General features: G+C 60.7%; 55 protein-coding genes, 1 other RNA gene and 1 pseudogene (1 of these 57 cut by a window edge). 36 read left to right on the top strand and 21 right to left on the bottom strand.

Features of this window, described 5'->3' with window-relative positions; translation table 11 throughout:
* From EFR00_RS25855 to EFR00_RS25840, 4 genes are all read left to right on the top strand, one after another.
* Positions 1–2231: the 3' portion of a transglycosylase domain-containing protein gene (locus tag EFR00_RS25855; RefSeq protein WP_077995071.1), read on the top strand. 94 nt of this gene lie to the left of the window's left edge; 2231 of the gene's 2325 nt are visible here — the last part of the coding sequence; the start codon falls outside the window, past its left edge; its stop codon occupies positions 2229–2231.
* A gap of 338 nt (positions 2232–2569) precedes the next feature.
* Entirely contained in the window at positions 2570–4486 is a 1917-nt protein-coding gene (gene dnaK / locus EFR00_RS25850) for a molecular chaperone DnaK (RefSeq protein ID WP_038686106.1), read from the top strand.
* An 85-nt stretch (positions 4487–4571) separates the two neighbouring features.
* Positions 4572–5699, top strand: coding sequence for a molecular chaperone DnaJ (gene dnaJ, locus EFR00_RS25845; protein WP_038686104.1), 1128 nt, complete (start codon positions 4572–4574; stop codon positions 5697–5699).
* 334 nt (positions 5700–6033) lie between these two features.
* On the top strand, positions 6034–6234 hold the full coding sequence (locus EFR00_RS25840) for a hypothetical protein (protein ID WP_004672628.1): 201 nt from the start codon (positions 6034–6036) through the stop codon (positions 6232–6234).
* A 110-nt stretch (positions 6235–6344) separates the two neighbouring features.
* On the opposite strand, the pseudogene EFR00_RS25835 reads toward EFR00_RS25840, so the two are convergent.
* Positions 6345–6713 (bottom strand): annotated as a pseudogene (locus EFR00_RS25835) (helix-turn-helix domain-containing protein).
* Positions 6714–7111: 398 nt separating this feature from the next.
* Here EFR00_RS25835 and recF point away from each other — a divergent pair.
* Genes recF through EFR00_RS25820 form a run of 3 tightly spaced genes read left to right on the top strand, consistent with a single transcriptional unit; the run spans position 7112 to position 9542 of the window.
* Positions 7112–8236 (top strand): DNA replication/repair protein RecF, encoded by a 1125-nt coding sequence (recF, locus tag EFR00_RS25830; RefSeq protein WP_077995072.1) that lies wholly within the window; start codon positions 7112–7114, stop codon positions 8234–8236.
* Positions 8233–9057, top strand: a complete 825-nt coding sequence (locus EFR00_RS25825) for a molybdopterin-synthase adenylyltransferase MoeB (RefSeq protein WP_009990749.1) — start codon at positions 8233–8235, stop codon at positions 9055–9057. The genes recF and EFR00_RS25825 overlap by 4 nt, the downstream gene beginning before the upstream one ends.
* A complete protein-coding gene (locus EFR00_RS25820) occupies positions 9054–9542 on the top strand; it encodes a GNAT family N-acetyltransferase (protein WP_077995073.1) in 489 nt (162 codons plus the stop codon). Before EFR00_RS25825 ends, EFR00_RS25820 begins: the two co-directional genes overlap by 4 nt.
* A 7-nt stretch (positions 9543–9549) precedes the next feature.
* Here EFR00_RS25820 and EFR00_RS25815 read toward each other — a convergent pair whose 3' ends face one another.
* Positions 9550–10551, bottom strand: a complete 1002-nt coding sequence (locus EFR00_RS25815) for a 2-hydroxyacid dehydrogenase (RefSeq protein WP_077995074.1) — start codon at positions 10549–10551, stop codon at positions 9550–9552.
* A 184-nt stretch (positions 10552–10735) separates the two neighbouring features.
* Here EFR00_RS25815 and EFR00_RS25810 point away from each other — a divergent pair, with 184 nt between their 5' ends.
* Complete coding sequence (locus tag EFR00_RS25810; RefSeq protein WP_038692129.1) at positions 10736–11275, top strand: SH3 domain-containing protein; 540 nt, start codon at positions 10736–10738, stop codon at positions 11273–11275.
* Here the strand turns inward: EFR00_RS25810 and EFR00_RS25805 are convergent.
* Positions 11268–12260 carry an adenosine kinase gene (locus EFR00_RS25805; RefSeq protein ID WP_077995075.1) on the bottom strand — a complete coding sequence of 331 codons (993 nt, stop codon included), beginning with the start codon at positions 12258–12260 and terminating at the stop codon, positions 11268–11270. The two genes, EFR00_RS25810 and EFR00_RS25805, sit on opposite strands and share 8 nt — an antisense overlap.
* Positions 12261–12678: 418 nt before the next feature.
* Here EFR00_RS25805 and EFR00_RS25800 point away from each other — a divergent pair, with 418 nt between their 5' ends.
* Positions 12679–13626, top strand: coding sequence for an AEC family transporter (locus EFR00_RS25800; RefSeq protein ID WP_009986751.1), 948 nt, complete (start codon positions 12679–12681; stop codon positions 13624–13626).
* Between the two features lie 66 nt (positions 13627–13692).
* On the opposite strand, the gene EFR00_RS25795 is transcribed toward EFR00_RS25800, so the two are convergent.
* Positions 13693–14256 carry a c-type cytochrome gene (locus tag EFR00_RS25795; protein WP_038686084.1) on the bottom strand — a complete coding sequence of 188 codons (564 nt, stop codon included), beginning with the start codon at positions 14254–14256 and terminating at the stop codon, positions 13693–13695.
* Positions 14257–14408: 152 nt separating this feature from the next.
* On the opposite strand from EFR00_RS25795, the gene EFR00_RS25790 reads away from it, so the two are divergent.
* Both EFR00_RS25790 and EFR00_RS25785 read left to right on the top strand, forming a co-directional pair.
* Positions 14409–15155, top strand: coding sequence for a 3-deoxy-manno-octulosonate cytidylyltransferase (locus EFR00_RS25790; protein ID WP_038686082.1), 747 nt, complete (start codon positions 14409–14411; stop codon positions 15153–15155).
* 123 nt (positions 15156–15278) lie between these two features.
* Positions 15279–16133 carry a prephenate dehydratase gene (locus EFR00_RS25785; RefSeq protein ID WP_004672645.1) on the top strand — a complete coding sequence of 285 codons (855 nt, stop codon included), beginning with the start codon at positions 15279–15281 and terminating at the stop codon, positions 16131–16133.
* 23 nt (positions 16134–16156) lie between these two features.
* On the opposite strand, the gene EFR00_RS25780 is transcribed toward EFR00_RS25785, so the two are convergent.
* From EFR00_RS25780 to EFR00_RS25760, 5 genes are all read right to left on the bottom strand, one after another.
* Positions 16157–16525, bottom strand: a complete 369-nt coding sequence (locus EFR00_RS25780) for a VOC family protein (RefSeq protein ID WP_009996075.1) — start codon at positions 16523–16525, stop codon at positions 16157–16159.
* A gap of 134 nt (positions 16526–16659) precedes the next feature.
* A complete protein-coding gene (locus tag EFR00_RS25775; RefSeq protein WP_077995076.1) occupies positions 16660–16920 on the bottom strand; it encodes a hypothetical protein in 261 nt (86 codons plus the stop codon).
* A gap of 72 nt (positions 16921–16992) precedes the next feature.
* Entirely contained in the window at positions 16993–17688 is a 696-nt protein-coding gene (locus tag EFR00_RS25770) for a helix-turn-helix transcriptional regulator (protein WP_010054335.1), read from the bottom strand.
* A gap of 4 nt (positions 17689–17692) precedes the next feature.
* Complete coding sequence (gene nudC, locus EFR00_RS25765; RefSeq protein ID WP_077995077.1) at positions 17693–18652, bottom strand: NAD(+) diphosphatase; 960 nt, start codon at positions 18650–18652, stop codon at positions 17693–17695.
* Positions 18649–19059, bottom strand: a complete 411-nt coding sequence (locus EFR00_RS25760) for an HIT domain-containing protein (protein ID WP_077995078.1) — start codon at positions 19057–19059, stop codon at positions 18649–18651. Before EFR00_RS25760 ends, nudC begins: the two co-directional genes overlap by 4 nt.
* Positions 19060–19148: 89 nt before the next feature.
* Between EFR00_RS25760 and ffs the strand changes: the two genes are divergently transcribed.
* The 3 genes from ffs (at position 19149) to EFR00_RS25745 (ending at position 21517) form a co-directional block, all read left to right on the top strand.
* Positions 19149–19245, top strand: an RNA gene (gene ffs / locus EFR00_RS25755) — signal recognition particle sRNA small type.
* Between the two features lie 45 nt (positions 19246–19290).
* Complete coding sequence (locus EFR00_RS25750; protein WP_077995079.1) at positions 19291–21171, top strand: DNA polymerase III subunit gamma/tau; 1881 nt, start codon at positions 19291–19293, stop codon at positions 21169–21171.
* Positions 21172–21193: 22 nt separating this feature from the next.
* Positions 21194–21517, top strand: coding sequence for a YbaB/EbfC family nucleoid-associated protein (locus tag EFR00_RS25745; protein WP_039617209.1), 324 nt, complete (start codon positions 21194–21196; stop codon positions 21515–21517).
* A gap of 75 nt (positions 21518–21592) precedes the next feature.
* Here the strand turns inward: EFR00_RS25745 and EFR00_RS25740 are convergent, their stop codons facing one another.
* Positions 21593–22210 carry an MOSC domain-containing protein gene (locus EFR00_RS25740; RefSeq protein WP_179363855.1) on the bottom strand — a complete coding sequence of 206 codons (618 nt, stop codon included), beginning with the start codon at positions 22208–22210 and terminating at the stop codon, positions 21593–21595.
* Between the two features lie 57 nt (positions 22211–22267).
* Here EFR00_RS25740 and recR point away from each other — a divergent pair, with 57 nt between their 5' ends.
* A complete protein-coding gene (gene recR / locus EFR00_RS25735; RefSeq protein ID WP_038686067.1) occupies positions 22268–22873 on the top strand; it encodes a recombination mediator RecR in 606 nt (201 codons plus the stop codon).
* Between the two features lie 185 nt (positions 22874–23058).
* Positions 23059–24330, top strand: a complete 1272-nt coding sequence (locus EFR00_RS25730) for a lytic murein transglycosylase (protein WP_077995081.1) — start codon at positions 23059–23061, stop codon at positions 24328–24330.
* Positions 24331–24336: 6 nt separating this feature from the next.
* Here the strand turns inward: EFR00_RS25730 and EFR00_RS25725 are convergent, their stop codons facing one another.
* Positions 24337–24792: a GNAT family N-acetyltransferase gene (locus EFR00_RS25725; protein ID WP_077995082.1), complete on the bottom strand. Its 456-nt coding sequence runs from the start codon at positions 24790–24792 to the stop codon at positions 24337–24339.
* An 8-nt stretch (positions 24793–24800) separates the two neighbouring features.
* On the bottom strand, positions 24801–26432 hold the full coding sequence (locus tag EFR00_RS25720) for an MFS transporter (RefSeq protein WP_077995083.1): 1632 nt from the start codon (positions 26430–26432) through the stop codon (positions 24801–24803).
* 233 nt (positions 26433–26665) lie between these two features.
* On the opposite strand from EFR00_RS25720, the gene rimP reads away from it, so the two are divergent.
* From rimP to EFR00_RS25670, 10 genes are all read left to right on the top strand, one after another.
* Positions 26666–27271: a ribosome maturation factor RimP gene (gene rimP, locus EFR00_RS25715; protein WP_038686061.1), complete on the top strand. Its 606-nt coding sequence runs from the start codon at positions 26666–26668 to the stop codon at positions 27269–27271.
* Between the two features lie 60 nt (positions 27272–27331).
* The gene (gene nusA, locus EFR00_RS25710) at positions 27332–28933 is read left to right on the top strand and encodes a transcription termination factor NusA (RefSeq protein ID WP_038686059.1); all 1602 of its coding nucleotides are present in this window, start codon (positions 27332–27334) and stop codon (positions 28931–28933) included.
* Complete coding sequence (locus EFR00_RS25705; protein WP_086155853.1) at positions 28930–29622, top strand: RNA-binding protein; 693 nt, start codon at positions 28930–28932, stop codon at positions 29620–29622. Before nusA ends, EFR00_RS25705 begins: the two co-directional genes overlap by 4 nt.
* 102 nt (positions 29623–29724) lie before the next feature.
* A complete protein-coding gene (gene infB / locus EFR00_RS25700) occupies positions 29725–32466 on the top strand; it encodes a translation initiation factor IF-2 (RefSeq protein WP_038686055.1) in 2742 nt (913 codons plus the stop codon).
* A gap of 160 nt (positions 32467–32626) precedes the next feature.
* Positions 32627–33031 carry a 30S ribosome-binding factor RbfA gene (gene rbfA / locus EFR00_RS25695; protein WP_009993666.1) on the top strand — a complete coding sequence of 135 codons (405 nt, stop codon included), beginning with the start codon at positions 32627–32629 and terminating at the stop codon, positions 33029–33031.
* Positions 33032–33043: 12 nt separating this feature from the next.
* Positions 33044–33976, top strand: a complete 933-nt coding sequence (gene truB / locus EFR00_RS25690) for a tRNA pseudouridine(55) synthase TruB (RefSeq protein WP_038686051.1) — start codon at positions 33044–33046, stop codon at positions 33974–33976.
* Between the two features lie 76 nt (positions 33977–34052).
* Positions 34053–34904: an alpha/beta fold hydrolase gene (locus EFR00_RS25685; RefSeq protein WP_077995084.1), complete on the top strand. Its 852-nt coding sequence runs from the start codon at positions 34053–34055 to the stop codon at positions 34902–34904.
* A gap of 150 nt (positions 34905–35054) precedes the next feature.
* Complete coding sequence (gene rpsO / locus EFR00_RS25680) at positions 35055–35324, top strand: 30S ribosomal protein S15 (RefSeq protein WP_029531690.1); 270 nt, start codon at positions 35055–35057, stop codon at positions 35322–35324.
* Positions 35325–35672: 348 nt separating this feature from the next.
* A complete protein-coding gene (gene pnp, locus EFR00_RS25675) occupies positions 35673–37811 on the top strand; it encodes a polyribonucleotide nucleotidyltransferase (protein WP_038686047.1) in 2139 nt (712 codons plus the stop codon).
* Positions 37812–37941: 130 nt separating this feature from the next.
* Entirely contained in the window at positions 37942–38958 is a 1017-nt protein-coding gene (locus EFR00_RS25670) for a class I SAM-dependent methyltransferase (RefSeq protein WP_009993662.1), read from the top strand.
* A 94-nt stretch (positions 38959–39052) separates the two neighbouring features.
* Here EFR00_RS25670 and fabI read toward each other — a convergent pair whose 3' ends face one another.
* From fabI to fabA, 3 genes are read right to left on the bottom strand one after another with little or no spacing between them, the layout of a single operon-like run.
* Positions 39053–39859 (bottom strand): enoyl-ACP reductase FabI, encoded by an 807-nt coding sequence (gene fabI / locus EFR00_RS25665; protein WP_039617187.1) that lies wholly within the window; start codon positions 39857–39859, stop codon positions 39053–39055.
* Positions 39860–39863: 4 nt separating this feature from the next.
* A complete protein-coding gene (gene fabB, locus EFR00_RS25660; protein WP_077995085.1) occupies positions 39864–41096 on the bottom strand; it encodes a beta-ketoacyl-ACP synthase I in 1233 nt (410 codons plus the stop codon).
* 44 nt (positions 41097–41140) lie between these two features.
* Positions 41141–41656: a 3-hydroxyacyl-[acyl-carrier-protein] dehydratase FabA gene (fabA, locus tag EFR00_RS25655; RefSeq protein ID WP_038686040.1), complete on the bottom strand. Its 516-nt coding sequence runs from the start codon at positions 41654–41656 to the stop codon at positions 41141–41143.
* A gap of 300 nt (positions 41657–41956) precedes the next feature.
* Between fabA and irrA the strand changes: the two genes are divergently transcribed.
* Positions 41957–42376 carry an iron response transcriptional regulator IrrA gene (gene irrA, locus EFR00_RS25650; RefSeq protein WP_009988790.1) on the top strand — a complete coding sequence of 140 codons (420 nt, stop codon included), beginning with the start codon at positions 41957–41959 and terminating at the stop codon, positions 42374–42376.
* 122 nt (positions 42377–42498) lie between these two features.
* Here irrA and EFR00_RS25645 read toward each other — a convergent pair whose 3' ends face one another.
* Positions 42499–43134, bottom strand: coding sequence for a trimeric intracellular cation channel family protein (locus tag EFR00_RS25645; protein ID WP_038686039.1), 636 nt, complete (start codon positions 43132–43134; stop codon positions 42499–42501).
* Between the two features lie 114 nt (positions 43135–43248).
* Between EFR00_RS25645 and EFR00_RS25640 the strand changes: the two genes are divergently transcribed.
* Complete coding sequence (locus EFR00_RS25640; RefSeq protein ID WP_038686037.1) at positions 43249–43722, top strand: hypothetical protein; 474 nt, start codon at positions 43249–43251, stop codon at positions 43720–43722.
* Position 43723: 1 nt separating this feature from the next.
* On the opposite strand, the gene EFR00_RS25635 is transcribed toward EFR00_RS25640, so the two are convergent.
* Entirely contained in the window at positions 43724–44512 is a 789-nt protein-coding gene (locus tag EFR00_RS25635; protein WP_077995086.1) for a YdcF family protein, read from the bottom strand.
* Between the two features lie 68 nt (positions 44513–44580).
* On the bottom strand, positions 44581–45303 hold the full coding sequence (locus EFR00_RS25630) for a YoaK family protein (protein WP_077995087.1): 723 nt from the start codon (positions 45301–45303) through the stop codon (positions 44581–44583).
* Positions 45304–45525: 222 nt separating this feature from the next.
* On the opposite strand from EFR00_RS25630, the gene EFR00_RS25625 reads away from it, so the two are divergent.
* Positions 45526–45750, top strand: coding sequence for a DUF2798 domain-containing protein (locus EFR00_RS25625; RefSeq protein WP_077995088.1), 225 nt, complete (start codon positions 45526–45528; stop codon positions 45748–45750).
* A gap of 143 nt (positions 45751–45893) precedes the next feature.
* Here the strand turns inward: EFR00_RS25625 and EFR00_RS25620 are convergent, their stop codons facing one another.
* Positions 45894–46136 carry a GIY-YIG nuclease family protein gene (locus tag EFR00_RS25620; protein WP_086155852.1) on the bottom strand — a complete coding sequence of 81 codons (243 nt, stop codon included), beginning with the start codon at positions 46134–46136 and terminating at the stop codon, positions 45894–45896.
* 206 nt (positions 46137–46342) lie between these two features.
* On the opposite strand from EFR00_RS25620, the gene EFR00_RS25615 reads away from it, so the two are divergent.
* Positions 46343–47686 carry a tyrosine-type recombinase/integrase gene (locus tag EFR00_RS25615; RefSeq protein WP_077995089.1) on the top strand — a complete coding sequence of 448 codons (1344 nt, stop codon included), beginning with the start codon at positions 46343–46345 and terminating at the stop codon, positions 47684–47686.
* 953 nt (positions 47687–48639) lie between these two features.
* On the opposite strand, the gene EFR00_RS25610 is transcribed toward EFR00_RS25615, so the two are convergent.
* Entirely contained in the window at positions 48640–50391 is a 1752-nt protein-coding gene (locus EFR00_RS25610; protein ID WP_077995090.1) for a DUF6119 family protein, read from the bottom strand.
* Positions 50392–50614: 223 nt separating this feature from the next.
* A complete protein-coding gene (ligD, locus tag EFR00_RS25605) occupies positions 50615–51664 on the bottom strand; it encodes a non-homologous end-joining DNA ligase (RefSeq protein ID WP_077995091.1) in 1050 nt (349 codons plus the stop codon).
* A 134-nt stretch (positions 51665–51798) separates the two neighbouring features.
* Here ligD and EFR00_RS25600 point away from each other — a divergent pair, with 134 nt between their 5' ends.
* From EFR00_RS25600 to EFR00_RS25575, 6 genes are all read left to right on the top strand, one after another.
* Positions 51799–52200, top strand: coding sequence for a hypothetical protein (locus EFR00_RS25600; RefSeq protein WP_077995092.1), 402 nt, complete (start codon positions 51799–51801; stop codon positions 52198–52200).
* Between the two features lie 8 nt (positions 52201–52208).
* Positions 52209–52406 (top strand): hypothetical protein, encoded by a 198-nt coding sequence (locus EFR00_RS33615; protein WP_077995102.1) that lies wholly within the window; start codon positions 52209–52211, stop codon positions 52404–52406.
* A gap of 1 nt (position 52407) precedes the next feature.
* Positions 52408–52728 (top strand): hypothetical protein, encoded by a 321-nt coding sequence (locus tag EFR00_RS25590; protein WP_077995093.1) that lies wholly within the window; start codon positions 52408–52410, stop codon positions 52726–52728.
* 321 nt (positions 52729–53049) lie between these two features.
* Complete coding sequence (locus EFR00_RS25585) at positions 53050–53802, top strand: SOS response-associated peptidase family protein (RefSeq protein WP_077995103.1); 753 nt, start codon at positions 53050–53052, stop codon at positions 53800–53802.
* Between the two features lie 556 nt (positions 53803–54358).
* A complete protein-coding gene (locus EFR00_RS25580) occupies positions 54359–54736 on the top strand; it encodes a thermonuclease family protein (RefSeq protein ID WP_077995095.1) in 378 nt (125 codons plus the stop codon).
* A gap of 165 nt (positions 54737–54901) precedes the next feature.
* Positions 54902–55192 (top strand): CopG family transcriptional regulator, encoded by a 291-nt coding sequence (locus EFR00_RS25575; protein WP_077995096.1) that lies wholly within the window; start codon positions 54902–54904, stop codon positions 55190–55192.
* The last annotated feature ends 390 nt before the right edge of the window (positions 55193–55582 follow it).

Raw genomic sequence — 55582 nt, 5'->3', positions numbered from 1 at the left:
ACCGCGTCATCGGCAGCAGATCGGCGCGGCGCGGCGGTTCCAGGCCGCCACCGCAGCGTCCCGCCCGCCAGCGGCGACGCGAGCCGCGCGAGCTTGAAGGCGGCGGCTTTTTCAGCTTTCTGCGCCGTGTGGTCTACTGGTGCGTCGTGCTGTTCATCTGGGCCGGGATCGGCGTTGCCGGGCTTGTTGTCTATTATGGTTCGCGCATGCCGAGCGCCAGCACATGGGCGATTCCCGAGCGGCCGCCGAACGTCAAGATCACCGCCGTCGACGGCAGCGTCATTGCCAATCGCGGCGCCACCGGCGGCGAGGCGTTGTCGCTCGAAAACATGTCGCCCTATATTCCCGAAGCCGTCATCGCCATCGAAGATCGGCGTTTTTATTCGCATTTCGGCGTCGATCCGCTCGGTCTCGGCCGGGCGATCGTCACCAATTTCACGGCCGGCCATATGGTGCAGGGCGGCTCGACACTGACGCAGCAGCTCGCCAAGAACCTCTTCCTCTCCCCGGAAAGAACGCTGGAGCGCAAGGTGCAGGAAGTGCTGCTCGCCCTGTGGCTGGAGCAGAAATATACCAAGGACCAGATCCTTGCGATGTATCTTAACAGGGTGTTCTTCGGATCGAACGCCTATGGCGTCGAGGCGGCGTCGAGGCGCTATTTCAACAAGTCGGCGCGTGATGTGAACCTCGGCGAGGCCGCCGTGCTGGCCGGCCTGCTCAAGGCGCCGTCGCGGCTTTCGCCGGCCCGCGACGCGGACGCCGCGAATGCACGCGCCCAACTCGTGCTCGCGGCGATGCGAGAGCAGGGCTTCATCACCGATTCCGAGGTCAAGACCGCGATGTCGCAGACCCCGGCTTCGGCCAAGAGCTACTGGTCGGGGGCCGGACACTACGTCGCCGACATGGTGATGGATCAGCTGCCGGGCCTGATCGGCGACATCAAGGAAGACGTCATCGTCGATACGACAATCGACAAGTCACTGGAAAAGAAGGCCGAGCAATCGCTGGTCGATGTGCTCGACAAGGAAGGCGGCAAGCTCGATGCCTCGCAGGCAGCACTCGTCTCGATCGACGGCACCGGCGCGATCCGGGCGCTGGTCGGCGGCAAGGACTATGCGACGAGCCAGTTCAACCGCGCCGTCAAGGCCAAGCGCCAGCCGGGATCCTCGTTCAAGCCTTTCGTCTATGCCGCAGCGCTGGAAAAGGGACTGACGCCCTTTTCGGTGTTCAACGACGCGCCGATCCGCATCGGCGACTGGACTCCGGAGAATTACGAGAAGAAATACAATGGCGAGGTGACGCTCGCCACTGCGCTTTCCAAGTCGCTGAACACGGTTGCCGCTCAGCTGGTAATGTATGACGGGCCGGACCAGGTGATCAAGCTCGCCCACCGGCTCGGCATCGAAAGCGAGCTGCAGCCGAACGCCTCGATTGCGCTTGGGACATCCGAAGTGTCGCTTATGGAACTCACCGCCTCCTATGCCGCCTTCATGAACGGCGGCTACAAGGCGACGCCGCACGTCATCCGCCGGGTGACGACCGCAGACGGCAAGGTTCTTTACGAAAACACCTATGACAGCCCGCCGCGTGTGATGTCCGAGCAGATCGCCGCGCAGATGAATGCGATGATGATGGGCGTCATCGACAACGGCACCGGCAAGAGCGCCAAGATCCCCGGCTGGCAGGCGGCCGGAAAGACGGGCACGACGCAGAATTCACGCGACGCGCTCTTCGTCGGCTTCACCAGCAACCTCACGACAGGCGTCTGGTTCGGCAATGACGACGGCAAGCCGATGAAGAAGGTGACCGGCGGCGGCCTGCCGGCCAAGGCCTGGAAGGAATTCATGATCGCCGCCCACAAGGGTCTTTCGCCGGCGCCGCTGTTCGGCAACGGCCAGCTGATCGGTGATCCCAACGGCCAGCCGATGGCGCAGACGGCACCGGACGGCGGGCAGCCGGTCACCGCCGAGGTGCCGCCGCCCACGACGATCGGCGGCATCATTTCCGGCGTCTTCGGCGGCAACGAGAATGCCAACCGCTACCCGCAGGCGCCTGTACGGCAGCCGACGGCAACAGCCGGAAATGGTCCGATTCCGCCTGCCGACGTTGCCGAAGGTAATGGCGGCGGGTACGGAAACGTGGTGCCGCCCGGCGATGTCGGGGCGCCGCAAACGACCTCCTCCGTGCAGCCGCGACGCACCACCCTGCTCGATCTGATCATGGGCCAGTGAGAACCTTGCGGCATGCCCGGTGCAAGCCCGATCCCTTAATGTGCAGCGCGTTCTTTCAGTCGCAAAACCGCTGTCCATTCTGCGGGACGTACTCAGAAATCAGCCGCTTTCCCGATATGGACGGACCTCTTTCCCGGCGACCGGCAAAATTGAAGGCAACACATTCGTTTTGCTGGATTCCGGGCTATTTCCCGCCTTGCAGTCCAGAAAACCGCTCCTTATATACGCCGCATCACCGCAATCACGATTGCGTAATCTTAAGTAGGCCCATCCCGTAAGGGGCTGTCAGGGAAATGCCTTCTGGGGGTTCCGACAGCTTGCTTCAAGGAGAGAATGACATGGCAAAAGTAATTGGTATCGACCTTGGAACGACGAATTCCTGCGTCGCAGTCATGGACGGCAAGGACGCGAAGGTCATCGAGAATGCGGAAGGTGCGCGCACGACCCCTTCCATGGTGGCCTTTTCCGATGATGGCGAACGCCTCGTCGGCCAGCCGGCCAAGCGCCAGGCGGTCACCAACCCGACGAACACGCTCTTTGCGGTCAAGCGCCTGATCGGCCGCCGCTACGAAGATCCGACCGTCGAGAAGGACAAGCATCTCGTCCCCTTCAGCATCGTCAAGGGCGACAATGGCGACGCCTGGGTCGAAGCCAATGGCAAGGGCTACTCGCCCGCACAGATTTCCGCGATGATCCTTCAGAAGATGAAGGAAACCGCCGAATCCTATCTCGGCGAAAAGATCGAGAAGGCCGTCATCACCGTTCCGGCCTATTTCAACGACGCGCAGCGCCAGGCAACCAAGGATGCCGGCAAGATCGCCGGTCTTGAAGTGCTGCGCATCATCAACGAGCCGACCGCTGCCGCGCTCGCCTACGGTCTCGACAAAAAAGAAGGCAAGACGATCGCCGTCTACGACCTTGGCGGCGGCACCTTCGATATTTCGATCCTCGAGATCGGCGACGGCGTCTTCGAAGTGAAGTCCACCAACGGCGACACCTTCCTCGGCGGTGAAGACTTCGACATGCGTCTCGTCGAATATCTCGTTGGCGAATTCAAGCGCGACAACGGCATCGACCTGAAGAACGACAAGCTTGCCCTGCAGCGCCTCAAGGAAGCTGCCGAAAAGGCCAAGATCGAGCTGTCGTCCTCGCAGCAGACCGAAATCAACCTGCCGTTCATCACCGCTGACGCTTCCGGCCCGAAGCACCTGACGCTGAAGCTGACCCGCGCCAAGCTCGAAAGCCTGGTCGACGATCTCGTCCAGCGCACGATCGCGCCCTGCAAGGCAGCCCTCAAGGATGCCGGCGTCACCGCCGCCGAAATCGACGAAGTCGTTCTCGTCGGCGGCATGAGCCGCATGCCGAAGGTGCAGGAAGTCGTCAAGCAGCTGTTCGGCAAGGAGCCGCATAAGGGCGTCAACCCGGATGAAGTCGTCGCCCTCGGCGCCGCCATTCAGGCCGGCGTTCTGCAGGGCGACGTCAAGGACGTCCTGCTCCTCGACGTCACCCCGCTGTCGCTCGGCATCGAAACGCTCGGCGGCGTCTTCACCCGTCTGATCGAACGCAACACGACGATTCCGACGAAGAAGAGCCAGACCTTCTCGACCGCCGAGGACAACCAGCAGGCCGTCACCATCCGCGTTTCGCAGGGCGAGCGTGAAATGGCTGCCGACAACAAGCTGCTCGGCCAGTTCGACCTCGTCGGCCTGCCGCCGTCGCCGCGCGGCGTACCGCAGATCGAAGTGACCTTCGACATCGACGCCAACGGCATCGTCCAGGTTTCGGCCAAGGACAAGGGCACCGGCAAGGAACAGCAGATCCGCATTCAGGCTTCGGGCGGCCTCTCCGACGCCGACATCGAGAAGATGGTCAAGGATGCCGAGTCGCATGCAGCTGAAGACAAGAAGCGCCGCGAGGCCGTGGAAGCCAAGAACCAGGCCGAAAGCCTGATCCACTCGACGGAAAAGTCGCTGAAGGATTACGGCGACAAGGTCTCCGAAGCCGACCGCACTGCGATCTCGGATGCGATCGCCGCGCTGAAGACTGCTTCGGAAGCCTCCGAACCGGATGCTGACGACATCAAGGCCAAGACCCAGACGCTGATGGAAGTGTCGATGAAGCTCGGCCAGGCGATTTATGAAGCACAGCAGGCCGAAGGCGGCGCTGCTGCCGATGCCTCCGCGGAAGGCGGCGACAATGTCGTCGACGCCGACTACGAGGAAATCAAGGACGACGACCGCAAGAAGTCCGCGTAATTCGCGGCGGCGTGGTAATGCTTCAACACCTGATCCGGCTGCTCACCATGGCAGCCGGAAATCCATTTCCGGGGTTTAATCCTTAATGGCAAAAGCGGACTTTTACGAAACTCTGGGTGTAGCCAAGTCGGCGGACGAGAAAGAGCTGAAGAGCGCCTTCCGAAAGCTGGCGATGAAATACCATCCGGACAAGAACCCGGATGACAAGGACGCCGAGCGGAAGTTCAAGGAAATCAACGAAGCCTACGAGATGCTGAAGGACCCGCAGAAGCGGGCGGCCTATGATCGCTACGGCCATGCGGCCTTCGAGCATGGCGGCATGGGCGGCGGTGGCGGCGGTTTTGCCGGCGGCGGCTTCTCAGACATTTTCGAGGATATTTTCGGCGAGATGATGGGTGGCGGACGGGCGCGCCAACGCTCATCGGGCGGGCGCGAGCGCGGCGCCGATCTTCGCTACAACATGGAAATAACGCTGGAGGAGGCTTTCTCCGGCAAGACGGCGCAGATCCGCGTTCCCACCTCGATCACCTGCGATGTCTGTTCGGGATCGGGCGCAAAGCCCGGCACGCAGCCGAAGAATTGCGGCACCTGCCAGGGGTCGGGTCGCGTGCGCGCGGCACAGGGCTTCTTCTCGATCGAGCGGACCTGCCCGACCTGCCACGGCCGCGGTCAGATCATTCCCGATCCCTGCCAGAAGTGCCACGGCCAGGGCCGGGTAACCGAAGAACGTTCGCTCTCGGTCAATATCCCTGCCGGTATCGAGGACGGCACGCGCATCCGCCTGCAGGGCGAGGGCGAAGCCGGGGCTCGCGGCGGACCGGCGGGCGACCTCTATATCTTCCTGTCAGTGAAGCCGCATGAATTCTACCAGCGCGACGGAGCCGATCTCTACTGCGCCGTTCCGATCTCGATGACGACGGCGGCTCTCGGCGGGACCTTCGACGTGGCGACGCTCGACGGCACCAAATCGCGGGTGACCGTGCCCGAAGGCACGCAGGCCGGCAAACAGTTCCGCCTCAAGAGCAAGGGCATGCCGGTACTGCGTTCGGCACAGACGGGCGACCTCTATATCCAGATCCAGATCGAGACGCCGCAAAAGCTCACCAAACGCCAGCGCGAGCTGCTGCAGGAATTCGAGCAAATTTCCTCCAAGGAGAACAATCCGGAATCGACGGGCTTCTTTGCCCGGATGAAGGAATTCTTCGAAGGTTGAGCTGAGACCTGAAGAGCCGTTTCGAAAGCCGGGTACGGAAACGTGCCCGGCTTTTTCGTCATGACGATCCGTTTTGGCACATTCGCCTGGCGCGCCGGGTAATATGCACCGCATTGAGACAGCGGCGGGATGACAGTCGACTTGCCGTTAACGCAGCCGGATAATGGCGCTTGCAAGTTTTCCAAATGACATCACTCTCTGTCGTCGGCGCACAACCCGGAGATCGGAACCGGCTTTCGAAGGATCAGGCGCAGTTTGGAATGATGGAGCGCCTTGGCCGTCCTTTCGGGCGCTACGCTCTGTTGGGGAATCATCAAAAGCAAGAGTAACTGCCATGGCGCCAGCCTTCTCCTCTCAGCACGACGATGTCGACGTTCTCGCCGGCGCCATTTACACATGGTGCGCCGAGCGCAACATCAAGCTTCGCAGCCAACAGGGCCTTTCGATCGCCAGTATCGCAATCGACCTCTATCATGCCGGCCACCAGACGCAGGACGACCTGCTGACGGCGTTGCACGAGCGCGAATTTCACTGACGCTTCTTATCAAACGCGGATGTTGCGGCGCGTTGCAGCTCGCGCTGTTCATAGGCCTGCCCGGAACCCCGAGCTTAAACAGATCGCATTGTCTGCGAGTACGGTCTGAATCAAGCCGCCTTTTCGGCCGCCTGCCCACCGCTTATAAGGGTAAGGATGGTCTTGACCGCCTCCTTGCCGGCTGGTGAGTTCAGCTTATCGTAACTCAGGGCAAGCGCATAGGCGTCAGGGCTGAGCTCGATGCGGCTGCCGAATTGCGGCATGTCGGCCCCCTCGAAAAGAACCGAGATTTCGACATCGAGAAAAACCGCGATCTGGTGCAGTTTGCTGGCAGAAACGCGGTTCGTCCCCTTCTCGTATTTCTGAATCTGCTGGAAGGTCAGTCCAAGTGCTTAACCAAGCTCGAGCTGGGAAACCCGGCGAAGGGCGCGAAGCTGTCTTATGTTGCGACCTACGATAATATCAACCGGATCTGGCACTTCTTCATTCTCTCATACGCAAACGTTTCGTTTACCATAACGTTTCCCCCGCATAACTCAACCCGTTAGTTGCAAAATTCAACCGACTTTTTCTGGGGTTTGCGTAACGTCAGCGGCCCCGAAAAAATGAACGCAGCCCCTAGTATTCAGGCGGTTTGAGAGCAATGACGCGGTCTGACGCGGCTGAGGACGCGATGTCGGGTCGTTTCGATGCGGTTGTATTTTTTTGGGACGCGCTAAAAAAGCGTACCGTACAGTTCCTGAATGGGGCCTCATTTGCCGGAGCCTGCGGAAGAACCGCACGGGTATTTACGCGTGATCCGTAGCCGTGGAGCCGCAAGCCTTGCTATCGACGCCGCTTCGGCATAGCTGTCAGGCGTCACCAACCCGGACACGCGATGCCGCACAAGGTTTGCCTTTCTCGCCTGAAGCTGACGGACTTCCGCAACTATGCGGCAGTGAGCCTTGCGCTCGACGGCCGGCATGCCGTGCTGACGGGAAACAACGGCGCCGGCAAGACCAATCTCATGGAGGCGGTCTCGCTGCTTTCGCCGGGCCGAGGGCTTCGCCGCGCCGCCTATGGCGATATTACCCGCGTCGGCACGGCCGGCGGTTTCTCGATATTCGCCGCGCTTGACGGCATGGAGGGCGAAGTCGAGATCGGCACCGGCGTCGAAACGGGTGAGGAGACCACCACCCGCCGGCTGCGGATCAACGGCACTGCGGCAAAAACCGCCGACGAACTGACGGATCACCTGCGTCTTCTCTGGCTGACGCCGGCGATGGACGGGCTCTTTACCGGCGCCTCGTCCGACCGCCGGCGCTTTCTCGACCGGCTGGTGCTGTCGCTCGATCCGGCCCATGGCCGCCGCGCCAGCGATTTCGAGCGCGCCATGCGCAGCCGCAACAAATTGCTTGATGAAGGCCGGTTCGACCCTTCCTGGCTTGCCGGCATCGAGGAGCAGATGGCAAGCCTCGGCATTGCGATGGCGCTCGCCCGGCAGGAAATGCTCGGCCTGCTTACCCGGCTGATCGAGGAAAGGCCGGAGAACTCGCCCTTCCCTTCGGCATCGTTGCAGCTTTCGGGCTTCATGGACGGCCAGTTCTCCCGCCCCTCGGTCGATCTCGAGGACGAATATGCGGCGATGCTGGCGGAGAGCCGGTATCGGGACGCCGGTGCGGGGCGCACGCTGGATGGGCCGCACCGGGCCGATCTCATCGTCCACCACCGCGAAAAGGCGATGGAGGCGGAGCGTTGCTCGACCGGTGAGCAGAAGGCGCTGCTCGTTGGCCTGGTGCTTGCGCATGCGCGGCTCGTCGGCAATCTCACGGGCCATGCGCCGATCCTGCTGCTCGACGAGATCGCCGCCCATCTCGACGAAGGCCGCCGCGCCGCGCTGTTCGACCTCATCGACGGGCTCGGCGGCCAGGCTTTCATGACGGGCACGGATCAGACAATGTTTTCGGCGCTCGCCGACCGGGCGCAGTTCTTCACCGTTGCCGACGGAAAGGTGTTAGGATGACGGCGGCGGCTTTTCCTGGCGTCGGGCGTCATGATAGCATCGCCGCCATGGAACCGCTCAGCCCCGACGAAATCGCCCGATATCACCGTCACATCCTGCTTCCCGAGATCGGCGGCGCCGGCCAGCAAAGGCTGAAGGCCGCCCGCGTGCTGGTGATCGGCGCCGGCGGCCTTGGAGCGCCGATCCTGCAATATCTGGCCGCCGCCGGTATCGGCACGCTCGGCATCGTCGATGATGACCGGGTGTCGCTCTCTAACCTGCAGCGCCAGGTGATCCACGATTCCGGCACGATCGGCGAATTGAAAACCGAAAGTGCTGCGCTCGCCATTGCCCGGCTCAATCCGCATGTGCGGCTGATCCGCTTCGAGGAGCGGTTTTGCGCGGAGACCGCCCAGCGGCAACTCGCCGGCTTCGACCTGCTGATCGACGGTTCCGACAATTTCGACACGCGTTATGCCGCCGCCGACGCCGCCGAGGCCGCGCAGCTTGCCCTTGTCACCGGCGCGGTCGGGCGTTTCGACGGTTCGCTGACGGTCCTCAAGCCCTATGAGACCGGCGAGGACGGAACAGCCAATCCCAGATATCGCGACCTGTTTCCGGAAGCGCCGCCGGCGGGTCTGGTCCCCACTTGCGCCGAAGCCGGCATCATCGGCGCGCTGACCGGCGTCATCGGCACGATGATGGCGATGGAGGCGATCAAGCTGATCACCGGTGCTGGCGAACCGCTGATCGGACGGCTGCTGCTCTATGACGCGCTCTCGGCCCGGTTCGACACGATACGCTATAAACGCCGCCGGGAAAGTCAAGGACAGACCCTATGACGATCATCCGCCTGGATCAGAGCTTCACGCGCTGGGACGAACTGCTGGCGCTCATCCTCGTTGCCTTCGCCTCGATGAACGGCAGGATCGACCCGCCATCGTCCGCACTCAAGCTGACGACGAAGTCCCTGGCCGAAAAGGCCGAGGCCGAGATCGGTCATGTCGTCATCGAAGACGAAAAGCTGATCGGCTGCCTGTTCCTGAGGCCGGAGGCCGACTGTCTCTATGTCGGCAAGCTCGCCGTTCTCCCGGAGGCGCAAGGCAGGGGGCTCGGCAAGCGGCTGCTGGCAACCGCCGAGGCGACGGCGGCAGCGCTTGGCCTTGCCGCTTTGCGGCTTGAGACGCGCATCGAACTCACCGAAAATCATGCAGTCTTTGGCGCCTGGGGTTTCTCGAGAACCGCCGAGAAGGCGCATCCGGGCTTTGCCAGAACGACCTTCATCGAGATGCGGAAGATGCTTGCGCCTCAGGCCGGGATCGTCTGAAGCGGGATCAACGCCCGGGCAGCACCCGGTTCGGCGGCCTATGGCCGTCGATGAAGGTGCGGATATTGATGATGACCTTGTCGCCCATATCGATGCGGCCTTCGATCGTCGCCGAGCTCATATGCGGCAGCAGCACGACCTTGCCCTCATTGGCGAGCTTGACGAGCTTCGGGTTGACGGCCGGTTCGTTTTCGAAAACGTCGAGCCCGGCGCCGGCGATCTTGCCCTCCCTCAGGCTTTTGATCAGCGCGCTTTCGTCGACCACGTCGCCGCGCGCGGTGTTGACGAGATAAGCGGTCGGCTGCAGCAGCGCCAGGCGGCGCGCTGAAATCAGATGAAAGGTTGCAGGCGTCGACGGACAATTGACCGAGACGATGTCGACGCGGGCGAGCATCTGGTCGAGGCTTTCCCAATAGGTCGCCTCCAACTCGTCCTCGACGGCCGGATTGACGTGCTTGCGATTGTGGTAGTGGATCGAAAGGCCGAAAGCCTTGGCGCGGCGCGCGACCGCCGTGCCGATGCGACCCATGCCGACGATGCCGATGCGCTTGCCGTGAATGCGCCGGCCGAGCATCCAGGTGGGAGACCAGCCAGCCCACTCGCCCGGCTTGTCAGTCAATACCCGTGCCCCCTCGCCGAGCCGTCTCGGAACAGCGAGAATCAGCGCCATCGTCATGTCGGCGGTGTCCTCGGTCAGGACGTTCGGCGTGTTGGTGACGGTGATGCCCCTGCGCGCCGCCGCCTCGACGTCGATATGGTCGGTGCCGTTGGAGAAGCTCGCAATCAGCTTCATCTGCGGGCCGGCCGCATCGATCAACGCCGCATCGATGCGATCGGTGACGGTCGGCACCAGCACGTCGGCGGTCCGGACAGCCGTCATGAGCTCGGGCACGGAGCGCGGCGCGTCGTCGATGTTCAGCTCGGCATCGAAGAGCTCGCGCATGCGGGTTTCGACGGCATCCGGCAGCTTACGGGTGATGTAGACCTTCGGTTTTTTCTTCGCTGTCATGGCTGCCTGCGGTGCCTTGTTCAGAGGTCTTTAACCAAGAGGGGTGATAATTTTCTCATTCCGGGCAATTTCTACCAGACCCGCACGCGAAGACAAACAAAACTCGTGGTGCAGCCGGCGAATATCACAACCCGGACAGCGTGCAGGCGGGCCTGCCCGTGAATTCGAGCAAACGGATGCCTCCATGCGCAGCAAAGTCCTGAAGTCCTGCCTCGCCCTCGCGATCGCCCTGGCCGCATCGCTCGGCCCCGTCGAATTTGCCCATGCGCAGGCGGCCAAGGGACCGAGCGGCCTGCCGCTGCCGCGTTTCGTCACGCTGAAATCGAAGCGCGTCAACCTGCGCATCGGCCCGGGAACGGATTACGCGGTTTCATGGATGTATTTGAAATCCGGCCTGCCGGTCGAGATCATCCAGGAATACGACAACTGGCGCCGTATCCGCGATGCCGACGGCACCGAAGGCTGGGTCAACCAGTCGCTACTGTCAGGCCAGCGCGCGGCGATCGCCGCACCCTGGATGAAGACGAAGGGCAAGGGCATCTTCGTCAATCTGCGCCGCGAGGCGCAGCCCTCCGCGTCGATCATCGCCAAGCTGGAACCCGGCGTGATGCTGACGATCGGCGAATGCAATGGCGACTGGTGCCGCGCCGAAACCGACGGCGCCACCGGCTGGGTGGCGCAGTCGGAAATCTGGGGCGCGTATCCCGGCGAAGCCTTCAAATAAGCCCTGCCTGCTTGGCGGCCTCGTTGAGCGAGGTCATCGGGCGCGGGCCGATTTGCTGGATGACGATGCCGGCAGCGAGGCAGCCGAGCTTGCCGCAATCTTCCAGCGAGCGTCCCTGGGTATAGCCGTAGAGGAAGCCGGAGGCGAAAAGGTCGCCGGCGCCCGTCGTGTCCACAACTTCCCTGATCCTGATTGCATCGACGTAATAACGCTCCCGGCCCTTCAGGATGACGGCGCCATTCTCACTCATCGTCACGGCGGCGATCTTGCAGTCGGCGGCGATCCTGTTCAGCGCCTCTTCGAAGTCTTCGGTCTGGTAAAGCGACAGCGCTTCCTGGCGATTGGCAAAGACGATATCGACCGTGCCGGAGCGCATCAGATCGAGGAATTCGCTGCGATAACGGTCGACGCAGAAACTGTCGGAGAGCGTCATCGACATTTCGCGGCCGTTTTCATGGGCGATACGGGCGCAGTCGCGAATAGCCTCCTTGGCGCGCGGCGGATCCCAGAGATAACCTTCGAAATAGGTGACCTTGGCGTCGGCAACGACATCGGCCTCGACGTCCTCCGGGCCGAGCTCGACGCAGGCGCCGAGATAGGTATTCATCGACCGTTCGCCATCCTCGGTCACGAAGATCATCGACCGCGCCGTCGGTGGGAAGGTGCCCTTGGGACGGGTCTGGTAGTGAACGCCCTGGGCGCGGATGTCGTGGGTGAAGATTTCGCCGAGCTGATCTTCTGCGACATTGCCGAAATAGGCAGCCTTGCCGCCGAGGTTCGCCACGCCCGCCGCCGTGTTGCCGGCGCTGCCGCCGGAAGCTTCGAGCGCCGGTCCCATGCGCGAATACAAGAGTTCGGCGCGCTCGGCATCGATGAGGTTCATCGCCGCCTTGGTGATCTTGTTATCAATGAGGAACTGGTCGTCGCACCGGGCAATGATATCCACGATGGCGTTGCCGACTGTCAGAACATCGAATCTTGTCATGAAATGGGGAGTCCCGAATTTGTGATATCCGGGGTTCGGTCTTAGCGAAATTTCCGCCGTTTGGAAGGATAAATGGTAATCGACGTCTCTATCTTCGCAAAAGTGCCGCTTATTCGTCATGTCCCTGTCATTTTCGAAACCTACAAATGCTCGCAGGAAGACCGGCATGAGCAGCTTTTAGTTGCAGCCGGACGACGAGGGATGATCCCTTCGATCTTACCGGCGCGGTGCTGACCACGGATGAACTGGCAGCCTCGCGATCCGGATATCCGGCAAGGCCGGAGCGGAAAAGCGGGCCATGCCCGCTTTTTTTGCGTGCGGATGCACTCCATCGGCGGCTGCGTGCCGATTGCGTTTTCAACGCCAGGCTTTTGCTGCTAGACCTCGGATACTCCCTCCCCGCAGAGCATCCTTCCTTATGTCAGCCATCATTCTCGACGTCCTTCCCATCTTCATCCTGATCCTCATCGGCTGGGTAATCGTTCGCAGCGGCTTGATGGCATCAAATGTCGGCGATGCGCTCAGCGAATTCGTCTTCAAGATCGCCGTGCCGCTGCTGCTCTTCCGCACCATCGCCGAGGCGGATTTCCATGGCGCCTCGCCCTTCCGGCTCTGGATCGTGTATTTCTCCGGCGTCGCCATCACCTGGACGGCCGGCCATATCGCCGCCACGCGCCTGTTTAACCGTGACGAACGGATCGGCGTGCTGGCCGGCGTTTCCTCGGCTTTCGCCAACAATGTTTTCATCGGGCTGCCGCTCGTCCAGCGAACCGTCGGCGACGAAGGGCTGGTGGCGTTGTCGATCCTGCTTGCAGTGCATCTGCCCGTGATGATGGTCGCCGGCACGGTGTTGATGGAGCATGCGGAACGAAAGATCGCCGGCAAGAGCGACCGGAGCATGATTTTCGTGCTTCGCCAGATTGCCGTCAATCTCATCCGCAATCCGCTGGTGATCGGGCTTGCGGCCGGCATGGCCGTGCATCTTTCCGGCCTTACCATGACGGCGACGCTGGCGACGGTCGTCAATCAGATCGCCGGCATTGCCGGCCCGGCAGCGCTGATCTCGCTCGGCATGGCATTGGAAAAATACGGCGTCTCCGGCAATATCGGCATCGCCAGCGTCACTTCGAGCTTAAAGCTGCTGCTGCTGCCGGGCTGCGTCTGGGCGGCGAGCCGTCTCCTCGGTCTCAGCCCCGAATGGACGGCGGCGATCGTGCTGACCTCCTCCGTGCCGACAGGCGTCAATGCCTGGCTGATCGCCAATCGCTTCGGGGTCGGCCACAGCCTCGCCGCCTCGACCATCTCGGTGACAACGGCGCTCGGGGCTATCACCGTGTCGCTCTGGGCCTATTTCCTCGGCGCCTGAGTAGCTCTCGACAACAAAAGCCCGGCTTGCGGCCGGGCTTCCATGTCGTGCGCGTATGTTGCGGCCTTACTGCGTCGCGGCATTCGGATCCGGCAACGGAACCGGCGAATCGGCGAGCGTGTGCAGGTAGAGGATGACGTTGGCGCGATCCTGATCCTTGGTCAGGCCGGCAAAGCCCATTGCGGTGCCGGGAATGTCCTTCTTCGGCGCCAGAAGGAACTTGTTCAGATTTTCGAAGGTCCACTTCTCGCTGCCGCCCTTGGAGAAATCCTTCATGGCGGAGGAATAGGCGAAGCCTTCATGCCCGGCGATCGGGCGATCTACGACAGCAAAGAGGTTAGGACCGACCTTGTTCGGCCCCCCTTTGGTGGCGTCATGACAGGCCTGACACTTCTTGAAGACCGCTTCACCGGCCTTGGCATCTGCAGAAGCGAGCAATTGCGCAATCGGAACGGCAGCGGCCGGCGCAGCTTCGCCACCGGCGGCGGGGGCCTCTTCGGCGACGATCGCGAAACCTTCCTTTTCCGGCGCTTCGGAATGGAAGATCCCCTCGGACGCGATGGAGACCGACATCAGAACGAAAATCGTTCCGAGCAGCGCCCCCACGGCCGTATTGACGTATGAATTCATCTGCAATGCTCCCCTTGCAGCCGGCAGACCAAACCGGACCATCTTGAAATCGCGCGGAACCTATGTCTTTTGACTGATCGTTGCAACTGTCTAAATGGTCTTATGCGTGAGACTTTTTGACACTTTTTAGCCCGGAATAGAAGGCCCGAACCATGAGTTTAGACGAGGTGCTCGTATTGATCCCGGCGCGCATGGCCTCCACCCGGCTTCCGGGCAAGCCGCTCGCCGATATTTGCGGCCGGCCGATGATCGTGCAGGTGGCGATGCGCGCCAAAGAGGCAGCCATCGGCCGCGTGGTCGTCGCCGTCGACGACCAACAGGTGTTCGATGCCGTTTCCGCCGCTGGCTTCGACGTCGTCATGACCAGCAGGGATCATCAATCGGGTTCCGACCGGATCTTCGAAGCGCTGACGAAAGTCGATCCCGCCGGCAAGGCGAAAATCATCGTCAATGTTCAGGGCGACCTGCCGACGATCGATCCGGAAACCGTGCGCGCGGCCCTGCGCCCGCTCGACAACGAGGCGGTCGATATCGGCACGCTGACGACCGAAATCGACAATGAGGAGGACAAGACCGCGCCGCACATCGTCAAGATCGTCGGTTCGCCGGTCTCAGATACCCGCCTGCACGCCCTCTACTTCACGCGCGCGACTGCACCTCACGGCAAGGGGCCGCTCTATCACCATATTGGCCTTTATGCCTATCGGCGTGCGGCGCTGGAGCGATTCGTCTCGCTCGGCCCGTCGACGCTCGAAAAGCGGGAATCGCTCGAGCAGTTGCGGGCGCTGGAGGCCGGTATGCGCATCGACGTGGAGATCGTTGACACGGTTCCGCTCGGTGTCGATACTCCGGCCGACCTTGAAAAAGCGCGGCGCATCCTCTCCGCCAGAACAGGATGATTTTAGGCTCGGTTGGCCTAAAATCTGAATCCTGTTCTCAATTAAAGAATTAGAGCATGATGTCGTCCGAAAACCGCTCACACTTTTCGGCATCATGCTCTAAGTCGAACTGACGGAACCATCATGAACATCAAGACCAACAGGATCGCCTTTCAAGGCGAGTTCGGCGCCAATTCCGACATGGCCAGCCGCGACATGTTTCCGACCATGGAGCCGCTGCCCTGCCAGACGTTCGAGGATGCGTTCACCGCGGTCGACAACGGCGACGCCGATATCGCCATGATCCCGATCGAAAACACGATCGCCGGGCGCGTCGCCGACATCCATCATCTGCTGCCGGAATCGCGGCTGCACATCATCGGCGAATATTTCATGCCGATCCGCTTCCAGCTGATGGTGCTGCCCGGGGTGACTAAGGACGAGATCCGCACGGTGCACAGCCATATCCATGCGCTCGGCCAGTGCCGCAAGATCGTGCGCGCCCATGGTTGGAAGCCTGTCATCGCCGGCGATACCGCAGGCGCTGCAAAACTCGTCAAGGAAACCGGCGATCGCTCGATGGCCGCGCTCGCGCCGCGTCTTGCCGCCGATCTCTACGGGCTGGAGATCGTCGCCGAAAATGTCGAGGATACGGAAAACAACGTCACCCGCTTCGTCGTGCTGTCGCGTGACGAGGAATGGGCGCAGCGCAATTCGGCTGAGGAGAAGGTCGTCACCACCTTCGTCTTCAACGTCCGCAACATTCCGGCCGCGCTCTACAAGGCGCTCGGCGGCTTTGCCACCAACAACATCAACATGACGAAGCTGGAAAGCTACCAGCTCGGCGGAAAATTCGTGGCGACGCAATTCTACGCCGATATCGAGGGCCATCCGAACGATCCGAACGTTCGCCGGGCCTTGGAGGAACTGCGTTTCTTCTCCGAGAAGGTGCGCATCCTCGGCGTCTACAAGGGGCATGCGATGCGAGGCCTGCTCTAAGCAGGCCCCGTCCATTCAGGCTATTATTTATCCGGCTCGCAGACGCGCAGCCGATGCCCGTCCGGATCGAGCACCACGAAGGTCGGGCCAAAATCCAGCTCCGTCAGTTCCTGGGCAATCGGCAAACCCCGTTGGCGCCAGTCTTCATACTGCCTGGCGACGGCATTTTCCCCCGCCACCATGAAGGCCACTTCGCCGCGGTTGCCGATGGCGGAGGGCTGCGGCTCGACCTTGCTGCGCCGCCAGAGGCCGAGCGTGAAGCCGCCGTCGAGCGGGAAGGCGACGAAATTCGGGGCTTCCACGGCCGGTTCGCGGTTCAAGAGATTCCGGTAGAAGCTGGCGCTTTCGCCGGGATCCTTGACGTAGAGGATAATCAGATTGGGGCTGCTCATTTCGGTTCTCCTGTTGCTGCCAATTGGGGCACCGCGAGAGATCGCCTGCTGCCAATTCATGGCAGCAGGAAGCTGAGCGCGCTGCGAAAGCACGCCCCGTCCTCGACCGGCGGTGTGGATAATGATCGGATAGTCTAAAGCGAAAAACGGCTCTCGCGGCGCGGGCCGCGTCCATCCATGAAGCCGAGGTCGCGCTTGCGGCAATCCGGTGCAGCCTCGAGATCGAGGCTGGTGTGGTTTGCACTGCGAATCCGAAAGATGTTCATGACCAGGCGCAGAAGGCCGGAGTGCGCGGGCTGCCCGACATCGGCGAAGGTTTCGGCCGAAATGACATCGGCAAAGGCGTCAACTGCAAAACGGTCGCTGGTCTGGCGGATGAATGAAGACGTTGCCATGATCGGTACTCCTTTCTTAGTGGATTGAGACTGATCATAACGCCAACTGCTGACAGTTTATGGCAGCAGCGATCACCTCTCGATCGGCACGTCCTGCGTCTCGCGCCACTCCTTGAGAAGCACTGTGCGGCGGCGCGGATAACGCACCTCATGCAGTGCCATGTCGATGATGCGATCGGTGCGGAAATGGCGAAAATCCTGGCGCAGCTCGCACCAGGCCATGAGGACGCGCACGTGCTCGAAATAGCCGAGCGCGAAAGGCCAGACCCGGCGGCGCGAGATCCGGCCCTGCTCGTCGCCGTAATGCAGTTCGAGAATACGCTCCAGGCGGATCGCCCTGCGGATGGCCGAGACATCCGCGCTGTCCTCATCCCGGCGTTTGGGGCCGACGAAGAGAGCGGCCGAATCGATCATGTCGCGCATGTCGTCCGGCAGAACGGCGGCGATCTTGGCCAGAGCGTCGGCGCCGGCACCGGCAAGACGCGGTTCAGCGGCGCGGGCGACCCAGCGCGAGCCGAGCACCAGTGCCTCGAGCTCCTCCTCGGAAAACATCATCGGCGGCAGCATGAAGCCGGGCTTCAGCACATAACCGATGCCGGCTTCGCCTTCGATCATCGCGCCCTGGGCCTGCAGGCTGGCGATATCGCGATAGAGTGTCCGCAGGCTGACGCCGGTCTCCTGAGCGAGCACGGTGCCGGTCACCGGCCGCCGATAACGCCGAAGCGTCTGGAGCAGCGTCAGGAGCCGTTCCGAACGGGCGACGGGCATGGCACTAGCGCTTCCACTCCACCCAGTCGCGCATCAGGCGATGGGCGATCGCTCCTTTCGGCGGCGATGCCTTGCCATTGGCGCCGGGGCGCTCCAGCATTTCGAGCGTCTCTTCGCGAGTGAACCAGCGGCAATCCTCGAGCTCCGTCTCATCCCGTTTGATCTCGGTGGATTTCGCCTCGGCGTAACAGCCGATCATCAGCGAATGCGGCATCGGCCAGGGCTGCGAGGCGTGATAGCGGATGCGACCGGTGCGGATGCCCGATTCTTCCAGCGTTTCGCGGCGCACCGCATTCTCGATGGTCTCACCCGGCTCGACGAAGCCGGCAAGACAAGAATACATGCCGGGCGAAAAATGCGGGCTGCGGCCGAGCAGGCAGAGGTCGCGGCTCTCATCGATCGTCAGCATGATGACGACGGGATCGGTGCGGGGAAAGATCATGTGCTCGCAGGCGGCACAGACACGCTTGTAACCGCCGATATGAATCTCCATCGCCGAGCCGCAGCGGCCGCAGAAGCGGTTGTCGCCGTTCCAGCGGATGAGGCTTGCAGCCTGGGCGAATTCGCCAAGCAGCACCTCATCGATCAGCATTTCGCGAAACAGCGTGCGGCCGTCGGCGGGCTTGTATTGGCTGGCGAGATCCTCGACGTCGATGCCGACGGGCACGGCAAGGCGCGGCTCGCCTGATTTGCGGTAGCCGAGAAGCACCGTCTCATCCCAATCCGGCTGCAGTTCCTGCAGCTCGTAGCGGGCAAAGAGCGGATCGAGCACCTGGCCGTCATGCTTCAGCACCAGCTTGTCCCTGGCGAAGGCGAAGATATGCGTGCCTTCCCTGGCTAGCGCCTTTTCGACCGACTGTTCGTCGCGATGTTCGGAATCGCGATTGAGGTCGTTGGCGGCAAAGGCGGTGAGATTGCTGGGTTCCGGATGCGGCACGTCCGAATCGAAAAGCGAATGACTCATGATGAAAGGGCTTCCCGCAGCTTCGCTATGAATTCGTCTCTCTTCCCGTCCTCGTAGGGCTCAGCTCGCCCGAAGCCCCAGACAGGACCCGGCCAGTTGGCATCGCCTTCGAAGCGGGCAATGACATGAACATGAAGCTGGCGGACGATGTTGCCAAGAGCCCCGACATTGATTTTTGTCGCCCCGGTAATCTGCTTGAGCGCTTTGGCGACGAGCTCCGTCTCGAAGGCGAGCAGCACCTGGTCGAGCGGCGTCAGCTCGAAGATTTCGGTGATATCGGCCCGGCGCGGCACGAGAATGAGCCAGGGCCAGCGGGCATCCCTCGACAATCTCAGATCACAGAGGCCTGTGACCATGACGCTGATGCTGTCGTTTTCCAGCCGGGGGTCAAGCGAAAAGCCGTTCAAGGGACATTCCTCCTGTCTTTTCCAACGACTAGCAGTTTTTTATCATGTTGGCTTGCTTTTGATGACGATATTGCCGATATGTGCATCCGGGAGGTTGGTGGTGGACGAGCCACTCGCCAACCGGGTCAGGTCCGGAAGGAAGCAGCCCTAACGAGCCCGGCACGGGTCATCGTGCCAGCCTCCCACCTTCTCTTTACGAAGTGCCCGACGATCCGGGCGACAAGCAGGGCGATGAGCGACACCGAGCGACAATCAAAAGATGCCGCCTCGACGGGCACCGGATACCGGGTGCTGGCTCGCAAATACCGCCCCAAGGATTTCACGGACCTGATGGTCGGCCAGGAGCCGATGGTCCGCACCCTCACCAACGCCTTCGAAACTGGCCGCATCGCGCAGGCCTACATGCTGACCGGCGTGCGCGGCGTCGGCAAGACGACGACGGCACGCATCCTGGCGCGGGCGCTGAACTACAAGACATCAGAGATCGACAAGCCGACGATCGACCTTCGTGTGCCCGGCGAACACTGCCAGGCGATCATGGAAGGCCGGCATGTCGACGTGATCGAGATGGACGCCGCATCCCATACCGGCATCGACGATATAAGAGAGATCATCGAGCAGGTGCGTTACCGGCCGGTTTCGGCGCGCTACAAGGTCTATATCATCGACGAAGTGCACATGCTGTCGACGCAGGCCTTCAACGGGTTGTTGAAGACGCTCGAAGAGCCGCCGGAACATGTGAAGTTCATCTTCGCCACCACCGAAATCCGCAAGGTGCCGATCACCGTGCTGTCGCGCTGCCAGCGCTTCGACCTGCGCCGCATCAGCGCGTCGGACCTCGTCGGACTGTTTTCGACGATCGCGGCCAAGGAAGGCATCGAGGCGGAAGCGGACGCGCTGGCGATGATCGCGCGCGCCGCCGAGGGCTCGGCCCGCGACGGCCTGTCGCTGCTCGATCAGGCGATCGCCCATGGCGCCGGCGCCGTGCAGGCGGAAGCCGTGCGCGGCATGCTCGGCCTTGCCGACCGCGCCCGGATCGTCGATCTCTTCCAGCATATCGTCAAGGGCGATGTCGCCGGCGCCCTCGGCGAATTCCAGAGCCAGTACGAGGCCGGCGCCAATCCGGTCGTGGTGCTGACCGATCTTGCCGATTTCACCCATCTGGTGACGCGGCAGAAATATGTGCCGGATGCGGCAAACGATCCTTCGCTCAGCGAGATCGAGCGCACGAAAGCGGCTGAATTCGCCAAGGGCGTTGCGGTGACGACGCTGTCGCGCATCTGGCAGATGCTACTGAAGGGTATTCCCGAAACGGAAGGCTCGTCACGCACGGCAGGGGCCGCCGAAATGGTGCTGATCCGGCTGGCGCATGCGGCGCATCTGCCGGCTCCCGAGGATGCGGCGCGGCGGCTTGCCGAATTTTCCGGCGACAATGCCGGTCCGCGCCCCGCCTCCCCGCCTTCCGGCAATGGCGGCGGCAGCGGAACCCGGGTTCCCTATCAAAGCAGTGTCACGGCCCGCGCTCCTGAAATCTCACCGAGCCCGCCGCAGCCGTCCGCACCGGTGGCGATGCTACGCGCCGTGCCGAGCAGCCAGCCGGAGACGATGCCTGTCGGGAGAATTGAGACGAAACCGGCTGAGGCACCGAAGCCGCTCGTCCGGGTCAATTCGATCAGCGATATTGTCGACCTTGCCGCCGAAAAGCGTGACGTCAAGCTGAAGGCGCTGGTACGCAACTTCGTGCGGCCCGTGCGCATCGAGCCTGGCCGGTTGGACGTGAATCTCACCGAGGGCGCGCCTGGCACGCTGCTGAACGAGCTTGCCGTCAAACTCAAGGAATGGACAGGCATCCACTGGATCGTCAGCACCAGCCGCGAAGAAGGCGGGCCGACGATGGTGGAGGCGGAGGCCAAGGCGCAGCAACAACGGGTCAGCGATGCGCGCCAGGACCCCGATGTCGCGGCCATTCTTGCGCAGTTTCCGGGCGCCAAGATCATCGACGTGCGCGTCAGGGCGCCGACGCCGGAGGAGGAGGCGGAAGAGATCACACCGCCCGCTGTCGCCGAATCCGAAGAAGGTGATATCCTGCCCGGCGACGACATAGAATTCTAAGGTTTCAAGAAGGAGCGAGACGATGCGCGACATCATGGGCATGATGGGCAAAGTCAAGGAAATGCAGGCCAAGATGGAGCAGATGCAGGCGGAGATCGCCGAGCTCACCGCCGAAGGCAAGGCCGGTGGCGGCCTCGTCACCGTCGTCATCTCGGGCAAGGGTGAGCTCAAGAGCCTGAAGGTCGACCCGTCGCTCTTCAAGGAGGACGATGTCGAAATCCTCGAGGACCTGATCGTCGCCGCCCATAAGGACGCCAAGGACAAGGCCGAGGCTCTCGCCGCTGAAAAGACCAAGGCGCTGACCGCCGGCCTGCCGATCCCGCCGGGCTTCAAGCTGCCGTTCTGATAGCAGGCAATTCGAATTCCGGTTACGTCGCTCAGTGCGGCTATTGCGCTCGCGTTGCGCGGAAGAAAACCGTTCTCAGCGCTGCATTTCCAGCTTCGCCCGCAGCTTGTAGTGAATGGGAGCGGCGAGATATCGCGCCCGGTCCGCCTCCGAAAGCCGTCGGCCGAAGGTTTCCATCACCTCCGGCATCATGACCCTTTCTCCGGGAAAGGGTTGGTGCTCAACCGGCATTCGGGCTTCGGCGATGCCGCCGCGGATGACGCGGCAATAGATTCCAGGGCGGGCGGCATCGGTATAGCGCTTGACGAATTTCGGATCGGCCATCCTGGCGGCGAAGGTGGCGCAGGGAATGCGGCATGACGTGACTTCGAGGACGAGATCGCCTGATGAGAAGCGGTCGCCGACAGCGGCGTCGCGGTTGTCGAGATCCGCGATCACCATGTTTTCACCGAAGGTGCCGGGCTCGTAGGGGCGGCCGAGTTGCTGCGCCCACCAGTCGATCGTCAGCGATCCCTCGACATAAACTGCCTGATCGACGCCGCCATGATGTTTGCGGTTGCAGATGGCGTCGCCGACGAGACCTTGAGCATCGATCATCACGGCGCCGTTGACGGCATGTTTGAAAATGCCGGTCTTGTAGCTCTTGCCGGCGAGCCTTTCCGGATTGCCGGTGCAAAGCGCCAGGATTTTCATGGGGCAGCCGATCCTCCGACGATTCCGTTTTCGTTGCATATCAGTTAAGAACGGCGCATGGCAAAACGAGTCACCGGCCCCGAGATCGAAAAACTCATCCAGCTTCTGGCAAAGGTGCCGGGCCTCGGGCCGCGCTCGGCCCGCCGGGCGGCACTGCATCTGATCAAGAAGAAGGACCAGCTGCTGGGGCCGCTGTCGAATGCGCTGGGCGAAGCCTATGACAAGGTGAAGATTTGCTCGCGCTGCGGCAATGTCGATACTGTCGATCCTTGTACCGTCTGCACCGATACGCAGCGCGATCAATCCATCATCATCGTCGTCGAAGATGTCTCCGACCTCTGGGCGCTGGAGCGGGCCGGCGCGATGAACGCCGCCTATCACGTTCTCGGCGGCACGTTGTCGCCGCTCGACGGGATCGGGCCCGATGATCTCAATATCCGCGGGCTGATCGACCGGATCGGCGAAGGCGGCATCCGCGAGCTGATCATCGCCGTCAACGCCACCGTCGAGGGGCAGACGACGGCACACTACATCACCGACCAGCTGCAGGGGCTCGACGTCAAGATCACGCGGCTGGCCCATGGCGTGCCGGTCGGCGGTGAACTCGATTATCTCGACGAGGGCACGCTGGCGGCGGCGCTACGGGCGCGGACGGTGATATGAGAGGCTTACGTATGTTGCATGGCACCCCCCTCTGCCCTGCCGGGCATCTCCCCCACAAGGGGGGAGATCGGCAAGATGCACCGGCCCCGCGAAATCCTAATCGTGAGCCAAGCGGCTCCGCTCCCCTGCCGCGTTTGATTGGGGCAACAGCGTGCCCCCAGCCGATCTCCCCCCTTGTGGGGGAGATGTCCGGCAGGACAGAGGGGGGTGTTCCACGAGGCCTGCGAATACTCGCATTGGCGATAATGACGGCCCTACTTCCTCTCCCCTCCTATGCAGCCCCTTCGAAAGCCGATGTCGAAGCGCAGTTCGAAAACTGGGTGCAGAAGGACCTCTGGCCGCAAGCGAAGGCAGGCGGCATTTCCGAGAAGACTTTCAAGGCCGCATTCTCCGGCATCACGCTGAACTGGAACCTGCCCGATCTCGCCCCGCCCGGCTTCCCGCCGCCGAAGGAGCAGAAGCAGACGCAAGCCGAATTCTCCTCGCCAGGCCCCTATTTCAACGAGGACCATCTGAAGAGGCTTGCCGCAACCGGGCGCGGCTTTGCCGGGCAATATGGCTCGACGCTGAAACGGATCGAGAAGACCTATGGGGTGCCGGGGTCGATCGTGCTGGCCATCTGGGGCCGGGAGACCGGCTTCGGCGCGGCGAAGATCCCGAATTCGGCGATCGAGGTGCTGGCGACCAAAGCCTTCATGTCGACCCGCAAAGAAATGTTCCGCACCGAGCTGGTGGCGGCCCTGCATATTCTCGACGGCGGTGACGTGACGCCCGCTGATTTCAAGAGCTCGTGGGCCGGCGCGCTCGGCCAGCCGCAATTCATGCCGACAAGCTATCTGAAATATGCGGTGGATTTCGACGGCGACGGCCACCGCAATATCTGGACCTCGGTGCCGGACACACTCGCCTCGATTGCCAATTACCTGGTCAAGAAGGGCTGGCGGCGCGATCGTGACTGGGGCTTCGAGGTCTCGATCCCGGAGGCAGTCTCCTGCGCGCAGGAGGGTCCAGACCTCGCGAAGCCGCTTTCGCATTGGGCTTCGCTCGGCATCGCGCGCATCTCCGGCAAGGACTTTCCCGCAAGCGAGATGAAGGCTGAGGGCATGATGCTGGTGCCGGCAGGCCGCGACGGGCCGGAATTCATCGTCACGCCGAATTTCTACATCATCAAGGAGTACAACAACTCCGATCTCTACGCGCTCTTTATAGGCAATCTCGCCGACCGGATCGGCTCCAACGGCGGCGCCTTCCAAGGCAGATGGGGCGATGTCGGCAAGATGCTGCGTTCGGATGTCGCCGCCATGCAGAAGGCGCTGGAGCGGCAGGGCTATGATGTCGGCGGTTCCGACGGCCTGCCGGGTTACAAGACGCGGCGTTCGATCGGTCAGTGGCAAGCGAAGAACGGCATGAAGCCGACCTGCTTTCCGGAGGCCACGATGAAAGGCAAGCTGAAGTAGCCGTTTTCAGAGACTGCGCTTCAGCCCTTCATGGCTCGCGAGGAAGCCGAGCTTCTCGTAGAAGCGGATCGAATCCGTGCGCGCCTTGTCCGATGTTAGCTGCACGATACCGCAGCCGCGCTCGACACATTGGGCGATCGCCCATTCGATGAACTCGGAGCCGAGGCCGGAGCCCCGGAAATCCCGCGCGATTCGCACGCTTTCGATCTGCCCGCGCCACATGCCCGCCCTCGACAGGCCGGGAATGAAGCTCAGCTGTAGGCAGCCGACAACTTGATCGTCCGCATCGCTTGCCACGGCGAGCATCTGGTTGGCATCCGCCTCGATTGCGGCGAAAGCGGAGAGATAACGCGCATCGACGGGATCCGAGACGACCTCCCTGGCGCTGCCGAGATCGTCATCGTCCAAAAGCCGGACGATCTCGGCAAGATCGGACCGGCGGGCGAGCCTGAAATTGTACATGCCTCTCCTCAATGATGCAGATCGATCGGCGCCTTGTGGAAGACATCGTCGCCCGGCGGGATGGCCTGACGCTCGATCATACGATGAACATGGGGCGGGCCTTCGCCGCGGTGAAGGGCGCGCAGCCTGTCGATGTTTTCCGCATCGGCCTGGGTGCGCCGCTGGTTGTGTCTGATGTATTCGACCCAGGTCGGCGTATGGTAGCTTTCCGTCCACAGCCCGGGATTTTCGAGATCACGCATCAAGGCCCAGTGCCTTGCGCCGTCGCGGATACGGATGCGGCGCCGCTCGCCCATCAGCGCCATGAATTCGGCAAGGTCGGCATCGGCGATCTCGTAGCCGACCTGGATGACGATCGGGCCGCTGCGCGGCGTGATGTCGAGGCTGAGCGCAGGCGCGGTGAAGCGGTTCAGCGGATCGAGATTGAGCGAGGCGAAGGCCGGCATCGAAAACCGCAAACCGATCGCAATGCCGAGCAGCATGACGACGGATGACATCAGCAGCGCATCGGCGACGCCGTAGCGATCGGCGGCCACGCCCCAGAGCCAGCTGCCGCCGGCAATGCCGCCGAAGGTGACGGTCTGATAGAGCGACAGCGCGCGGCCGACGACCCAGCGCGGCGTCGAGAGTTGGACGATGGTGTTAAAGAGCGACAGCGCGGAGACCCAGCAGGCGCCGGCGACGAGCAGCCCTGCTGAGGTGAGGACGGCACTTGGACTAACGGCCGCGATGATGGCGCTCAGCGCAAAGCCGGCAAAGGCCAGCCGGATGATCATCTCGCTGGAAAACGCTTGGCGAATTCGCGCACTTAGCACCGCGCCGCCGATCGCGCCGATGCCGAAAGCGCCGAGCATGAAGCCATAGGTCAGCGGCCCGCCGGCAACCAGATCGAGGGCGACGATCGGCAGCAGCGCCAGAATCGAACTGGCGCCGATGCCGAAGATGAGCCCCCTGACCAGGACCTTTTCGAGGTTGGGGGACATCGAGACATAACGCAGGCCGGCGAAGATGGCGCTGGCGAGCGCCTCGCGCGGCAGGGTCGAGACCGGCGTGTTTGGCCGCCAACGCGACAGTGCATAGATCAATGGTAGGTAACTCAAAGTATTCACCGCGAAGGCCGCGGCAGCGCCTGCGGCCGCCACGATCGCGCCACCGATCGCCGGGCCAACGCTGCGGGTGATGTTGAAACCCATGCTGTTCAAGGTGACCGCGCCCGGCAGATCCGCGCGCGGCACCATGTCGCCGACCGAGGCCTGCCAGGAAGGATTGTTGAGCGCCGTGCCGCAGCCGATCAGGAAGGTGAAGAAGAGCAGCAGCCAGGGCGTGATCCAGCCGAGAAGCGCGCAAGCCGTCAGCAGGGCCGAGACCGTCAGCATCATGCACTGCGCCGTCAGCATGACGCGGCGACGGTCGTAATTGTCGGCGAGCGCCCCGGATATCAGCGAAAACAGCATGATCGGCAGCGCCGTCGAGGTCTGAACCAGCGCCACCATATCTTCCGAAGCGGTGATCGTCGTCATCATCCAGGCAGCGCCCACCGCCTGGATCAGGCCGCCGAAATTCGAGGAAAGGCTCGCAACCCATATGGCGCGATAGGTCTCGTGCCGCAAAGGCGCCAATGTCGACGAAGTATACGCCACGATTCCTCCCGTTTTGCCGTCCGGCCCCAAGGCAATATATGCGCAAGACCGAGGCTGGCCATAGACGCATCCACGCCCTGACAAGCGAATTGGCTGAGACCTTGCAATTTCGTAAAAACCGGACTATATGCGTCTCAAATTCTTGATCGCTTGATGAAGAGTGGGCCGCAAGGACCCGCTCTTTTTTATTAGCGCGATCGCCCGAACAGCAGAAATTGCGAGGAGCGCACCGCTTGTCGGACATGACAAACGCAGACAACGAAGTTGAGCCGCGACTGATTACCGAAACTGGGCTCGACCAGCGTCTTGCCGATATCATCGAACCCGTGCTCGTCGGCATGGGCTTCCGGCTGATCCGCGTGCGCATGTTGAACCAGAACGGCATGACGATGCAGGTGATGGCTGAGCGCAACGACGGGACGATGACGGTTCAGGACTGCGAAGAAGTCTCGATGGCGATTTCTCCCGTCCTCGATGTGGAAGATCCGATCGATAAAGAGTATCATCTCGAGGTGTCTTCGCCCGGCATCGACCGTCCGATGGTGCGGAAATCCGACTTCGTCCGCTGGCAAGGCCACCTGGTGAAATGCGAGACGTCGATCATGATCGGCAATCGCAAGCGTTTCCGTGGCAAAATCGTCGAAGCGGACGCGGATGGTTTTACGCTTGAGCGCGACCAGATCGCTTATGGGGAAGAGCCGAAAGTCTCCATTCCCTTCACGGCGCTTAGCGATGCGAAGCTCATTCTGACTGACGATCTGATCCGCGATGCATTGCGCGCCGACAAGCTGGCTAAAGCGCAGGCCGCCAACCAGAACGAAGCGGACGAGCAGGAATAACCGATTAACAGACCGCTCCCAGGGACGGGAACCCCGGAGTAAAGACGGAGAAACAAGACAATGGCAGTCAGTGCGAACCGGCTCGAACTTCTGCAGATCGCAGATGCAGTGGCGCGCGAAAAGGTCATCGACCGCGAGATCGTGCTTGCCGCAATGGCCGATGCCATTCAGAAGGCGGCACGCTCGCGTTACGGCACCGAGTCCAACATCCGCGCCGACATCAATCCGAAGACCGGAGAAATCCGGCTGCAGCGCCTGCTCGAAGTCGTCGACAAGGCCGAAGATTATTCGACGCAGATCCCGCTCGAGCTCGCCCGCGACCGCAACCCGGACGCCGCACTCGGCGATTTCATCGCCGATCCGCTGCCGCCGATGGATTTCGGCCGTATCGCCGCACAGTCCGCCAAGCAGGTGATCGTGCAGAAGGTGCGTGAAGCCGAACGCGATCGCCAGTTCGACGAATTCAAGGATCGCGTCGGCGAAATCGTCAACGGCACCGTCAAGCGCGTCGAATACGGCAATGTCATCGTCGATCTCGGCCGTGGCGAAGGCATCATCCGCCGCGACGAAATGATCCCGCGCGAAAACGTGCGCTATGGCGATCGCGTCCGCGCCTATGTCTATGACGTCCGCCGTGAGCAGCGCGGCCCGCAGATCTTTCTGTCGCGCACGCATCCGCAATTTATGGTGAAGCTCTTCACCATGGAAGTGCCTGAAATCTACGACGGCATCATCCAGGTGAAGTCGGTCGCCCGCGATCCGGGCTCGCGCGCCAAGATCGCCGTGATCTCGAACGACAGTTCGATCGATCCGGTCGGCGCCTGCGTCGGTATGCGCGGTTCGCGCGTTCAGGCCGTCGTCGGCGAGCTTCAGGGTGAGAAGATCGACATCATTCCGTGGAGCCAAGATCCGGCGACCTTCGTCGTCAACGCCCTGCAGCCGGCCGAAGTCGCCAAGGTCGTTCTCGACGAGGATGCCGAGCGGATCGAAGTCGTCGTTCCCGACGAGCAGCTGTCGCTTGCGATCGGTCGCCGCGGCCAGAACGTTCGCTTGGCGTCGCAGCTGACCGGCTGGGACATCGACATCATGACGGAGGCCGAGGAATCGGAACGCCGCCAGAAGGAATTCAACGAGCGCACCAACCTGTTCATGGATTCGCTCGACGTCGACGAGATGGTCGGCCAGGTTCTGGCCTCGGAAGGCTTCGCCGCCGTCGAGGAACTCGCTTATGTCGATCTCGACGAAATTTCTTCGATCGACGGATTCGACGAAGATACGGCGCAGGAAATCCAGACCCGCGCCCGCGAATTCCTCGAGCGTCTCGAAGCCGAGATGGACGAGAAGCGCAAGGCGCTCGGCGTTCAGGACGAGCTGCGCGAAATCGACGGCATGACCGCCCAGATGATGGTGGCGCTCGGCGAAGACGGCATCAAGTCGATCGAGGATTTCGCCGGCTGCGCCGCTGACGATCTCGTCGGCTGGACGGAACGCAAGAACGGCGAAACGAAGAAGTTCGAAGGCCTGTTCTCGAAATTCGACGTCTCGCGCGTCGAGGCCGAACAGATGATCGTCCAGGCTCGGCTTGCGGCCGGCTGGATCACCGAAGAGGACCTGGCGAAGGGGACCGAAGAAGAGGTCACCGAAGCCGAACAGGAAGCATGATGACCACGCATGAGCCGGACGCTCTTCCTGAGGACGACGATCTTGCAGGTTATGACGTGAACGGACGCATGTGCATCGTGACGCGTGAAAGCGGATCGCCGGATGAGCTGATCCGCTTCGTCGCGGCTCCCGACGGAACCGTCGTCGCCGACCTGAAGCGCGAGCTTCCGGGACGCGGATGCTGGGTGAAAGCCGACCGGTCGCTGGTCGACAAGGCGGTGGCGAAGAAGCTCTTCGCCCGCGCGCTGAAAAGCGATGTGAAGGCTGCAGACGATCTCGGCGCGAATGTCGACCGGCTGCTGGCGGCGCAATTAATGCAGATGATGAACATGGCGCGCAAAGCCGGCCAGTTCATCAGCGGCTCCGCGAAAGTGGATGCCGCAGTGAGAAGCGGAGCAGCCCTTGCGGTGTTCCACGCGACTGAAGCAGCGGACGACGGAGTCCGGAAAATCGACCAGGCCCGCAAGGCCTGGCACCTCGGAATGGAGACCGAGGAGGAGATACCTTCCTACCGCTTCTTCTCGGAGAGCGAAATGGAAGGCCTGATGGGCCAGAATGCTTTTATCCATGCCGCAGTGCTTGCAGGGCAGGCGGGTGAAGGTGTAGTGAAGCGCGCAAAGATGCTCGAACAGTACCGTATTGGCGGTCAGTCCCGGGCAGCGGGCGGCGCTGGCCGGCAAAAACAATGAGACGGTCACCGGCATCGGCCGGTCTCATTCTCATTGATCGACAGTATTTGAACGACAGGGTCTGATCTCGTCATCGCTCCCTGTCCGAAGGAACGGGAACGAATGACCGATAGTAACGACGACAAGACACTCAGCGTAACGGGCAAGAAGACGCTTACCCTGAAACCATCGGGGATGAGCCAGGGCACCGTTCGCCAGGATATGGGTCGGGGTCGCACCAAAGCGGTCGTGGTCGAGACCCGCAAGCGGCGCCCGATGCGCCCGGAAGACGAAAAGCCGATCACGCCCGCTGCCCCCGCGGCCCCGGTGCGCGCAGCCGAACCGGCGCCGGCGCCCGTTCAGGCGCGTCCGCCGCAGCCGACGCCTGCACCGCGGGTTCATCAGCCGGGCAACAGCCAGACCAATCAGCGTCCGCAGCAGTCCTATCAGCCGCAGCGCTCGAACGATCGTCCGCGCCCTGTCGTGCTGAACCATCTGTCGCCGGAAGAGATGGACGCCCGCCGCCGTGCGCTTGCCGAATCCCAGGCGCGTGACGCACAGGATGCGATCCGCCGCGCCGAGGAAGACAAGCGCCGCGCCGCCGAGGAGATTGTCCGCAAGGCAGCCGAAGCAGAAGAAGCCGCCCGCAAGGCAGCCGAAGAGGCTGCCCGGCAGGCCGAGGCACCCGCTGTCGCTGAACCGGCAGCCGCTGAGGCAGCACCGGCTCCCGTCGCCGCCGAAGCTCGTTCGGACGCTCCGCGGCCTGCTGCTGCACGCCGGCCTGATGCTGCAGCCCCCGCTGCCGCCCGTCCGGCGCCAGGCGCCGCCGCGCCGGCCGGTGCCCGTGGCCGTCGCCCTGAAACGGAAGACGAAGATCGTGGCGCAGCACGCGGCGGTCCCGCCCGTGGCCGCGTCGTTCGCCCCGAACCCGCAAAACCGGTGACGACGCGTCCGAAGACGGATGAAGAGCGCCGCCGCGGCAAGCTGACCATTACCACCGCCGACGCGGACGGCGACGACAACGCCCGCGGCCGTTCGCTTTCGGCAATGCGCCGCCGGCAGGAGAAATTCCGCCGCAGCCAGATGCAGGAAACGCGCGAGAAGATCTCCCGCGAAGTCGTCCTGCCCGAAACCATCACCATTCAGGAACTGTCGCAGCGCATGTCCGAACGCGCCGTCGACGTCATCAAGTACCTGATGAAGGAAGGCCAGATGATGAAGCCGGGCGACGTCATCGACGCCGACCTTGCGGAACTCATCGCCGGCGAATTCGGCCATACTGTCAGACGCGTGTCGGAGTCCGACGTCGAACTCGGCATCTTCAACGTCTCCGACGAGGCCGGCGAACTGGTTTCACGCCCGCCCGTCGTCACCATCATGGGCCATGTCGACCACGGCAAGACCTCGCTGCTTGACGCCATCCGCCATGCCAATGTGGTTTCCGGCGAAGCCGGTGGCATCACCCAGCATATCGGCGCCTATCAGGTGGAGCAGAACGGCCAGAAGATCACCTTCATCGACACGCCAGGCCACGCCGCGTTCACGGCGATGCGTGCCCGCGGCGCGCAGGCTACCGACATCGCAATCCTGGTCGTTGCAGCCGACGACAGCGTGATGCCGCAGACGATCGAATCGATCAATCACGCCAAGGCGGCTGGCGTTCCGATCATCGTTGCGATCAACAAGATCGACAAGCACGAGGCCGATCCGCAGAAGGTCCGCAACCAGCTGCTGCAGCACGAAGTCTTCGTTGAAACCATGGGCGGTGAAGTGCTCGACGTCGAGGTTTCGGCCAAAACAGGCAAGAACCTCGACAAGCTGCTCGAGGCGATCCTGCTGCAGGCCGAAATTCTCGACCTCAAGGCCAATCCCGACCGGACGGCGGAAGGCACCGTTATCGAAGCCCAGCTCGACCGCGGCCGTGGTTCAGTCGCGACTGTGCTCGTCCAGAAGGGCACGCTGCGTCCGGGTCAGATCATCGTCGCCGGCGATGTCTGGGGCCGTGTGCGTGCGCTGGTGACGGACAAGGGCGACCATGTGAAGGAAGCAGGTCCCGCGACTCCGGTCGAGGTCCTCGGTCTTTCCGGCACGCCGCAGGCAGGCGACAAATTCGCTGTCGTCGAAAGCGAGAGCCGCGCCCGCGAAATCTCGGAATACCGTCAGCGTCTTGCCCGCGACAAGGCGGCTGCCCGCCAGTCTAGCCAGCGCGGCTCGCTGGAACAGATGATGATCCAGCGCCAGAGCGCCGGTATCAAGGAGTTCCCGCTTGTCATCAAGGGCGACGTGCAGGGCTCGATCGAAGCGATTGCCGGCGCGCTGGAGAAGCTCGGCACCGATGAAGTCCGCGCCCGCATCGTCCATTCAGGCGCAGGCGGCATCACCGAGTCGGACATCTCGCTCGCCGAAGCTTCGAACGCCGCCATCATCGGCTTCAACGTTCGCGCCAATGCGCAGGCACGCCAGTTCGCCGAACGCCAGGGCCTCGAAATCCGCTACTACAACATTATCTACGATCTCGTGGATGACGTGAAGGCGGCGATGTCGGGCCTGCTGTCGCCGGAACGGCGCGAAACCTTCATCGGCAATGCCGAGATCCTGGAGGTGTTCAACATCACCAAGGTCGGCAAGGTCGCAGGCTGCCGTGTCGTCGAAGGCAAGGTCGAGCGCGGGGCAGGCGTCCGCCTCATCCGCAACGACGTCGTCGTCCACGAAGGCAAGCTCAAGACCCTCAAGCGCTTCAAGGACGAAGTCTCCGAAGTGCCCATGGGCCAGGAGTGCGGCATGGCCTTCGAAAATTACGAGGACATGCGCGTCGGCGACGTCATCGAGTGCTTCCGCGTCGAACACATCACGCGCACGCTCTAACCGCCAGGCGCCTCGCGCAACAACAGCTTTCCAGAAGCCATCCGCCAGCCGGCGGATGGCTTCTGGTATCTGGCGGCCTTGACCTTTGCAGCCAAAAGAGTCATGGACGCTCTCCTTTGACGGGTTCGATTCCCAGCCGCATCGGCAAACAGAGATAACAATGACCAGACCAACATCCTCCGCGCCTTCGCAGCGCATGCTGCGCGTTGGCGAACAGGTCCGCGCCGCGATCACCCAGGTATTGCAGCGCGGCGAAGTGCGCGACGACATCATCGAGGCAACCGTGATCTCAATCTCGGAAGTGCGTATGTCGCCCGACCTCAAGATCGCCACCGCTTATGTGACGCCGCTCGGCGTTTCCGACCACAGCATCGTCATCGAGGCGTTGAACCGCCATGCGAAGTTCATCCGCGGCCGGCTCGGACCGCAGCTCCGGCAGATGAAATACATGCCGGAGGTGCGTTTCCGCGACGATACCAGCTTCGACAATTACAAGAAGATCGACGAGCTCTTGCGTTCGCCCGAGGTGAGCCGCGATCTCGACGGCGACAACGACGAACAATAACAGAAGAGACGCATGTCCAAACCACGCAAACCCAAGGGCCGGCCGATTTCCGGCTGGCTGATCCTCGACAAGCCGGTGGATTTCGGCTCGACGGAAGCCGTTTCCAAGCTCAAATGGCTCTACAAGGCGCAGAAGGCCGGCCATGCCGGCACCCTCGACCCGCTTGCCTCCGGCATGCTGCCGATCGCGCTCGGCGACGCGACCAAGACCGTTCCCTATGTGATGGACGGTCGGAAAATCTATGAGTTCACCGTCAGCTGGGGCGAGGAGCGCGCTACCGACGATCTCGAAGGCGATGTGACCCAGAGCTCGGAAAGACGCCCGACCGAGCAGCAGATCCGCGATATCCTGCCCCGCTATATCGGCACGATCAGCCAGGTGCCGCCGCAGTTTTCCGCCATCAAGATCGCAGGTGAACGCGCCTATGATCTGGCCCGCGACGGGGAAGCCGTCGAGATTCCCTCACGCGAAGTTGAGATATTCCGGCTGACCCTGCTTGCCTGCCCGGATGCGAATACCGCGCATTTCGAAGTAGAATGCGGCAAGGGCACTTATGTCCGGGCGCTTGCACGCGATTTCGGCCGCGAGCTCGGCTGCTACGGCCATATATCGGGCCTGCGGCGCACTTTCGTCGCGCCTTTCCAGGAAGAAGCCATGGTGCCGCTTGCCAATCTCGTGGCGCTCGAAGCGATCGAGGACATGGATGAGCGGCTCGCCGCCCTCGACGCATTGCTGATCGACACATGCGAGGCGCTTTCCGCCCTGCCTCACCTCGTCATCAACGACGACCAGGCGCACCGGCTGAAGATGGGCAATCCGATCCTGGTGCGCGGCCGCGATGCGCCGATTGCCGAAAGCGAAGCTTATGCTACGGCTCGCGGCAGGCTGATCGCGATCGGCGAGATCGGCCAGGGCGAGTTTCGCCCAAAGCGGGTTTTTGCCTGAGTTTACAGCTGACGGTTGCCATGCGGTGGCGATGCGATATCTTCCTTTCCGGCCATAACGGCCCGAGGGGAGAATTATGCGCGCAATCGCAATTGCAATACTGACGTTCTTTTCGATGGTCCTGACCGTCGCCGGCGCGCAATCCGCCGAGCGCTGGGCCGAGCTTCCGGCCTTTCCTGCCATGCCGGCGCCGAAGGTGAGCGGCATGGCCGATGTGAACGACATCAAGATGTATTATGCCGAATATGGTGAAGGCGATCCGATCCTTTTCATCCATGGCGGCCTTGGCAATACCGGCGTCTGGGGTCGCCAGATCGCCGAATTCGCCAGGGATCATCTGGTCATCGTTGCCGACAGCCGCGGTCACGGCCGCTCGACGCGCAGCCAGCAGCCTTTCGGCTACGATCTGATGACATCGGATTATGTCGCCCTGCTCGATTATCTGAAGATCGACAAGGTGACGCTCGTCGGGTGGTCGGACGGCGGCATCATCGGCATCGACATGGCGATGAGATATCCGGAAAGGCTGACGCGGGTCATTGCCCAGGCTGCCAATGTCACCACGGACGGCGTCAAGCCGGACGTCCTGAGCAACAAGACCTTCAACGAATACATCAAAGTCGCCGGCGAGCAATACCGGAAGCTGTCGCCGACACCGAACGAATACGACGCCTTCGTTACGCAGATTTCGCAAATGTGGGCGACGCAGCCGAACTGGACGGCGACGGAGCTTGGCAAGATCACGCTGCCGGTCACGCTTGCCATCGGTGATCATGATGAGGCCGTAAAGCTCGATCATACCGAGATGATGGCGAAAGAAATTCCGGGCGCAAAGCTCGTCATCCTGAAAGACGCCAGCCATTTCGCCATGCTGCAGGATCCTGCAGGCTATAATGCGATGATCCGTGACGCGATGACGGGCCGCTGAAAGCTGCTGCGGGGCTCCCTCTTTCCATCGCTGCTTATTTGGTTTATAGGCAGCGCCAGCATCGGGTACGCCCGATTGCATTCGCGGCCAAAGCTGGACGGCATCCCGGCTTTTGGCGACTTCTTCTCCTCTCATAGAAAGGACCATCCGATGTCGATCACTGCTGAGCGCAAGGCTGCGCTGATCAAGGAATACGCAACCGCCGAAGGCGATACCGGTTCTCCGGAAGTCCAGGTCGCGATCCTGACCGAGCGCATCAACAACCTGACCGAACACTTCAAGGACCACAAGAAGGATAACCATTCCCGCCGTGGCCTGCTGACGATGGTTTCGAGCCGCCGCTCGCTTCTTGATTATCTCAAGAAGAAGGATGAAGGCCGCTATTCCAAGCTGATCTCCAGCCTGGGTATCCGCCGCTAAAATTGTCCGGCGGGCGCTTTCGAGCGTCCGCCGGATCTGTTTCGGACGATGTTCCGATGAAATGTTCCGGCCGCGCCCTATCTCAAGCGGAGGAACGACCGGCAGACCCGGATGGGCCGGTTCTGCCAAACCAACCGCTGACCTGTCATGGGGCAGGATTGCCGGATGCTTTCGGCCAGAGCTTCTCGAAGCTTTGGCCCGGTTTTCCCGGGAACAAGGGTTCCTGAGGAAGCTGAGACGAAAAGCCTCTCGTTGTCTTGCCCGTGATACGTCGCATTGATTGCGGTCGACTGTGCGCTGCGCCCTGATATCGGCGATGGCGCGTGCTCCCGCATTGAAGGACAAGATATGTTTGATACACACACCGTGGAAATCGAGTGGGCCGGCCGCCCGCTGAAGCTTGAAACCGGCAAGATCGCCCGCCAGGCCGATGGCGCGGTTCTCGCCACCTACGGCGAGACCGTCGTTCTCGCCACCGTCGTTTCGGCCAAGGCGCCGAAGCCCGGCCAGGACTTCTTTCCGCTGACCGTCAACTACCAGGAAAAGACCTACGCAGCCGGCAAGATCCCTGGCGGCTATTTCAAGCGCGAAGGACGCCCGAGCGAAAACGAGACCCTCGTTTCCCGCCTGATCGACCGCCCGATCCGCCCGCTCTTCCCGGAAGGCTACAAGAACGACACCCAGGTCGTCGTCACCGTCATCCAGCACGACCTTGAAAACAACCCCGACATCCTGTCGATGGTCGCGACCTCGGCAGCGCTGACGCTCTCCGGCGTTCCCTTCATGGGCCCGGTCGGCGGTGCGCGCGTCGGCTACATCAATGGCGAATATGTTCTTAACCCGCATCTCGACGAGATGGACGAGTCGAGCCTCGACCTCGTCGTCGCCGGCACCTACGACGCCGTGCTGATGGTCGAATCCGAAGCCAAGGAACTGCCCGAGGACGTCATGCTCGGCGCCGTCATGTTCGGCCACAGGGGTTTCCAACCGGTTCTCGATGCGATCATCAAGCTCGCCGAAGTTGCCGCCAAGGAGCCGCGCGACTTCCAGCCGGAGGACTATTCCGCGCTCGAAAGCGAAATGCTCGGCCTGGCGGAAGCCGAATTGCGTGAAGCCTACAAGATCACCCAGAAGGCCGACCGCTACGCCGCCGTCGACGCCGTCAAGGCAAAGGTGAAGGCGCATTTCCTCCCCGAGGAAGGCGAAGCCAAGTACACGGCCGAGGAAGTCGGCGCGATCTTCAAGCACCTGCAGGCCAAGATCGTCCGCTGGAACATCCTCGATACCAAGAGCCGTATCGACGGCCGCGACCTCGAAACCGTTCGTCCGATCGTTTCGGAAGTCGGTCTTCTGCCGCGCACCCACGGTTCGGCGCTGTTCACCCGCGGCGAAACCCAGGCGATCGTCGTTGCCACGCTCGGCACCGGCGAAGACGAACAGTATGTCGACAGCCTGACGGGCATGTACAAGGAGCGCTTCCTGCTCCATTACAACTTCCCGCCTTACTCCGTCGGCGAAACCGGCCGCATGGGCTCCCCGGGCCGCCGCGAAATCGGCCACGGCAAGCTTGCATGGCGCGCCATCCGTCCGATGCTGCCGTCGGCCGAGCAGTTCCCATACACGCTGCGCGTCGTCTCCGAGATCACCGAGTCGAACGGCTCGTCCTCGATGGCAACCGTCTGCGGCACCTCGCTCGCCCTGATGGATGCCGGCGTTCCGCTTGCCAAGCCGGTTGCCGGCATCGCCATGGGCCTGATCCTCGAAGGCGACCGCTTCGCCGTTCTCTCCGACATTCTCGGTGACGAAGACCACCTCGGCGACATGGACTTCAAGGTTGCTGGTACGGCCGACGGCATTACCTCGCTGCAGATGGACATCAAGATCGCCGGCATCACCGAAGAGATCATGAAGGTCGCGCTCGGCCAGGCCCAGGGCGGCCGCAAACACATCCTCGGCGAAATGGCCAAGGCCATTACCGAAAGCCGCGGCCAGCTTGGCGAATTCGCGCCGCGCATCGAAGTCATGAACATTCCGGTCGACAAGATCCGCGAGGTCATCGGCTCTGGCGGCAAGGTCATCCGCGAAATCGTCGAAAAGACCGGTGCGAAGATCAACATCGAGGACGACGGCACCGTCAAGATCGCCTCCTCTTCCGGCAAGGAAATCGAAGCGGCCCGCAAGTGGATCCACTCGATCGTTGCCGAGCCTGAAATCGGCCAGATCTACGAAGGCACGGTTGTCAAGACCGCCGACTTCGGCGCCTTCGTCAACTTCTTCGGCGCCCGCGACGGCCTCGTCCATATCTCGCAGCTCGCTTCCGAGCGCGTTGCCAAGACGCAGGACGTCGTCAAGGAAGGCGACAAGGTCTGGGTCAAGCTGCTCGGCTTCGACGAACGCGGCAAGGTTCGCCTGTCGATGAAGGTCGTCGACCAGGCCACCGGCCAGGAGATCGCGAACGAGAAGAAGAAGGAAGAAGCGGCCGAATAAGCCGCGTCTCCCAGATTGAATTCCGGGCGCGGGAATCTTCCGCGCCCTTTTTGTATCCTGGTTTTGCGCATGTCGTAGTCGCAAAACCGCTGCACAATTTTGCCCGACACGCTTTAACGAGACGAGACCCATGAGCCGCGAGACGCTGAAGACCCTGTTCCATCCCTTTGCCAGCGGCACAGTCGAGGCGCCCGGCGAGGGCGAGCGCGTGCTCTTTCTCGGCGCCGAGGCAGGCTTTCAGCTGCCCGAAGGCTTTGCCGCCTCGCTCAGCGCCGTCCAGGGCTTCCGGCCGCTCTACCGGCAGCTTCTGGCGCAGCGGATCGACGCCAAGCCGGAGATCGACGGCGAGGATTATGACGCCGCACTCGTGCTCTGCACCAAGCACAAGGGCGAGAACGAGGCCAATCTCGCCGCTGCGATCGCCCGCACGCGGACGGGCGGCCTGATCGTCGTTGCCGGGGCCAAGGAAGACGGCATCCAGCCGCTGCGCAAGCGCCTGGAAGGGTTCGGCCTCGCCATCGACCATATGCCGAAATATCACGGCGTCGCCTTCTGGTTCGGCCGGCCGGCCGATGCCGGCGACATCGTTTCCAAGCTGGCGAAAGCGCCGGTGCGCGTCGACGACCGCTTCCATGCGACGGCAGGCATGTTCTCGCATGACCGTGTCGATGCCGGATCTGAGCTGCTCGCCTCGCGCCTGCCGCAGGATTTTACCGGCGACGTTGCCGACTTTGGCGCGGGATGGGGTTATCTCTCTGTCGAGATGGCGCAGAGATCGCGCGGACTGGGGCGCCTTGACCTTTATGAAGCCAATCACGCGGCCCTGGAGGCTGCGCGGGACAATATGGCGGAGAACTGCCCGAACGCGCCTGCGCGCTTCTTCTGGCACGATCTGGCGGGCGAGCCGGTCAAGGACAAATACGACCTCGTCATCATGAACCCGCCCTTCCATGAGGGCCATGCCGCCGAGCCGTCGCTCGGCCAGGCGATGATCAAGACCGCCGCAACCGCCCTTCGCGGCGGCGGCCGACTGCTGCTGGTCGCCAATCGCGGCCTGCCCTACGAGCCGGTTCTGGCGGCGGAATTCAGGGAAAGCGGTGAAACCTGCCGCAATGCCCGCTTCAAGGTGTTGTGGGCGAAGAAATAAGGCTCAGGCCTCGAACCGTTCTTTCATCGATCGCAAGAAAATAGGCCGTGCGCATCATCTGCGCACGGCCTTTGAGCTTCCTATCGGGTGCCGTTTACTCGACGTCTGCCCTGCGCAGCGTATCCAGCGTCGGCATCGAGGTGATGTTGAAGCCGGCGTCGACGAAGTGAATTTCGCCGGTGACGCCGGCGGAAAGGTCCGAGAGCAGGTAGAGCGCCGAGCTGCCGACCTGATCGATCGTCACGGTCTTGCGCAGCGGCGCATTGCGCTGGTTCCAGGAGAGGATCGCGCGCGCATCGGAGATGCCGGCGCCTGCAAGCGTGCGGATCGGGCCGGCGGAGATGGCGTTGACGCGGATGCCACGCGGGCCGTAATCGGCGGCGAGATAGCGCACCGAAGCCTCGAGCGCTGCCTTGGCGACGCCCATGACGTTGTAGTTCGGGATGACGCGCGTCGAGCCATTGTAGGTCAAGGTCAGCATCGCGCCGCCGTCTTCCATCAACGGCGCGCAGCGCTTGGCGATCTCGGTGAAGGAGAAGCAGGAAATGACCATGGTGCGGCTGAAATTCTCGCGCGTCGTATCGGCGTAGAGACCCTTCAGCTCGTTCTTGTCGGAAAAGCCGATGGCATGAACGATGAAATCGAGCTTGCCCCAGCGCTGTTCGATCGCATCGACCAGGCTATCGACCGAGGCGATGTCCTCGACGTCGCAGGGCAGCACGAAATCCGAGCCGACTTCGGCGGCAAGCGGCTTGACGCGCTTGCCGAGCGCTTCGCCCTGATAGGTGAAGGCGAGGTCCGCACCCTCAGCGGCGAGAGCCTTCGAAATTCCCCAGGCGATCGAGTGGTTGTTGGCGACGCCCATGACGAGGCCGCGCTTACCCTGCATGATTCCAGTCATATTATTATCCGTTATGGCGCTGGAAGACGAGCGTGGCGTTCGTCCCGCCGAAGCCGAAGGAGTTGGAGAGGGCGATATCGATCTTCGCATCGTCGATACGCTTGCGCACGATCGGCACGCCTTCGAATTCGGGATCGAGCTCGCTGATATGGGCGCTCTCGCCGATGAAGCCTTGCTGCATCATCAGCAGGGAGTAGATCGATTCCTGCACGCCGGCCGCACCCAGCGAATGGCCCGTCAGCGACTTGGTCGACTGGATATGCGGGATCCTGGCGCCGAACACCTCGCGGATGGCGCCGATTTCCTTGCTGTCACCGACCGGCGTCGACGTGCCGTGGGTGTTGATATAGTCGACGTCGCCCTTCACCGTGGCAAGCGCCTGGCGCATGCAGCGGATTGCGCCCTCGCCCGAAGGAGCGACCATGTCGTAACCATCAGAGGTGGCGCCGTAGCCGACGATTTCGGCGTAGATCTTGGCGCCGCGGGCCTTGGCGCGCTCGAGTTCTTCGAGCACCAGCACGCCGGCGCCGCCGGCGATGACGAAGCCGTCGCGGTTGACGTCATAGGCGCGCGAGGCGTTGTCGGGCGTGTCGTTGTACTTGGAGGACATGGCGCCCATAGCGTCGAAGAGATTGGACATCGTCCAATCGAGATCCTCGTGGCCGCCGGCAAACATCACGTCCTGCTTGCCCCACTGGATCATCTCGGCGGCATTGCCGATGCAGTGCGCCGAGGTCGAGCAGGCCGACGAAATCGAATAATTGACGCCGTGAATCTTGAACCAGGTGGCGAGCGTGGCCGACGCGGTCGAAGACATTGCCTTCGGTACGGCGAAGGGGCCGATGCGCTTCGGGCTGTTGTTCTTGACGGTGATGTCGGCCGCTTCGATCAGGGTGCGCGTGGACGGGCCGCCGGAGCCCATGATGATGCCGGCGCGTTCGTTCTGCGCGTAGTCCTTCTCTTCCAGACCGGAATCGGCGATCGCCTGCTTCATGGCGACATGGTTCCAGGCGCCGCCCTGCGACAGGAAGCGCATGGCGCGGCGATCGACCAGCTCGGCAAGTTCCGCCGGGCCGAGCTTCGGGCTGCCCCAGACCTGGCACTTGAAGCCGTGTTCGGCGAAATCGTTGGAAAAGGAAATACCCGACTTTGCCTGGCGCAAGGATTCGGTGACTTCGGCCGCGTCGCTTCCGATCGAGGAAACGATACCCAGACCCGTGACAACTACCCGTCTCATCTGATCAACCTTTGTTGTTTTCGTCAGCCGCTCGAAATGCGGTTTCAGGCGGTCTTGTCTTTCGACAGACCGACGCGAAGATCGGCCGCCTGGTATATGGTCTCGCCGTCCGCCTTCAGCCAGCCGTCCGCCGTGCCGAGCACGAGGCGGCCGCGCATGACGCGCTTGAAGTCGATCCCGTATTCGATCAGCTTCGTCTGCGGCCGCACCATGCCCTTGAATTTCACTTCGCCTGTCGAAAGCGCCATGCCGCGGCCTTCCTCGCCGAGCCAGCCGAGGAAGAAGCCGGTCAGCTGCCACATGCCGTCGAGACCGAGGCAGCCGGGCATGATCGGATTGCCTTCGAAATGGCAGGGAAAATACCAGTCGTCGGGGCGTACGTCGTATTCGGCCCTGAGATAGCCCTTGTCGAAGGCGCCGCCCGTTTCGGAAATTTCCGTGATGCGGTGAACCATCAGCATGGGCGGCAGCGGCAGCTGCGCATTGCCGGGGCCGAACAGCTTGCCATGAGCGCAAGCGATGAGTTCTTCATACGAGAAGCTGGACTGTCTGGTTGTCATAAATTTCTTTTTCCCCCCGCGTGAAGCCGATGGATGTGAACGTGTAGTCCAAGTTCTTCAGAAAATGAAGCACAAGCAAGGCAGCTTCACTCATCGTCCCGGACCAGGCCTACCCCATTATTTGGTGGTCGCATACAGGAAGGCCAGAGCCGCGACCAGACCTATTTGCGTCAAAAGCCCGTTTTTGCCGCCTTTCTCAGGCTCTTGTCCCCATTGAACTATTGAAAGGCTGCAATGCAAAAGTTATACCGCTTGTAGAAACATGATTGCTTTATGCAGGAATAACCGGAGTTGGTCTTGATGACGGGTGCACTCCCGATCGCAATAGAGGTTAGGCTGCGTGGCGCAGGCCTGCGCCCTACCCGCCAGCGTGTCGCGCTCGGCGACCTCCTGTTTGCCAAGGGCGACCGGCATTTGACCGTCGAGGAGCTGCATGAGGAAGCGGTTGCCGCCGGCGTGCCGGTTTCGCTGGCGACCGTCTACAACACGCTGCACCAGTTCACCGAGGCCGGCCTGATCCGCGTTCTCGCCGTGGAGAGCGCCAAGACCTATTTCGACACCAATGTTTCCGACCACCATCATTTCTTCGTCGAAGGCGAAAACGAGGTGCTCGACATTCCCGTCAGCAACCTGACGATAGACAATCTGCCGGAGCCGCCCGAGGGCATGGAGATCGCCCATGTCGACGTGGTGATCCGCCTGCGGGCCAAGCGGGGCTGACGGCGCCTTAGAACAGGATGATTTTAGGTCATTCGACCTAAAATCATCCTGTTCTGGTTTAAATAGCTAGAGCATGATGTCGTCCGAAAACCGCTTACACTTTTCGGCATCATGCTCGGTCTCTACATGACATCGTCGGGATGCCGGCCGGGCTTGTGCTTGTAAATCGGGAAGGTCCAGCCGAACCACAGCGCTCCGCCGCGAACGCCAAAGGCCGCCGCGACGCCGCAGCCCGAGGCGAGATAAAGCGGCATCCCCAGCCCATTGGCGAGCGTGAACACGCCGGCCCCGATAAGAGCCGCAGTCACATAGATTTCCGGCCTGAGCAGCACCGAAGGCTCGTTTGCCATCAAGTCGCGCAGGATGCCGCCGAAGGTTGCCGTCAACGTGCCGGTGACGATGGCGATGGTCGGCGAGCCGGTGGCGGCAAGTCCCTTGGCGGCGCCGAGCACGCAATAGGCGGCCAGACCGATCGCATCCAGCCAGATCAGCAGGCGATAGCGCGATTCCAGGAGGTGAGCGGTGAAGAAAACGATGACGCCCATGATGCAGCAGACGAGAATATAGCCGGGGTTCAGCACCCAGAAGACCGGTACGCGGCCGAGCACGATATCGCGCACCGTGCCGCCGCCGGTTCCCGTCACCATGGCGAAAAACAGAAAGCCGATCAGATCGAGCTGCTTGCGCGAGGCGGCGAGCGCGCCTGTGGCGGCAAACAGCGCAATGCCGGCATAATCGAGATAGACGAGCAAGGACATCAGGACCCCGGAGCCGGCGAACAGTTTCTGGAAAGAACCACGGCGGCAAGGGCGGCGCAAGGCGGGGCGGCCATAAAGCGAGCCGATAGAGCTTTATCCAAAAGAGGAAAGCCCGTGAAAACGCTGGTGCTCGCCGTTCTGAATGTCCTCCTGCTGCTCATCTTGCCGGCTGCGGCCTTCGGCCAGCAATCGCTGATCTCCGACCCGGAGATCTACGAGAAGAAGCATTTCCAGGAGCAGTGCAAGGCGGCCGAATTCGCCGACGGCTTCATCACCCGGCAGGACATCAACAATGACGGGCTGATCGACGCGGTGGTCAACGAAGGCCTGCTCACCTGCGACGGGCAAAAGGGGCCGCAATGCAATGACGACGGCTGCACCTATAATTTCTACCTGCAGGTCGCCGAAGGCGGTTATTTCATGATCGCGACGGCACAGATCTACGGCTACGACTTCGTCCAGCGCTTCGGCAACATGGTGCTGGCGATGAAGATGCATCCGCGGTTCTGCGACCGCACCGAAGGTGATCCCTGCATCGTCACGGCGCGCGTGCGCGGCACGAAATTCGTCACCATCTCGAAGAAGTGACTCAGCGGGGATAGAGCTCCGACGTCCGGCCGGCGAGGTAATAGCCGACCAGGCCGTACCATTCCCGGATCGCCGTCGCCATGTTCTGGGCATTGAGGTTCGGCTGGGTGAAATCCAGGCCCGGCCTCACCTGCCCGTCGGTGCGATAATCGGTCGGCCAGGGCACGATATCGATGCCGAGCTTGCGGAAGATGCCGACGGAACGCGGCATATGGAAGCCCGAGGTGATCAGCAGACAATGGGAAAGCCCCTGGCTTGCCAGGAATTCCTTGGTGTTGACGGCGTTTTCAAAGGTGGTGCGCGATTGCCGCTCCTCAATCAGCCGATCTTTGCCGATGCCGAACAGCGGGAAGAACCGCTCGGATGCCGCCGCATCGCCTTCGTAGATGCCCGAGAGCGAGCCGTCGCCGCCCGAGATCAGAATGCGCGACTGCGGAAATTTCTGCGCAAGCCGCAGGGCTTCGACGAAGCGGTCGGCCGCTGCGTTGAATTCGATGCCGTGGCGCGCCGTGTTCACCTCATTTTCGAAGGCGCCGCCGAGCACGATCATGCATTGCAGGTTCTCCGGATCGCCGGCAGGCTTTGGAAACCGCTGCTCGAGTCCCTGCATCAGCAGGTTGCCGGCCGTGGTATAGAGCGTGACGAAGAGGATGAGGGCGCCACCGGCTGTCGCGAAAAGACTTAAGGCGCGCCAGCGCCGAAGCCCGGCGAGGAGCGCGAAGAAGACAAGAAGGAATGCCAGCGACAGCGGCTGGCCCAAAATCCAGACAAGCTTCGAAATCAGAAACAAGATCTACTCCTCGAGGACGGACGGCGCTCCTTCCTATCCGATTCGATGGTAACAGGAATGCGACGCTTCTATTTGCCGCGCACAGCGGCCCGGTTGTGCGGCGCGATCTTCTGGTTGAAGCGCCGCTGAAGCGGCCGGGGAATGAACATGGCGGCAAGCGCCAGCGCCATGGCAAAGATCGAGACCAGCCACAAGGCATGCGCACCGGTCAGCCGCGTCAGGACGGCGCCGGCGATCGCGCCGAGCACCATGCCGCCCCAGGGCACGATCTGGATCGTCCATTCAATCCGACGATCGCCGATGATCCAGCGGCCGATGCCGCGGCCGAAACGCGACAGCGCGCCGGTGACATAAGTCAGCCCGATCGGCAGGCCCTCGATATGTTCGACGGCGGCATTCACCATGCCCATGGAACAGACGATCATGAAGAAGCGCGCCAGCATCAAACTCTGCCCCGTCGTCATCGAAGCGAGCGCCAGGACAAGGCCGACGCAGCCGAGCACCACGAAAATCCGGCGGTGCGAGACATGGGCGATGACGATGCCGGCCGCGTTGCCGAGCACGAAAACGCCGATGGCGGAGATCAGCACCGCCGCGTGATAAAGATTGCCCTCGCTCAAAGCCAGCGCCGCCCGTGTCGTATTGCCGGTCATAAAGGAGACGAAATCGCCGGTCAGCAGCAGACCGGTCGCATCCGTCATGCCGGCCAGAAACGATATCGAGCCGACGAGCGCAAGTCCGGTCAGGGTGCGTCGTGTACGAATGATACGGCGGCGTCTTGCTCTGGTCATTGGGCGAGGGTCCTGGAGCCGAATCGCTGAATTTCCGGCAACGAGGATAGATCCTCTTTATTGAGGAATTGGCAAAAAGTGGTTGGAACGGCTTGAGCAGCGCGATACGCCATAAAACGGCGTCGCTTCAGACCGAAGCTCCGTAAGCGTTTACGCCAATCAACGCGCAACCCGCCGATCGGCGCTGCGCGTTGTTCTGATCGGTATGTTACGGAGACAAAAATGCCCAAAGGCAAACTCCCCAAACGCTACAATGCCGTCGTCATGCCGCTCACCCTCTCGCTGCTGATGACGTCAGTCGTGTCGGCGATCAGTTTCCTCAAATCACAAGGCCCGACTGCAACTGCGTTTGCCATGTGGCCGTCCGCATGGGCGCTGTCCTGGGCGATCACCTTTCCCGTGCTGCTGGTGGTGAAGCGGCTGACGGCGGTTATCCTCGAGACTTAAGCAAGGCGCCGGTGGGCTGTGGGGGCGGCCTGGCGGTGTTGAGGGCGCGGCTAGAGTCGTTGCTTTGTAAATGCCTCGCGCATATCACGTGATCCAGCTGAATAGTTTTCGCGCACGCACCGACACTTATTCGTAATCGGCCTTCAGGTATCGAGGCGACTTGGATCCAGATTCGGCTGGACCAATCTCTTGCTGGCAAAAGCTCTACCGGAATGCGATTTCAGATAGGATTCGAATTCAAGCGCTTTGTACTTGTCTGGAAAGGCGCAATACCAGAGCAAATTCCAAGGCGCGAATTTGGCGGTGTGGGTGGATTTGCCGGCATTGTGTGCCGCAAGGCGCTGCTTCAAATCTGCGGTAGAGCCGGTATAATATAGACATACCACATCAGCGTTTCAGCCCGTCGTCGCCCTTCGGGCTATGCCGGGCACTGCTTCGGGCTAACGGTTTCTCGCGGCTGCGCCACGCGAAGCCCGTAAGGGCGAAGCGTGGTGGAGCTAAGCGGGATCGAAGATTTCACCACCCATGTTCTTGATATGCATGAAAAATAAGGATAATCACCCGCCTTCATTGGTCAGAATGGTTGGTCAGAATGGCGGGAAAAAGCAACAAAGGGTCCAGACGCCTACTCGATCTCAGGGGACAGACGTGGTGGTTTCGAATGGCCATCCCCGAGGCATGTCGACGCTACTTCAACGGAACGACTATGTACCTCCAGAGTTTGCAAACGGGGGACATCAAGGCTGCGATGGCGAGGCGCGATAAGCTAGAGCCGGAAGTCAGAGCGCTATTTGCCCGGGTTAAGGCGGGAGAGGTTATTAGCGCGAGCGAGGCAATGGCAGAGCTTAGAGGGGAGCTGTCAAAGGCTGCGATCTCTGAGGCCCAGGCGGTAGGCGGCGAGGCGCTAGAAGACGCCGTTTGGGCAGCAGAAGCCGAGGCCAACAGCCTACGAGGAAGAGCCCGGGAACGCTTCACCAGAGCCATCGCAGGAGACCACCCCGTCGACTACTACCTCGACGCCTACCTCTCAGCTATCAAGCTTGCCGCAAAGACGACCAATGAACGGCGGGGCCTGATCAATCGCTTCGCGCGTTGGTGCATAGGTGAGAAGTACCGGCTTCCTGACATCATACGCAGGGCGGCCGGTCGCTATGTCACCGAGATCATCGAGCCGATGGACAGAAGCACGGCGAAGAAGCACATGACCGCTCTTCGCGGCTACTGGGAATATCTGATCAAACGCGGCCACGTGTCGGGCACTGCCGAGGATAACCCGTGGCTTGGGCAGGAGATCGCAAATGGGCGTAGGCGCGTCGAGCGAGGCGATAATGAGAGCGAGCGGCCCTTTACCGAGGCCGAGCTTAAGACATTGCTCTATGCACCCTACCCCACCGGTATGAAGGAGCGCTTCAAACAACAGATAGCCGACGCCCTCCGCATTTCATGCCTGTCGGGGATGAGGCTCGCTGAAGTACTCACCTTGTGGGTTGAGGAGGTCCATGATGGAATCTTTGACATTCAGCAGGGCAAGACACGCTCAGCGGCTCGGAGGGTTCCCATTCATCCAGATCTAGAGGACATCATTGCTCGAAGGATGAAGAACAAACAGCCTAAGGACTGGCTATTTCACGAATTGGCTGATGAGCGCGATCCCGGCGACACTTTCGGCAAGCGCTTCAATAACTATCGAGAGAAGCTCGGCGTCGATGACAAGCGGCCCGGGAAACGGAGGAGCCTCGTCAACTTTCACTCAGCGCGACGCTGGTTTGTTACGCAAGCAAGGCATGCAGGCCAAACAGTAGAGACTGTGAAAGACGTGGTTGGTCACGTCTCCGACAAGAAGAAAGACATTACGTTTGGGGTCTATACGCAGGGCGCATCTGAAAAGCAGATGAAAGATTGCGTGGCAGCTGTTCGCCTCCCCTCAGCAGAGTGAGTGTCGCGCGGCTGGGTTGCTGAGGCCGCGCGGGCAGAAAACGAGAACAATTATAGAACCCCCGCAAAAATTGACACAGACGGCCGCTGACGCGATTTTCTCTCTTCCTATATCCAGACCCACTTTCACCCCCGTTCGCTCTTCAGCGCCGAAACTAGCAGGGATAAAGCGGCAAAATAAAAGGGAGGTGCTTGCCACCGACATTATATGCGCGTATTTAGTGAAATGCACTGCTGCCACTTGGCGAGCCTTCGACATTCCAAGGGTCTTGGGAGGTTCTAGAGCTTCGTCGGGCAACCCGCGAAGGGGCGGCAAGCCCTCCTTGTCGGCAACGGAAAGGAGGTATGGGAATGCGTATAGCGTGCCCAATCTTCCGTCCAGTGTCGGTAATCGACTACTGGCGGTTCCGTCTGGGGCAGTGGGAACACGTTGTTTCACACTGCCGCCGTTGGCCGCGTTCCAGCGCGGTCTCGGCGTAACCCCAGACATCCCCTGAGAAACTAACCTTCAAGGGGTCCCCACTGCGGTGGGGGCCTTTCTGGCGCCTGTTGTTCGACAGGATGTAACTTTTTAAAAAATAAAAATGCGGTTGACAAGGAGTCTGCGGACAATTTGTCCGAAGCAAATTGGCAAAAAACTCAATCCGATTCCACAACACTATGCAATTTCAAACGGTTAGCAACCGACGACGCCGTTAACAAAAATTTTGCAAAGAGTCAATCTCTTGGCCTTGTGGACCGCTATGTATAGCTCACTTGTCCGCAGGATGCACAGAGTAGCTGACACGGCTGTTTCGGCCCCGCTCACTCCTAGTGAGCTGTACGGAGCGCCTCACCGCCCTTCGCTAGAGGGTGAGAACGAGGGTCGCAGTGGTTGACGCTGCGGCCCATTCTGCTTTGAGCAGCGCTGCTAGATCACCATCGCCACCATAGCTCGATCAGGGCAGGAGGGCGCTAAGCCGCTTTCGGCTTCGGCTTAACTTTCTTCGCGAACCCCGACATCTTAACGGGTATAAATCGTAGGATTATGTCGCTGAATTTGCACGTCTTCCGCAAATGTTCATGCATCAACTTCAGCTCGTATTGAGCAATAAGCGGAATTTTGGTGTGGTCCGCCAAGGTCTTTTCCCGCTCATCGTACAGCAGCCACAAGCACACAATATAGTCTTGTCCTTTAATATCTTCGATATTGTCGCTAATTCGAGACAGATAGTCGTCCTTCCTCGCAGAACCAGATTTGGCTATGTGCTCACGAATGTCTGCAAGGAAGCCCTCGTCATGTAAAAAGGCTTCACAATAGAACTTAGCCTGAGAAAATAAGTAATTGATGGACGAAGCCTCCTTCAATGGTTTGCAATTGATGATGCGAATCGCATCGGCATCATTGATATCGAGGATGTCACAGAATTCTTTGTCTTTCCGTCCTTTACCGATGCGCAACTTCGCCCGATCAAAGAGCACGGCCGAGGGTCGGACTCTAATGACTTCCTCATTAAAAATGCCCTCTCTGTTTTTCATTACCTTGTCGTCGCCGATAGCAATGCCTAGGAATTCTTTTTCCGGCTCCTCGACGTGCAGCCGATTTTCAACAAACTCCCTGATGGATTTGTAAAAATCGTCATCGACTTCCACCCATCGACCGTCGCTCAATATGAAATACTTGCCGCCTAGCTCATGCTCAAACACCATGCAGTCATATATGGCCCATCTCTTGTTATGTATAATTCGATCGTCTTCGGGAGAGTACGCATAGACTTTCTTCGTCTTAAGTTTTTCTATATCGATCTCATCAAGCGCAAAAGCATTTCCCAATTGAGAGACATCAAGGTGGGAATAGATAATATTATCCTTTGTTGGATAATTCGTATAAGAGAAGCTAAATTCATCATCAGAAATGAATTCCGGTATACTCAGCCGAAGCTTATCAAAATCTTTGCTGCGCAATTTGTTTATAAGTATTAAATCAAGATTATTTGCCTCCTCTGAGGTTGCTTGCTTAAAGTTTTTATAATTGGGGAAGAGGTCTGCGTAATCGGTGCTTGCATACGCCTTTAAGAAAAGTTCACACTGGTTTATCAACTTATCCCAGGTCAACTTATCTTCACCGATAATCTTAATGGTCAGGCTGTCCCGCCCCTGGAGGGTTATCGACTTATCCCCCTTTACGTGGGCTGATATGTACTTAAGGTCCTCAGCTTCACTAAGACCGAACACAAAAGCATCCGACGGCTGAGCGACCTGCCTGTCGATATGGGTTGTAGTTATCGTATTGCTTTGGCTTTTTGTCTGCCTTATTTCCTCGTTACCGCACAAATTCATGGCAGTTTTGATGCCGAAATCAGGCTCGACTCGGTCTCTCCTTAGGCAGGCCGTCGCTGACCTTCCGAAAGTAGCCGCAAAAATGCGGTCCTTGATCTTGATCAACAAAATGCCGTTGGCGCTCTTGCTATGCCCGCTGAACGAAAAGTGTTCTTTTGGGTTAACTTGTTCGTTTACGAAGTCCAGCCACGGTGGGTTCGACCGCTCGGAGTGGCTCTCGAAGAAGAGAAACTCACACGGGGTGTCTCCGATTTTGAAGAGCTGTTTCCGGTAGTTGCTTTTGCCTGTGATATCGGCGTCGCCATCAATCAATTCCGCAAAATTATTTTCTTCGCGAGCTAGGAAAAACGTGATCTGCGCTATTTCTGCTGCGTCTTTCTCTGCCATGGCGTCCTCAAGTTCTCAGCACCCGATCATCCGGTCATTGAAGTTACCTGAAGAATATCACCCATAACGTGTTAATCTATCGCAAATGCAATCCGGCACCGACCTGAGGAAAGCGCCGGCAAATTAGTCCGCGCAAGTCTTCTGATAACTTTGTCCAATGAGAAAAGAGCGGCCCTGCTCAGTCAGCGCTCGCTAACGGGAGGCCACCGAGACTTTCGCCCAATTACTCCACCTCAAGAACTTCCGCGTTATCCTGCTCATTTCGTAGCCCCTTATACGCAGGGTGACGCAGCTTCCCGTCATCGGTCCAGCCTATGTACTCGATCTCTGCAATTAGTGTGGGCTGAAGCCAGACCACGTCCTTGTGTCTGCCGTCGTATTCAACCGATGGCTTCCCTGCCCTGATCTGGTCCATCATCTCAAGAAGGACCAACGTTTCGCGCTCCTTGAAGCCAGTCCCGACCGAGCCAACATAGACAAGCGAACTGCCCTTATGCGCTGCCAATAGCAACCGGCCGATATGGGTTCGGGCTGTTAAGGAGGTCTTGTACCCCACGATGAAGAAGCTGTCTCTTTGAACACATTTGACCTTCACCCAATCCCCAAGCCTGCCAGAGCGGTACGGGCTATTGCGATCCTTGGCGATGATACCTTCGAGCCCGTGCGAACAAGCCGCCTGCAGCAATTCGTTGCCGTCGACTTCCAACTGTTCCGACAGTCGAATGTCTCCAGCCGGGTCGCAGACAATCTCCTCCAGCATGTGGCGGCGTTCATCGAGGCTCATCGTGGTCAGGTCGTGCCCATCGAAGTACAGCAGATCAAATGCGTACAGAATTGCGTCCCTTGAGGTCTCCTTGCCCCCACGACCACCAAGCGACTGCTGCAGTAAGCCGAAATCCGGCCGGCCTTGCTCATCAAGAACGACAGCTTCCCCATCTAGGATCGCGGTCGCGACCGGCAGTGACCTCGCAGCCGCTACTATCGCAGGGAATCGGTGCGTCCAATCATGTCCGCCACGCGTGAGGATGCGGATACCTTTCGGCGCAACATGGACCGCCAGCCTGTAACCGTCCCATTTGATTTCGAAAACCCATTGCGGCCCCTTCGGCGGCCTTTGCTTCAGAAGCGCTAGGCAAGGCTCAATTCGGCCTGGCATCAGATCGAAGGGGAGATGAGGCTGGGCAGGGTCGCTACGACGACGGGGGCGGCTGCGGAGCGGAGGGGCGAGATTGCCTAGCAGTGGCTTGGAAGGCTTACGCGGGGACTTCATCATGCTGGCACTTCATCAGGACCAGCTTAAAAAGCAATTGACCAAGATTGATTATTGACTCTGCTCCGCATGAGAACATAATAAGAACATCGGCGAGGCGGCCGCCAATCTGAAAATTGAAGATGTGGAGAACGGATATGCGTGAGCAGCCGATAAGCGAAGCCGTGGAAGGCGATGATGAGTGGATTCCTAGCGGGGTGATGTGGCCGCCTGAGAGGGAAATTGACGCTGCTGAGGTGCGTGGGAGCTTGGCCAAGGCTGTCGCCGGAAGCCGAGACGTAAGGTTTTTCGCTACCCGCCTTATTGATGTCCCCAGTGATGCCTCGCTAGGCGCTGTCCAGATGGCAATCGATCAGATAGCGGGAGAGGCTTGCGGCGTTTATCTGACCACCCACGTTGCAGACGTGGATGCAGAAACCGGAGATCCTATTCTGGTGGACGAGGCCACAAGACCCTTCAAGTTCCCATGCAGCGGCAGCTTCGAGGAGGCCATTTCGACCTTCTGCGAAAACATGCGACTCGCAGGTATAATCCGTTGAGTACACCCGTGAAGCAGCAAAGTTTTCCGAAGCCGATAGCGGGCGATGTTGCCGAGGTTGTCGCCTATCACGGGGGCGACATGCACGCTGCAATAGGCACCCTGCTTGAGGACATTCGGCATTTGCGCCAGCAACTCGCACTGGCGGAAGGTGCGATGAGCCGAGGCATGACGCGTGGGTGGCGGCCGAGCTACGATCGAGACTGACATGCCTGAAATGAACTATGCCAAGAAGCTGCGCGGGTGGAGCCTACGCGATGCGGCCGACGCTGGCCAATTGCTCGAAGTTACCTGCCAATTTTGCCGAACGACCTACCGCTTCTTTCCGCACGACCTGCTGAAACTGACGACGAATGTAAGCCTTGATCGGCTGGCATCTCGCTTCCGTTGCGAACGATGCAACCGTTCAGACTACATGGGCCTGACTGTGCGACAAATTTGGGGGTCGGAATACGGCAAGCTCTCCGTGCGGCGATTGGTCAACGTCACGACAGTCAAAAGGCCGATATGGAAAGATGGGGTTTTATAGCATGGCCGATAGCCGGGATAATCCGCTTGCCCGATGGCGTTTGAGCGCCCTCCTGCCCAATCATGTCATCATCTTTTGGGGCAACTATGAGTCTGGCACACATGCCCATGACTTTCGCCGTCGAGGCGAAATCATAAACTCTGCACTGGCCATAGAAGCGTCGTCGAAATCCTATTCCGCTTCTGTCGAATGGGACCGGTACCTTGTTTTCTGTTTCGCAAGCCGCGAAGCTGCGCGGCAATTCAGAGACCGCTGGAATGGTCAGTTCATCGATACCGACGAAGCAAGCCGAAACGGGGCGTGGACGCCAAGGGGGGAGATGTGTGCAATCTATACCGGATGATGAGCAATCAGGAGGCCATCCGTGCAAACACACGCGCGATGATCGACAGCACCGGCAATATGGAGCCTCTGCAAGAGATATGGCCCGACCGTATGGCTCCAATCGTCCGCAACACACCAGCTGGCCGAGAGTTGGCTAATGTCCGATGGGGTCTGCCTAGCTCTTCAAAAGCCCTCTTCGACGCGGCGACCAAGCGGGCTGACGGCCTGCGCAAGAGGGGAAAGCCGGTCGACTTCGATGAACTCCTGAAGATGGAGCCGGATGGAGGGACGACTAATGTTCGGAACGTGAGCAGCAAGCATTGGAAGCGCTGGCACGGGGTTGAGAACCGTTGCGTGGTGCCCTTCACCCGGTTTGCCGAGCCAGACCCTGCGAACAAGCCAGAAGGCGGCAGGACGCCTAATGCTTGGTTCGGTGCGCCCGACGAGTCGCTGATGTGTTTCGCTGGGCTATGGGTGCCGCAGTGGACGAGCGTTCGGAAGATCAAGGAAGGGTTGATCACGACCGACCTGTTCGGTTTCCTCACAACCGAGCCTAACGCCGTGGTTGCGCCAATCCACCAGAAAGCGATGCCAGTCATCCTTGCCGACCAGGGAGAGATCGAGACATGGCTGTCCGCGCCTTGGGAAGAGGCAAGCAAGCTGCAACGGCCCCTTGCGGACAGCAGGATCGTCTTGCTGCCGCCTGTGGAGCCGATGGCCGCAGTTGAACGGACAGCGCTGTTGATCTAAGGCCAGAGTAGACGGCGAGCTTGGCAAATTGCTTCCAAGGTACTGGCTTGATACGTGGGGGAATAAGGATGGGATGGATAGCAGGTTCTATTGTGCTTGTTTTCCTCCTGTGGAGGTTTCCCCGGTACACAATCATAGGCGCTGCTTGCCTTCTGCTAATAGCGGGCGTCGGTTTCGGCCTCTCCATCCTTAATGATAATCAGAACGCTGCGCGGCGTCGGGATGAAAATTCCAAGGTGGAGCTAATTGTTTCGGCGACAGACGTGCACTGCACCGACCCGCAATATCCAATCTGGATCGCAACCGTAAACAGGAATCCATTCACGATTGCTTCCATAACAGTGCATGTCTCCGCCAATAAACCAGACCACAGCTCCGTTTTGTATGACGCATACGTGACAAGCGATAGAATTCTGAAGCCCCAAGACGGTTATGCCGCGTGTTGGCGGTTGGAGGACTACAAGCTGGTTAATGGCACGATCGGCGGACACTCTCCCCGCGATCTCTCTTGGAAGGGTGCCATCTCCTTCATCGAAAAATCGGATTGAACAATTTAATGGTCGCAAGTCTGATCATATGTTCGGCGCTTGTTGCTGTCGACGGCGACACCATCAAATGCGATGGGCAGCTGATGCGACTGCTCGGGGAAGGCGTTCCCTACATCTCAGGGATCGATACGCCCGAAATCGGGAGCCACGCAAAATGCTTAAAAGAACGCAAGCTGGCGCTGATTGCCAAGGGACGTCTGAAAGAGCTTCTGGCTGAAAAGGGCTTGCGTGTCGTCTTCAGTGGAGCGGTGGATAGAACGCAGACGCATCGGCCGCTCGTCAACATCTATCGGGCGAACGGCGAAGAGATCGGTAAGAAGTTGCTCAACGAGGGGTTCGCGCGTCGTTGGAGCCCGACACAGCGCAACGATTGGTGCTCAGCATAGTAGGTGTGAGATGACTCGGTTCTTTTACATATCCTTGATTGCTGTTCTTGCCGGCTGCGCTCCTCCATACCCGAGAGCGTGGGTCGGTTGTCCCTTTGAGCGGCAAATCGTTGCTGACCATGAATTCCGCTGTGCTAAGCCCAATGAGGTTGCGGAGACAAAGCAATGACAGCGCCCGACATGGCAACCCTCTTGGAAAGCGCTGCCGATAGAATTGCGAACGTCACTCGGGCGGACCTGCAGGTCATGCTTCGCCGGGCCGCGCTGCTATTGCGCAACTCCGGGTCAATCGCCTTTGACGCTGATGTCGACGATGCTCTTCGTGATCTGTCAGGAGAATTCGGACTGACGCGCAGTGACACGATCAGGTTCATCGTTCGCGAATGGATGGAAAAGAATACTTATCTGCCTGTCTACAGCCTCGGCGAAGACGACTACGTTGACGGGTCAGCATGAATACGGTTGCTGTTTAAGAGGTGGCTTTGAAGCCTTGACTTCGGGCGCACCCATGCCAGACTCTCGTAGAGAGGGTGGGACCCAAAAATGCGCGCTTTGCTATTGGCACCAGTGTGCCTTCTTTCTGCCTGTGTAGCCACCACTCCTCAGCCGATGCCCCCCACCCCTGTCAGTTACGAGCAGGTTCCCAGCGATCTGCTTTGGGACAGACTAACTCTCGCGACTTACACACGCGAAATGATGCTGATTGAAGCTGAACTAGCGTGAGCGTACGGTGAGCTGTTTTTGCTGATCGGCCAAATCAGGCGATGTTCTGGCATTAGAACCAGCATTAGTGCTGACATTAATACCAGAACGAAGAGGTTTCATGGCTCGCATAGAGATCATGTC

Source organism: Rhizobium sophoriradicis, from assembly GCF_003939025.1.
Taxonomy (GTDB): domain Bacteria; phylum Pseudomonadota; class Alphaproteobacteria; order Rhizobiales; family Rhizobiaceae; genus Rhizobium; species Rhizobium sophoriradicis.
Note: the sequence above shows the minus strand (reverse complement) of the source record. Positions and strands in the feature narration are given on the sequence as shown.

Excerpts from the sequence above, each read along its gene's own strand:
- EFR00_RS25805 (WP_077995075.1), bottom strand. The coding sequence starts at position 12,260 with ATGACAAGATTCGATGTTCTGACAGTCGGCAACGCCATCGTGGATATC.
- EFR00_RS25780 (WP_009996075.1), bottom strand. The coding sequence starts at position 16,525 with ATGAGCAGCCCCAATCTGATTATCCTCTACGTCAAGGATCCCGGCGAA.
- EFR00_RS25625 (WP_077995088.1), top strand. The coding sequence starts at position 45,526 with ATGCCCAAAGGCAAACTCCCCAAACGCTACAATGCCGTCGTCATGCCG.
- EFR00_RS25740 (WP_179363855.1), bottom strand. The coding sequence starts at position 22,210 with ATGAAAATCCTGGCGCTTTGCACCGGCAATCCGGAAAGGCTCGCCGGC.
- EFR00_RS25810 (WP_038692129.1), top strand. The coding sequence starts at position 10,736 with ATGCGCAGCAAAGTCCTGAAGTCCTGCCTCGCCCTCGCGATCGCCCTG.
- EFR00_RS25670 (WP_009993662.1), top strand. The coding sequence starts at position 37,942 with ATGAGCCGCGAGACGCTGAAGACCCTGTTCCATCCCTTTGCCAGCGGC.
- infB (WP_038686055.1), top strand. The coding sequence starts at position 29,725 with ATGACCGATAGTAACGACGACAAGACACTCAGCGTAACGGGCAAGAAG.
- rbfA (WP_009993666.1), top strand. The coding sequence starts at position 32,627 with ATGACCAGACCAACATCCTCCGCGCCTTCGCAGCGCATGCTGCGCGTT.
- EFR00_RS25745 (WP_039617209.1), top strand. The coding sequence starts at position 21,194 with ATGCGCGACATCATGGGCATGATGGGCAAAGTCAAGGAAATGCAGGCC.
- EFR00_RS25610 (WP_077995090.1), bottom strand. The coding sequence starts at position 50,391 with ATGGCAGAGAAAGACGCAGCAGAAATAGCGCAGATCACGTTTTTCCTA.
- EFR00_RS25820 (WP_077995073.1), top strand. The coding sequence starts at position 9,054 with ATGACGATCATCCGCCTGGATCAGAGCTTCACGCGCTGGGACGAACTG.
- EFR00_RS25630 (WP_077995087.1), bottom strand. The coding sequence starts at position 45,303 with ATGACCAGAGCAAGACGCCGCCGTATCATTCGTACACGACGCACCCTG.
- EFR00_RS25825 (WP_009990749.1), top strand. The coding sequence starts at position 8,233 with ATGACGGCGGCGGCTTTTCCTGGCGTCGGGCGTCATGATAGCATCGCC.
- EFR00_RS25580 (WP_077995095.1), top strand. The coding sequence starts at position 54,359 with ATGGTCGCAAGTCTGATCATATGTTCGGCGCTTGTTGCTGTCGACGGC.
- EFR00_RS25750 (WP_077995079.1), top strand. The coding sequence starts at position 19,291 with ATGAGCGACACCGAGCGACAATCAAAAGATGCCGCCTCGACGGGCACC.
- fabA (WP_038686040.1), bottom strand. The coding sequence starts at position 41,656 with ATGACAACCAGACAGTCCAGCTTCTCGTATGAAGAACTCATCGCTTGC.
- pnp (WP_038686047.1), top strand. The coding sequence starts at position 35,673 with ATGTTTGATACACACACCGTGGAAATCGAGTGGGCCGGCCGCCCGCTG.
- EFR00_RS25615 (WP_077995089.1), top strand. The coding sequence starts at position 46,343 with ATGGCGGGAAAAAGCAACAAAGGGTCCAGACGCCTACTCGATCTCAGG.
- EFR00_RS25815 (WP_077995074.1), bottom strand. The coding sequence starts at position 10,551 with ATGACAGCGAAGAAAAAACCGAAGGTCTACATCACCCGTAAGCTGCCG.
- EFR00_RS25645 (WP_038686039.1), bottom strand. The coding sequence starts at position 43,134 with ATGTCCTTGCTCGTCTATCTCGATTATGCCGGCATTGCGCTGTTTGCC.
- EFR00_RS25785 (WP_004672645.1), top strand. The coding sequence starts at position 15,279 with ATGAACATCAAGACCAACAGGATCGCCTTTCAAGGCGAGTTCGGCGCC.
- nusA (WP_038686059.1), top strand. The coding sequence starts at position 27,332 with ATGGCAGTCAGTGCGAACCGGCTCGAACTTCTGCAGATCGCAGATGCA.
- EFR00_RS25730 (WP_077995081.1), top strand. The coding sequence starts at position 23,059 with ATGTCCGGCAGGACAGAGGGGGGTGTTCCACGAGGCCTGCGAATACTC.
- irrA (WP_009988790.1), top strand. The coding sequence starts at position 41,957 with ATGACGGGTGCACTCCCGATCGCAATAGAGGTTAGGCTGCGTGGCGCA.
- EFR00_RS25725 (WP_077995082.1), bottom strand. The coding sequence starts at position 24,792 with ATGTACAATTTCAGGCTCGCCCGCCGGTCCGATCTTGCCGAGATCGTC.
- EFR00_RS25795 (WP_038686084.1), bottom strand. The coding sequence starts at position 14,256 with ATGAATTCATACGTCAATACGGCCGTGGGGGCGCTGCTCGGAACGATT.
- EFR00_RS25590 (WP_077995093.1), top strand. The coding sequence starts at position 52,408 with ATGCCTGAAATGAACTATGCCAAGAAGCTGCGCGGGTGGAGCCTACGC.
- EFR00_RS25600 (WP_077995092.1), top strand. The coding sequence starts at position 51,799 with ATGCGTGAGCAGCCGATAAGCGAAGCCGTGGAAGGCGATGATGAGTGG.
- dnaK (WP_038686106.1), top strand. The coding sequence starts at position 2,570 with ATGGCAAAAGTAATTGGTATCGACCTTGGAACGACGAATTCCTGCGTC.
- nudC (WP_077995077.1), bottom strand. The coding sequence starts at position 18,652 with ATGAGTCATTCGCTTTTCGATTCGGACGTGCCGCATCCGGAACCCAGC.
- EFR00_RS25840 (WP_004672628.1), top strand. The coding sequence starts at position 6,034 with ATGGCGCCAGCCTTCTCCTCTCAGCACGACGATGTCGACGTTCTCGCC.
- recR (WP_038686067.1), top strand. The coding sequence starts at position 22,268 with ATGGCAAAACGAGTCACCGGCCCCGAGATCGAAAAACTCATCCAGCTT.
- truB (WP_038686051.1), top strand. The coding sequence starts at position 33,044 with ATGTCCAAACCACGCAAACCCAAGGGCCGGCCGATTTCCGGCTGGCTG.
- EFR00_RS25575 (WP_077995096.1), top strand. The coding sequence starts at position 54,902 with ATGACAGCGCCCGACATGGCAACCCTCTTGGAAAGCGCTGCCGATAGA.
- EFR00_RS25770 (WP_010054335.1), bottom strand. The coding sequence starts at position 17,688 with ATGCCCGTCGCCCGTTCGGAACGGCTCCTGACGCTGCTCCAGACGCTT.
- EFR00_RS25685 (WP_077995084.1), top strand. The coding sequence starts at position 34,053 with ATGCGCGCAATCGCAATTGCAATACTGACGTTCTTTTCGATGGTCCTG.
- EFR00_RS25705 (WP_086155853.1), top strand. The coding sequence starts at position 28,930 with ATGATGACCACGCATGAGCCGGACGCTCTTCCTGAGGACGACGATCTT.
- rpsO (WP_029531690.1), top strand. The coding sequence starts at position 35,055 with ATGTCGATCACTGCTGAGCGCAAGGCTGCGCTGATCAAGGAATACGCA.
- recF (WP_077995072.1), top strand. The coding sequence starts at position 7,112 with ATGCCGCACAAGGTTTGCCTTTCTCGCCTGAAGCTGACGGACTTCCGC.
- EFR00_RS25800 (WP_009986751.1), top strand. The coding sequence starts at position 12,679 with ATGTCAGCCATCATTCTCGACGTCCTTCCCATCTTCATCCTGATCCTC.
- dnaJ (WP_038686104.1), top strand. The coding sequence starts at position 4,572 with ATGGCAAAAGCGGACTTTTACGAAACTCTGGGTGTAGCCAAGTCGGCG.
- EFR00_RS25790 (WP_038686082.1), top strand. The coding sequence starts at position 14,409 with ATGAGTTTAGACGAGGTGCTCGTATTGATCCCGGCGCGCATGGCCTCC.
- fabB (WP_077995085.1), bottom strand. The coding sequence starts at position 41,096 with ATGAGACGGGTAGTTGTCACGGGTCTGGGTATCGTTTCCTCGATCGGA.
- EFR00_RS25775 (WP_077995076.1), bottom strand. The coding sequence starts at position 16,920 with ATGGCAACGTCTTCATTCATCCGCCAGACCAGCGACCGTTTTGCAGTT.
- ligD (WP_077995091.1), bottom strand. The coding sequence starts at position 51,664 with ATGATGAAGTCCCCGCGTAAGCCTTCCAAGCCACTGCTAGGCAATCTC.
- fabI (WP_039617187.1), bottom strand. The coding sequence starts at position 39,859 with ATGACTGGAATCATGCAGGGTAAGCGCGGCCTCGTCATGGGCGTCGCC.